Origin of the sequence: Peribacillus sp. FSL P2-0133 (assembly GCF_037975445.1) — a bacterium.
Lineage (GTDB): Bacteria > Bacillota > Bacilli > Bacillales > DSM-1321 > Peribacillus > Peribacillus simplex_E.
Genome location: NZ_CP150254.1, coordinates 5701949 through 5759619, shown reverse-complemented (window position 1 = coordinate 5759619; position 57671 = coordinate 5701949). Strand labels below are relative to the sequence as shown.

52 protein-coding genes (2 of these 52 running past the window's edge) are annotated in these 57671 nt (G+C 41.7%); 39 read left to right on the top strand and 13 right to left on the bottom strand.

Annotated elements, in window-relative coordinates; genetic code table 11:
• The 10 genes from MKY17_RS27855 to rbsB form a co-directional block, all read left to right on the top strand.
• On the top strand, nt 1-1605 hold the 3' portion of the coding sequence (locus tag MKY17_RS27855; protein ID WP_098370298.1) for an IucA/IucC family protein. 198 nt of this gene lie to the left of the window's left edge; only the last 1605 of its 1803 coding nucleotides appear in the window; the start codon falls outside the window, past its left edge; the stop codon is at nt 1603-1605.
• Complete coding sequence (locus MKY17_RS27850) at nt 1595-2179, top strand: GNAT family N-acetyltransferase (protein WP_260398160.1); 585 nt, start codon at nt 1595-1597, stop codon at nt 2177-2179. The genes MKY17_RS27855 and MKY17_RS27850 overlap by 11 nt, the downstream gene beginning before the upstream one ends.
• A complete protein-coding gene (locus MKY17_RS27845; RefSeq protein ID WP_098370297.1) occupies nt 2154-3482 on the top strand; it encodes a lysine N(6)-hydroxylase/L-ornithine N(5)-oxygenase family protein in 1329 nt (442 codons plus the stop codon). Before MKY17_RS27850 ends, MKY17_RS27845 begins: the two co-directional genes overlap by 26 nt.
• 22 nt (nt 3483-3504) lie before the next feature.
• Nucleotides 3505-5316, top strand: coding sequence for an IucA/IucC family siderophore biosynthesis protein (locus MKY17_RS27840; RefSeq protein WP_098370296.1), 1812 nt, complete (start codon nt 3505-3507; stop codon nt 5314-5316).
• Between the two features lie 283 nt (nt 5317-5599).
• On the top strand, nt 5600-6586 hold the full coding sequence (locus MKY17_RS27835) for a LacI family DNA-binding transcriptional regulator (RefSeq protein WP_098370295.1): 987 nt from the start codon (nt 5600-5602) through the stop codon (nt 6584-6586).
• Nucleotides 6583-7467 (top strand): ribokinase, encoded by an 885-nt coding sequence (gene rbsK, locus MKY17_RS27830; RefSeq protein WP_098370294.1) that lies wholly within the window; start codon nt 6583-6585, stop codon nt 7465-7467. The genes MKY17_RS27835 and rbsK overlap by 4 nt, the downstream gene beginning before the upstream one ends.
• Nucleotides 7464-7856, top strand: a complete 393-nt coding sequence (gene rbsD, locus MKY17_RS27825; protein WP_034316088.1) for a D-ribose pyranase — start codon at nt 7464-7466, stop codon at nt 7854-7856. The genes rbsK and rbsD overlap by 4 nt, the downstream gene beginning before the upstream one ends.
• A gap of 18 nt (nt 7857-7874) precedes the next feature.
• Nucleotides 7875-9356 (top strand): sugar ABC transporter ATP-binding protein, encoded by a 1482-nt coding sequence (locus tag MKY17_RS27820; RefSeq protein ID WP_098370293.1) that lies wholly within the window; start codon nt 7875-7877, stop codon nt 9354-9356.
• Between the two features lies 1 nt (nt 9357).
• Nucleotides 9358-10302, top strand: coding sequence for a ribose ABC transporter permease (gene rbsC / locus MKY17_RS27815; protein ID WP_098370292.1), 945 nt, complete (start codon nt 9358-9360; stop codon nt 10300-10302).
• 15 nt (nt 10303-10317) lie between these two features.
• Complete coding sequence (gene rbsB / locus MKY17_RS27810) at nt 10318-11238, top strand: ribose ABC transporter substrate-binding protein RbsB (protein WP_098370291.1); 921 nt, start codon at nt 10318-10320, stop codon at nt 11236-11238.
• A 203-nt stretch (nt 11239-11441) separates the two neighbouring features.
• Here rbsB and gdhA read toward each other — a convergent pair whose 3' ends face one another.
• On the bottom strand, nt 11442-12824 hold the full coding sequence (gene gdhA / locus MKY17_RS27805) for an NADP-specific glutamate dehydrogenase (protein WP_141992384.1): 1383 nt from the start codon (nt 12822-12824) through the stop codon (nt 11442-11444).
• Between the two features lie 158 nt (nt 12825-12982).
• Here gdhA and MKY17_RS27800 point away from each other — a divergent pair, with 158 nt between their 5' ends.
• The 3 genes from MKY17_RS27800 (at nt 12983) to MKY17_RS27790 (ending at nt 16597) form a co-directional block, all read left to right on the top strand.
• Nucleotides 12983-13885: a LysR family transcriptional regulator gene (locus MKY17_RS27800; protein ID WP_098370289.1), complete on the top strand. Its 903-nt coding sequence runs from the start codon at nt 12983-12985 to the stop codon at nt 13883-13885.
• Nucleotides 13886-14294: 409 nt separating this feature from the next.
• Nucleotides 14295-15287, top strand: coding sequence for a PTS sugar transporter subunit IIC (locus tag MKY17_RS27795; RefSeq protein ID WP_098370352.1), 993 nt, complete (start codon nt 14295-14297; stop codon nt 15285-15287).
• A 110-nt stretch (nt 15288-15397) separates the two neighbouring features.
• The gene (locus MKY17_RS27790; RefSeq protein ID WP_098370288.1) at nt 15398-16597 is read left to right on the top strand and encodes a class I SAM-dependent rRNA methyltransferase; all 1200 of its coding nucleotides are present in this window, start codon (nt 15398-15400) and stop codon (nt 16595-16597) included.
• 86 nt (nt 16598-16683) lie between these two features.
• Here MKY17_RS27790 and MKY17_RS27785 read toward each other — a convergent pair whose 3' ends face one another.
• Both MKY17_RS27785 and MKY17_RS27780 read right to left on the bottom strand, forming a co-directional pair.
• Complete coding sequence (locus MKY17_RS27785) at nt 16684-17355, bottom strand: lysoplasmalogenase (protein WP_098370287.1); 672 nt, start codon at nt 17353-17355, stop codon at nt 16684-16686.
• Between the two features lie 135 nt (nt 17356-17490).
• The gene (locus MKY17_RS27780; protein WP_098370286.1) at nt 17491-18753 is read right to left on the bottom strand and encodes a dicarboxylate/amino acid:cation symporter; all 1263 of its coding nucleotides are present in this window, start codon (nt 18751-18753) and stop codon (nt 17491-17493) included.
• Nucleotides 18754-18921: 168 nt separating this feature from the next.
• On the opposite strand from MKY17_RS27780, the gene MKY17_RS27775 reads away from it, so the two are divergent.
• The 3 genes from MKY17_RS27775 (at nt 18922) to MKY17_RS27765 (ending at nt 21232) form a co-directional block, all read left to right on the top strand.
• Complete coding sequence (locus tag MKY17_RS27775; RefSeq protein ID WP_098370285.1) at nt 18922-19728, top strand: alpha/beta hydrolase; 807 nt, start codon at nt 18922-18924, stop codon at nt 19726-19728.
• A gap of 282 nt (nt 19729-20010) precedes the next feature.
• Nucleotides 20011-20766, top strand: a complete 756-nt coding sequence (locus tag MKY17_RS27770) for a threonine/serine exporter family protein (RefSeq protein ID WP_098370351.1) — start codon at nt 20011-20013, stop codon at nt 20764-20766.
• A 16-nt stretch (nt 20767-20782) separates the two neighbouring features.
• A complete protein-coding gene (locus tag MKY17_RS27765; RefSeq protein ID WP_179891004.1) occupies nt 20783-21232 on the top strand; it encodes a threonine/serine exporter family protein in 450 nt (149 codons plus the stop codon).
• Nucleotides 21233-21346: 114 nt separating this feature from the next.
• Here MKY17_RS27765 and MKY17_RS27760 read toward each other — a convergent pair whose 3' ends face one another.
• Nucleotides 21347-22885 carry a cation acetate symporter gene (locus MKY17_RS27760; RefSeq protein ID WP_098370283.1) on the bottom strand — a complete coding sequence of 513 codons (1539 nt, stop codon included), beginning with the start codon at nt 22883-22885 and terminating at the stop codon, nt 21347-21349.
• Nucleotides 22886-22899: 14 nt separating this feature from the next.
• Nucleotides 22900-23238: a DUF485 domain-containing protein gene (locus tag MKY17_RS27755; RefSeq protein ID WP_286176930.1), complete on the bottom strand. Its 339-nt coding sequence runs from the start codon at nt 23236-23238 to the stop codon at nt 22900-22902.
• A gap of 267 nt (nt 23239-23505) precedes the next feature.
• On the opposite strand from MKY17_RS27755, the gene MKY17_RS27750 reads away from it, so the two are divergent.
• The 9 genes from MKY17_RS27750 (at nt 23506) to MKY17_RS27710 (ending at nt 32396) form a co-directional block, all read left to right on the top strand.
• Nucleotides 23506-24474, top strand: coding sequence for an efflux RND transporter periplasmic adaptor subunit (locus MKY17_RS27750; protein WP_098370281.1), 969 nt, complete (start codon nt 23506-23508; stop codon nt 24472-24474).
• 1 nt (nt 24475) lies between these two features.
• A complete protein-coding gene (locus tag MKY17_RS27745) occupies nt 24476-25216 on the top strand; it encodes an ABC transporter ATP-binding protein (protein WP_098370280.1) in 741 nt (246 codons plus the stop codon).
• The gene (locus tag MKY17_RS27740) at nt 25143-26333 is read left to right on the top strand and encodes an ABC transporter permease (protein ID WP_311609634.1); all 1191 of its coding nucleotides are present in this window, start codon (nt 25143-25145) and stop codon (nt 26331-26333) included. The genes MKY17_RS27745 and MKY17_RS27740 overlap by 74 nt, the downstream gene beginning before the upstream one ends.
• Nucleotides 26334-26442: 109 nt before the next feature.
• A complete protein-coding gene (locus MKY17_RS27735; RefSeq protein WP_098370279.1) occupies nt 26443-27114 on the top strand; it encodes a response regulator transcription factor in 672 nt (223 codons plus the stop codon).
• A gap of 10 nt (nt 27115-27124) precedes the next feature.
• A complete protein-coding gene (locus tag MKY17_RS27730; RefSeq protein ID WP_098370278.1) occupies nt 27125-28363 on the top strand; it encodes a HAMP domain-containing sensor histidine kinase in 1239 nt (412 codons plus the stop codon).
• Between the two features lie 127 nt (nt 28364-28490).
• Nucleotides 28491-28955, top strand: coding sequence for a hypothetical protein (locus tag MKY17_RS27725; protein ID WP_142323946.1), 465 nt, complete (start codon nt 28491-28493; stop codon nt 28953-28955).
• Nucleotides 28956-29218: 263 nt separating this feature from the next.
• Nucleotides 29219-30403: a nucleoside transporter C-terminal domain-containing protein gene (locus MKY17_RS27720; protein ID WP_098370276.1), complete on the top strand. Its 1185-nt coding sequence runs from the start codon at nt 29219-29221 to the stop codon at nt 30401-30403.
• 156 nt (nt 30404-30559) lie between these two features.
• On the top strand, nt 30560-31519 hold the full coding sequence (gene msrB, locus MKY17_RS27715) for a peptide-methionine (R)-S-oxide reductase MsrB (protein ID WP_098370275.1): 960 nt from the start codon (nt 30560-30562) through the stop codon (nt 31517-31519).
• Nucleotides 31520-31541: 22 nt separating this feature from the next.
• Nucleotides 31542-32396, top strand: a complete 855-nt coding sequence (locus MKY17_RS27710) for an STAS domain-containing protein (RefSeq protein ID WP_098370274.1) — start codon at nt 31542-31544, stop codon at nt 32394-32396.
• Between the two features lie 63 nt (nt 32397-32459).
• On the opposite strand, the gene MKY17_RS27705 is transcribed toward MKY17_RS27710, so the two are convergent.
• The 4 genes from MKY17_RS27705 to MKY17_RS27690 all read right to left on the bottom strand — a co-directional run bounded on the left by MKY17_RS27705 (nt 32460) and on the right by MKY17_RS27690 (nt 36621).
• Nucleotides 32460-34112, bottom strand: a complete 1653-nt coding sequence (locus MKY17_RS27705; protein WP_098370273.1) for a glutamine--tRNA ligase/YqeY domain fusion protein — start codon at nt 34110-34112, stop codon at nt 32460-32462.
• Nucleotides 34113-34397: 285 nt separating this feature from the next.
• The gene (locus MKY17_RS27700; protein ID WP_098370272.1) at nt 34398-35138 is read right to left on the bottom strand and encodes an amino acid ABC transporter ATP-binding protein; all 741 of its coding nucleotides are present in this window, start codon (nt 35136-35138) and stop codon (nt 34398-34400) included.
• Nucleotides 35139-35149: 11 nt separating this feature from the next.
• Complete coding sequence (locus tag MKY17_RS27695) at nt 35150-35815, bottom strand: amino acid ABC transporter permease (protein WP_098370271.1); 666 nt, start codon at nt 35813-35815, stop codon at nt 35150-35152.
• A gap of 26 nt (nt 35816-35841) precedes the next feature.
• Nucleotides 35842-36621, bottom strand: a complete 780-nt coding sequence (locus tag MKY17_RS27690) for a transporter substrate-binding domain-containing protein (RefSeq protein WP_098370270.1) — start codon at nt 36619-36621, stop codon at nt 35842-35844.
• Nucleotides 36622-37093: 472 nt separating this feature from the next.
• On the opposite strand from MKY17_RS27690, the gene purU reads away from it, so the two are divergent.
• A complete protein-coding gene (gene purU, locus MKY17_RS27685; protein ID WP_098370269.1) occupies nt 37094-37996 on the top strand; it encodes a formyltetrahydrofolate deformylase in 903 nt (300 codons plus the stop codon).
• 56 nt (nt 37997-38052) lie between these two features.
• Here the strand turns inward: purU and MKY17_RS27680 are convergent, their stop codons facing one another.
• From MKY17_RS27680 to MKY17_RS27670, 3 genes are all read right to left on the bottom strand, one after another.
• On the bottom strand, nt 38053-38709 hold the full coding sequence (locus MKY17_RS27680; RefSeq protein WP_098370268.1) for an SIMPL domain-containing protein: 657 nt from the start codon (nt 38707-38709) through the stop codon (nt 38053-38055).
• Between the two features lie 141 nt (nt 38710-38850).
• On the bottom strand, nt 38851-39045 hold the full coding sequence (locus MKY17_RS27675; RefSeq protein ID WP_076368446.1) for a YwbE family protein: 195 nt from the start codon (nt 39043-39045) through the stop codon (nt 38851-38853).
• A gap of 109 nt (nt 39046-39154) precedes the next feature.
• Nucleotides 39155-40675 carry an FAD-dependent oxidoreductase gene (locus MKY17_RS27670; protein WP_098370267.1) on the bottom strand — a complete coding sequence of 507 codons (1521 nt, stop codon included), beginning with the start codon at nt 40673-40675 and terminating at the stop codon, nt 39155-39157.
• A gap of 1211 nt (nt 40676-41886) precedes the next feature.
• On the opposite strand from MKY17_RS27670, the gene MKY17_RS27665 reads away from it, so the two are divergent.
• The 12 genes from MKY17_RS27665 to MKY17_RS27610 all read left to right on the top strand — a co-directional run bounded on the left by MKY17_RS27665 (nt 41887) and on the right by MKY17_RS27610 (nt 54960).
• The gene (locus MKY17_RS27665) at nt 41887-43083 is read left to right on the top strand and encodes a ParM/StbA family protein (RefSeq protein WP_144527323.1); all 1197 of its coding nucleotides are present in this window, start codon (nt 41887-41889) and stop codon (nt 43081-43083) included.
• 8 nt (nt 43084-43091) lie between these two features.
• Nucleotides 43092-43634, top strand: coding sequence for a hypothetical protein (locus MKY17_RS27660; protein ID WP_098370265.1), 543 nt, complete (start codon nt 43092-43094; stop codon nt 43632-43634).
• 457 nt (nt 43635-44091) lie between these two features.
• The gene (locus MKY17_RS27655; RefSeq protein WP_098370264.1) at nt 44092-45807 is read left to right on the top strand and encodes a right-handed parallel beta-helix repeat-containing protein; all 1716 of its coding nucleotides are present in this window, start codon (nt 44092-44094) and stop codon (nt 45805-45807) included.
• Nucleotides 45808-45983: 176 nt separating this feature from the next.
• Entirely contained in the window at nt 45984-47156 is a 1173-nt protein-coding gene (locus tag MKY17_RS27650) for a glycosyltransferase family 4 protein (protein WP_179891003.1), read from the top strand.
• A gap of 93 nt (nt 47157-47249) precedes the next feature.
• Nucleotides 47250-48374, top strand: coding sequence for a DegT/DnrJ/EryC1/StrS family aminotransferase (locus tag MKY17_RS27645; RefSeq protein ID WP_179891002.1), 1125 nt, complete (start codon nt 47250-47252; stop codon nt 48372-48374).
• Nucleotides 48364-49341, top strand: coding sequence for a Gfo/Idh/MocA family oxidoreductase (locus MKY17_RS27640; protein WP_098370261.1), 978 nt, complete (start codon nt 48364-48366; stop codon nt 49339-49341). Before MKY17_RS27645 ends, MKY17_RS27640 begins: the two co-directional genes overlap by 11 nt.
• Nucleotides 49341-49967 (top strand): PIG-L deacetylase family protein, encoded by a 627-nt coding sequence (locus tag MKY17_RS27635; protein WP_179891001.1) that lies wholly within the window; start codon nt 49341-49343, stop codon nt 49965-49967. The genes MKY17_RS27640 and MKY17_RS27635 overlap by 1 nt, the downstream gene beginning before the upstream one ends.
• The gene (locus tag MKY17_RS27630) at nt 49968-50678 is read left to right on the top strand and encodes a WbqC family protein (protein WP_098370259.1); all 711 of its coding nucleotides are present in this window, start codon (nt 49968-49970) and stop codon (nt 50676-50678) included.
• A 59-nt stretch (nt 50679-50737) separates the two neighbouring features.
• Complete coding sequence (locus MKY17_RS27625) at nt 50738-52015, top strand: oligosaccharide flippase family protein (protein ID WP_098370258.1); 1278 nt, start codon at nt 50738-50740, stop codon at nt 52013-52015.
• Nucleotides 52012-53295, top strand: coding sequence for an O-antigen polymerase (locus MKY17_RS27620; RefSeq protein ID WP_098370257.1), 1284 nt, complete (start codon nt 52012-52014; stop codon nt 53293-53295). Before MKY17_RS27625 ends, MKY17_RS27620 begins: the two co-directional genes overlap by 4 nt.
• On the top strand, nt 53292-54413 hold the full coding sequence (locus MKY17_RS27615; protein ID WP_098370256.1) for a glycosyltransferase: 1122 nt from the start codon (nt 53292-53294) through the stop codon (nt 54411-54413). The genes MKY17_RS27620 and MKY17_RS27615 overlap by 4 nt, the downstream gene beginning before the upstream one ends.
• A gap of 10 nt (nt 54414-54423) precedes the next feature.
• Nucleotides 54424-54960 (top strand): hypothetical protein, encoded by a 537-nt coding sequence (locus MKY17_RS27610; RefSeq protein WP_098370255.1) that lies wholly within the window; start codon nt 54424-54426, stop codon nt 54958-54960.
• An 85-nt stretch (nt 54961-55045) separates the two neighbouring features.
• Here MKY17_RS27610 and MKY17_RS27605 read toward each other — a convergent pair whose 3' ends face one another.
• On the bottom strand, nt 55046-56338 hold the full coding sequence (locus MKY17_RS27605; RefSeq protein WP_098370254.1) for an NCS2 family permease: 1293 nt from the start codon (nt 56336-56338) through the stop codon (nt 55046-55048).
• Nucleotides 56339-56634: 296 nt separating this feature from the next.
• On the opposite strand from MKY17_RS27605, the gene MKY17_RS27600 reads away from it, so the two are divergent.
• Nucleotides 56635-57671: the 5' portion of a DEAD/DEAH box helicase gene (locus MKY17_RS27600; RefSeq protein WP_098370349.1), read on the top strand. It continues 565 nt past the right edge of the window; 1037 of the gene's 1602 nt are visible here — the first part of the coding sequence; the start codon lies at nt 56635-56637; its stop codon lies beyond the right edge, outside the window.

Genomic DNA, 57671 nt, shown 5'->3' with positions numbered 1-57671 from the left:
ACGGGGCGTCATATTTTCAACTTCCCGATTTACTATCAAACGGCATCCAAGCAAGTACATGAATTAGATTACGTGACAATGGTCTCGATCGTTTCTAAAGAATTATTGAATGAGCAGGGCCGGACGGATAGTGAAGATGAATTGATGCTGCGTGTCATCCTAAGCAGCCAAAATATTCAACGGTATGTTGAAGCCAGGACCGAAGACATTGATGCACTTCAAAGTCCTGATTTCACCTACATCGAAGCAGAGCAGTCACTTTTATTCGGGCACCTGTTCCACCCGACACCGAAAAGCAAGCAGGGCATTTCAGAAAAAGAGGAATGGATCTATTCACCCGAATTAAAAGGGGAGTTTCAGCTGCACTACTTCCTGGCAGAACCTTCGATTGTCATCCAGGATTCCAGTGATGTCCGATCGGCAAGTGAGATCATTAAACAGGAATTAGCCGGTGACTTGGAGATTTCCAGTGAATTCAGAGGAACGTATTGCCAACAGGAAAGCAAATTTATCATCATCCCGGCACACCCGCTCCAGGCAAAAGTACTTATCGAAAAAGAAGAGGTCAAGAGGCTGATCGAGCAAGGGTCACTAGTTTATGCTGGACCGCTTGGGAAAAAATTCACGGCCACCTCTTCATTTAGAACGGTATATAGTGCCACATCAAGATATATGTACAAATTTTCGGTTCCGGTTAAAATCACGAATTCCTTACGTGCAAATCTGCAAAAAGAATTAGATCGTGGTGTGGAAATTGCTAAATTAATAGATTCTAAAGTGGGCGACGATTTAAAAGAACGGCACCCCTCCTTCCGAATCATCAAGGACCCTGCTTACCTAACGATCAAAACAAGCGAGCAAGATTCGGGATTCGATGTTGATATCCGGGAAAACCCTTTTTATGGAAACAATAAACAAGCAAGCCTGATTGCCGGCTTATGTCAGGATAATGCCTATGGTGCACCATCAAGGCTTGGAGCGATCATCCGCAAATTATCAACTGAAGAAAACCGCAGTACCGAAGAAGTAAGTAAGGATTGGTTCAAAACCTATCTGTCAATGACATTAAAACCGATGCTTTGGCTTTTTGAAGAGTATGGAATTGTTTTGGAAGCCCATCAACAAAATTCCATCATTCAACTTCAAGATGGTTATCCAGCCACTTTTTATTATCGTGATAATCAAGGGTATTACTATTGTGAATCCAAAGTGGACAGGCTGCTGAAGATCTTGCCTGAACTAAGTGAAAAAAGCTTCACGATTTGTTCTGATGAAGTCGCTGAAGAAAGACTGCAATACTATTTCTTTTTTAATCACTTATTAGGCTTAATCAATAATTTTGGTACGGAAGGATTAGTATCAGAGAACAAACTGTTACAGCTCGTTCAGGAACAACTGGATACATGCAGCAGGGAAAGCGAAGATGAGGGTGTGAATCGAGTTGTTTCAAAGTTGCTTCATGCCCGGGAATTATCGTGTAAGGCTAATTTACTGACACGATTCCATGATATGGATGAGCTTGTGGGTTCACTTGAGACACAATCCGTTTATACAACGATTGATAATCCGTTCGCGCAGGGGGTTATGGCCGTCCATGAAAAATAGCTATGAAGAAATGCTGAAGGAACGTAATCAACAGCTTTCATTTGTCAAAGTTGAATTTGAGAGGGATTTGGATACATTGCATAAATGGATGCATGAAGATCATGTGATTCCCTACTGGAATTTGAATTTCACAAAAGAAAAATTCGCCGTTCATTTAAAAAAGGCATTGGCTGATACACACCAAACACTCTATTTAGGCTGTCTGGACTCCATTCCCATGAGCTATTGGGAATCGTATTGGGTAAAAGGCGATATCATCGAAGATTATTACGAATCCGAAGAGGGAGATCAAGGCATTCATTTACTCATAGGTGATCCGGATTATCTAGGAAAAGGACTGGCTTTGCCGTTTTTACGTGCAATGGTGAAATACCAACTGCTTTCTGCGAAAACAAAAAAAGTGATGGCTGAACCGGATATTCGAAATGCAAAGATGATTTACTTATTTGAAAAGTGCGGGTTTACCCCAATTAAAGAAATTGAGCTCCCTGATAAAACAGCATTACTTATGTCATGTACACGGGAGAACTTCGAGAGGAAGTGGAAGTATGGAGAAGCAACAATCTATCTATGACCTGGTAGGGATAGGGATAGGACCCTTTAACCTTGGACTTGCGGCCCTTTTGGAGAAAACCCCGGAGCTGAATGCCGTCTTTTTTGAGAAAAAGCGGGAATTTAATTGGCATGAAGGGATGCTGTTGGAAGGGACAACTTTGCAGGTACCTTTCTTTGCCGATCTAGTTAGCATGGCAGATGTGACAAGCCCATATAGTTACCTGAATTATTTACAGCAGCATGATCGGCTTTATCATTTCTACTTTCTTGAAAAATTCTTGATTCCACGAAAAGAATATAACGACTATTGCCGCTGGACTGCCCATCAACTTGATAGCTGCCGTTTTGGAAAAGCAGTGGAGGCGGTTGAATATATAGGGGATCAAGGTGAACCCTGCTACCAAATCAGTGTAAGGGATGCACAAACACAAAAGCTCGAAGTCTTTTATAGCCGTCATATAGTCATGGGAATTGGCAGCGCCCCGACTGTTCCATCGGCCTTTCATCCATATATGGGAGAGAGCATCCTGCATTCGGCCGACTATTTACGGAATAAAGAAAATGTCTTAAAGAAAAAATCCGTAACGGTTGTCGGGTCTGGACAGAGTGCAGCAGAGGTTTTTCTGGATCTGCTTAATGAGCAGGAGGAAAATGGCTACCAGCTAAACTGGTTTACAAGATCCAAGGGGTTTTTCCCTATGGAATATTCAAAACTCGGGTTGGAATACTTCACTCCGGATTACCTTGATTTCTTTTATCGGCTGCCACAGGAAAAGAAGGATGAAATCCTGCCGAAACAGGATTTATTGTATAAAGGGATCAGTGCTACGACAATTGCAGCAATTTTTGACAAGATGTATGAAAAATCGATTGGAAATGCCGAACTTTCCATTGAACTTCGGGCCATGACGGAAGTTGCGGCAGTTACCCCCGCCGAAAATGGCTGGAGATTGAAATGCCGCCAGTGGGTAGAAGATAGCGAATTTGATGTGGACACAGAGGCGATCGTTTTTGGAACGGGCTATAAATCAACCCTTCCGGCATTCCTTGAAACCATGGAGGACCATTTAGTCCGCGATGATTTGGGGCGTCTTACAATAACGAAAGACTATCGGGTAGGAACGGCCATCCCTACACCGAATCACCTTTTCATTCAAAATGGCGAGATACATACACATGGTGTGGGTGCTCCGGATTTAGGCTTAGGGGCATTCCGAAATTCGATTATCATCAATCAATTGGCAGGTAAAGAAGTTTATCCATCCGAGCCAAAGGGTGCATTTCAGTCATTCCGTGTAAAAACACCCATCATGGCTTACTAAGAGAAAGGAAGGGGAGAATTATATGCAGTTCATAAATGAAGTGGAACAGGCGGTTTCAGAAAACAATTGGTCGATAGTAAACCAAAACCTGCTGGCAAAGATGATTTCTGAGTATATGTATGAAGATATGATCCATCCAGCTGTTCTGAACGAAAATGCAGCGGGAAACCTATATGAGTTAAAGATAAATGAGGGGAAATCTTATCAATTTTTGGCATCGCCCCGTCTTTTTGACAGCTATGAAGTACAGGCCGAGTCGATCCAGGTATGTGAAAAGGAAGGCTTTACACAGGCCAATGATGCCATTCAATTCATTTTAGACATCCAGCCATTAATTGGGATGACTGCAGAAACAACAGGACATTTAATCAAAGAATTCCATCATACGCTGCTTGCGGATCTCCAATTGCTATCCAAACCTGAACAAGATGCAGATGATTTAGTCGAACTGGATTATGCATTACTTGAAGGTGAAATGAGCGGTCACCCTTGGATTGCTTATAACAAGGGAAGAATCGGTTTCGGTTATGATGATTATTTGAAGTTCGCTCCAGAAAACAAGAAGGAAGTTCAGTTATCTTGGATTGCCGTCCATAAAACGAGGGGTGAGTTCAATTCAGTCGAAACGTTATCCTATAAGCAATTGATGGAGAATGAACTGGATGGGGAAACCCAAAAATCTTTTGCAAAGATATTGACGGAAAAAGGGCTGAACGCAGAAAGCTATTACTACCTCCCAGTCCATGAATGGCAGTGGAAGAATGTAATCATCCAGAACTTTACCGATGACTTGGCCAAAGGGCTGATCGTAGCTTTGGGAAATGGTCCTGATAAGTATCTGCCGCAACAATCCATCCGGACATTTGTTAATGTATCGAGTAAGGATAAACACCACGTCAAGCTGCCGATGAGCATTTTAAATACGCTGGTCTACCGTGGATTGCCAGCTGAACGCACGGTCATTGCCCCAAAAATCACAACGTATATAAAGAACATTTATGAAAATGATTCATTCTTGAAAGAACAATGCAAAGTAGTGCTTCCTGGTGAAGTCGCCAGTTTAAATGTTGATCACCCGTATTATTCCAAATTAGAGAATGTACCCTATCAATATTTAGAGATGCTGGGTGGAATTTGGAGAGAAAGCATATACAGTTATATGGAAGATGGCGAAAAGCCCATTACGCTTGCGTCCCTTTTACATGTGGACAGCAAAGGGAAACCATATGTAGAAAGCCTTATTGAAAAATCGGGATTGACTGCAGAAGCCTGGACAGCTCAATTATTCGACGTCATCCTATCACCATTACTACATTTTATCTATCAATATGGATTGGTCTTCTCACCGCATGGTCAAAATACCATTTTAGTTTTGAAGGATTACAAGCCTCACCGTTTGGCCATCAAGGATTTTGTAGATGATGTGAACGTCAGTGATCAGCCGCTTCCTGAATTAAGCAGCCTTCCTGATGATTTAAGGAAAGTACTAAGAAGTGAGACTCCCGAGGGGCTGGTTCAATTCATTTTCACGGGACTATTCATCTGTCATTTCCGATACTTGTCAACCCTTTTGATGAAGAGGTCCCTTTTGGATGAGAATGCTTTTTGGGAAGGCGTCGCTCAAACAATCCTTAAACATCAGAAAAGGTTCCCTATGTTACAGGATCGTTTCGATACATTCAATTTCTTTGCGCCAAAATTAACGAAACTCTGCCTGAATAGAAATCGGATGCTTCAATATGGTTATAGCGATGGTGAAGATCGCCCGCATGCATCTGAGTTTGGGCATGTGAATAATGCCCTTTATGAAAAGTTACCTGCAAAAACGCTATAAAGTTAAACTGGCTCAGACTTTTGGGCCAGTTTTCTTTTGGCTTTTACAATTTGACCGTTGATTTCCGCTCCAGGCACTCGCCTTTCCCGCAGGAGTCTCGTACACCCGTTCCAATCATCTTTGTTAAAAAGTTTATAGAGCGATAATAGTTAACAAAAGGATTATTTTATCCTTTTTGGTCCAAATTTCTCAAAAATTATCTTTGGAATAGGGCTTGCCGTTCATATAAATTGGTGATAAGCTATTGTGTAAACGGTTACACAAAATTATTGAGGGTGATATATTGGCAACGATTCGGGATGTTGCAAAGGAAGCGGGAGTTTCTGTCGCAACGGTTTCCAGAGTTATGAATGGCAGCGGTTATGCACATGAGGACACAAAAAAGGCGGTCATGGCAGCTGTTGAAAAATTAAATTATAAACCGAATGAAGTGGCAAGATCCCTCTACAAACGTAAATCCAAATTGGTTGGTTTGATTTTGCCGGACATTACGAATCCCTTCTTCCCAGAAATGGCAAGAGGTGTAGAGGATTATCTGCAGCAATTTGGATACCGGTTAATTTTTGGAAATAGCGATGAAAAGAGAGATAAAGAAATAGAATATATTGACACGTTTCTGCAGAATAATGTAGTGGGCATGATTGCTTCAACTAGTGAAGAGGCCAATGAAAATTTCGATAACCTGGAAATTCCAGTTGTCCTTCTCGACCGTACAGCAGAGAAATTACCAGCTGTTTATTCCGATCAAAAGACAGGCGGTAAGCTAGCAGCACGCGTATTGCTGGATAGAGGCAGTACGAATATCGTCCTCATTAGGGGGCCAGTCGAAATAAAGCCTGTATATGAACGGTACATGGCAGCACTGGAGGAATTGAAACAAGCAAAAGTGAACGTGCAAGTCATGGATTCATCCCTAACACTTCAGGGCGGCCAAACTTGCGTGAAGCAGCTGTTCGAGCAATATCCGGAAACGGATGGAATTATTGCTTGTAATGATATTGTTGCAGCTGCCGCACTTCAAGAGATTTTAAAACGGGGAATACGGATACCGGAAGACATACAATTGATCGGCTATGATGATATCTCCTTCACGGCGTTATTGCACCCACCGTTATCGACAATTCGGCAGCCAGCCTATGAGATGGGGGCACAAGCGGCGGAAATGCTAATTAAAAAGATCAATCAAGAAAAAATGGAAGTAACACATAAAAAGCTCCCTGTTTCTTTTGTGGAGAGACAAACAACGAGAAGGAAGGCGGAGAAGACATGATAAGAATTGCAGTAGTGGGAAGTTCTTCAATGGATTTAGTGGTGACATCAGCTAAGCGGCCAATGGCCGGGGAAACGGTGTTAGGAGAGTCATTTATCACGGTTCCTGGAGGAAAGGGCGCTAATCAGGCTGTTGCAGCGGCACGTCTTGGTGCAGAAGTGTCAATGGTTGGATGTGTAGGGGATGATGTCTATGGAGAGATCATCTTGGAAAACCTGAAAAAAAATCATGTAAATACGGAGTATGTGGAACCGGTTACAGGTACTGCTTCCGGGACAGCACACATTATCCTTTCGGAAGGTGATAACAGCATTATTGTCGTAAAAGGTGCGAATGATTTCATTACTCCCGAATATGTACAAAAGGCGAAAAAAGTGATAGAGGAATCGGATATCGTGATGGTTCAGCAGGAAATACCTGAGGAAACTGTGGAATATCTGGCCGAATTGTGCAACACGCTTCACAAGAGATTACTATTGAACCCAGCTCCCGCCCGCAAGCTAAGCGAGGCTGTCATTCAACAGGCATCATTCCTTACTCCGAATGAACATGAATTCGAGATACTATTCAATGGGAGAGATAGAACGAAAGTCTTGACTGAGTATCCAAATAAATTATTCATTACCGAAGGAAAAAATGGCGTCCGTTATTTTGACGGACATGAAGAAAAGGTCGTTCCAAGCTTTGAAGTGGAAGCGGTGGATACAACAGGCGCAGGGGATACATTCAATGCTGCCTTTGCCGTGGCTGTTGCAGAAGGAAAAAGTTTTGACGAATGTTTGTTATTCGCGAACCGGGCAGCCTCCATTTCCGTGACGAAGTTAGGCGCCCAAGGTGGCATGCCGCAAAGGTTAGAGGTCGAGAGGGGCTTTGAAGCATGAAACGTCAAGGAATCATCAATAGTTCAATAGCCAAGGTTCTGGTTGACCTTGGTCATACCGATTATATTGTCGTAGGTGATGCCGGGCTTCCGGTGCCACCGGGAGTTTGCAAGATAGATTTAGCATTGACGCCTGGAACACCATCATTTCAAGATGTCGTCCGGGCGGTTCACGAAGATATGGTTGTTGAAAAAGTTATCGCTGCCACAGAAGTGAAGGTTAAAAACCCGGAACAGCATCAATACATGGAGCAGCAATTCGGAGCAGCGATTGAATATGTTTCCCATGAGGATTTTAAAAGGCTGACAAGTAACGCGAAAGCAATAATCCGGACCGGGGAGACGACGCCATATTCAAATTGCATATTGCAGTCTGGAGTATTCTTTTAAAGAAATGAGATGATGAGCATGCAAATCGAAATGCACAATATTTATAAAGCATTTGGTCAAAACAAGGTATTGGAAGGTGTTCATTTTTCTTTAGAGGCTGGGGAAGTACATGCACTAATGGGGGAAAATGGAGCTGGGAAATCAACCTTGATGAACATTTTGACCGGGCTGCATAAACAAGATCAAGGAACAATTGAGATTAACGGTAAAGAAACCTCATTCAAAGATTCAAAGGAAGCGGAAGAGGCGGGAATGGCCTTTATCCGTCAGGAATTGAATATTTGGCCGGAAATGACCGTGCTGGAGAATCTATTTATCGGCAGGGAAATGGTGAATGCCTTCGGTGTCCTGAAGACGAAACAAATGAAAGCGCGTGCAAACGAGATTTTTAAAACACTTAATATTTCTCTTCCTTTTGATAGGGAAGCCGGATTTTGTTCTGTCGGGGAACAGCAAATGATTGAAATTGCCAAGGCGCTCATGACGGATGCCGAAGTCATCATCATGGACGAGCCCACAGCCGCTTTAACTGATAGAGAAATAGAGAAGCTCTTTGAAGTGATGAAGGGACTTACCAAAAAGGGAGTATCGCTTGTTTATATTTCTCACCGAATGGAAGAGATATTTGCCATTTGTGACAGGATCACCGTAATGCGTGACGGAAAAACAGTCGATACGAAAAGAATTGCAGATACAAATTTCGATGAAGTCGTTCAGAAAATGGTCGGGCGGGAGCTGGAGGATCGTTTTCCTCATCGTGAAGCGAATGCTGGCGACATAGTCCTTGATGTAAAAGGTTTAACTAAAAAGGGGCTTTTTGAAGATATCCATTTCTCGGTTCGGCAAGGTGAGATTGTCGGTGTAGCAGGATTAATGGGAGCAGGCAGAACAGAAATAATGCGCGCCCTTTTTGGTGTCGACCAAATAGACAGCGGTGAAATTACCATTGAAGGCAAAAAAGTTTTCATACGGAAACCAACTGATGCAGTTCGGCACGGCCTGGCTTTCATTACGGAAAATCGTAAAGAAGAGGGGTTGATCCTGGACTTTTCTGTAAGGGAAAATATCGGTTTGCCGAATCTCAAGAGTTTTGCTCCTGGCGGAATCGTAAAAACCGAAGATGAGATGAACTTTGCCGAAATGATGATTAAGCGACTTCACGTGAAGACATCTTCTGCAGAAACGGTCATCGGCAATCTATCCGGAGGAAATCAACAGAAGGTGGTAATAGCCAAGTGGATCGGCACTTCCCCTAAAGTTTTAATTATGGATGAACCGACCCGGGGCATAGATGTTGGTGCAAAACGTGAAATTTACGAATTGATGAATGAATTGACGGAGCGGGGCATCGCCATCATCATGGTTTCGTCAGAACTTCCCGAAATCATTGGAATGAGTGATAGAATCCTTGTGGTTCACGAAGGTGAGATTGCTGGGGAATTGTTAAAGCAGGAAGCGACGCAAGAAAAAATTATGGCATTGGCGACAGGAGGGAACTAGGATGAAACTTGAGGATACAGGGAAAAGCGGGATTTGGCAGAAATTTGGTCCGTTACTCGCCCTGGTACTTTTATTTATCGTAATAACCGTTTTAAATCCATCATTCATGGAACCGAATAATATTTTGAATTTATTGCGTCAAACCTCCATCAATGCACTTATTGCATTTGGAATGACTTTTATTATATTGACAGGTGGCATCGACTTATCCGTCGGTTCCATTTTAGCTCTATCCAGCGCACTTATGGCTGGTATGATGGTCTCGGGATTAGATCCGATTTTAGCTATATTAGTAGGGATTCTACTAGGTGCAATAATGGGTGTAATCAATGGGATTCTCGTTTCAAAGGGAAAAATGGCCCCTTTCATCGTGACACTGGCAACCATGACGATTTTCCGGGGATTAACGCTTGTGTATACGGATGGAAAGCCGATTACTGGAATCGGCGATTCTGAAATGTTCCAGATGCTTGGGAGAGGTTACTTCCTGGGACTGCCAGTACCGGCCGTCGTGATGGTCATCGCATTCTTAATCCTATGGTTCCTGCTTCATAAAACATCCTTTGGCCGTAAAACATATGCCATTGGCGGAAATGAAAGGGCTTCCCGTATTTCGGGGATTAAAGTTGACCGAGTCAAGGTGGCCATATATGGTCTGGCTGGTACGATGGCAGCAATCGCTGGTGCCATTTTAACATCCCGGCTGAATTCGGCACAGCCGACAGCAGGCCAATCCTATGAAATGGATGCCATTGCAGCCGTGGTGCTAGGCGGGACGAGCCTTTCAGGCGGTAAAGGGCGGTTGTTCGGTACGCTGGTGGGTGTCCTGATCATCGGTACCTTGAATAATGGTATGAATTTACTTGGTGTATCCTCTTTTTACCAGCAAGTGGTAAAAGGTGCAGTTATATTAATCGCGGTCTTACTTGACCGTAAAAAATCATAAGAAGAGGTGTAATCAATGAAAAAAATAGTATCGATCATCATGGTTCTTTCTTTAATGGTCTTAGCTGCCTGTTCAATGGATTCTGGTCTAAAAGATGATAAAAAGGAAAAGAAAGACTCCATGAAAGACGTGAAAGTCGGAGTCAGCATCTCTACTTTAAACAACCCATTCTTCGTTTCCTTAAAAGATGGTATTGAAAAAGAAGCAAAAGAAAAAGGCATGAAAGTCACAGTTGTTGACGCCCAGGACGATACAGCAAAACAAATTAGCGGAATTGAAGATTTAATCCTTCAAAAGGTTGATGTCCTTCTTGTGAATCCTACTGACTCTGCGGCAATATCTTCAGCCGTTCAATCAGCAAATGAAGCGGGCATTCCAGTTATCACGATTGACCGCTCTTCAGACGAAGGTGACATTGAAACGTTCATCGCTTCCGACAATGTGGCTGGCGGGGAAATGGCTGCAGAATATCTAGTTAAAGAGCTTGGCGATAAAGCGAAAGTAGTGGAGCTTGAAGGGGTATCCGGAGCATCCGCAACTCGTGAACGCGGGAAAGGTTTCCACAATATTGCGGACAAGCAGTTAGATGTCCAGACAAGCCAAACGGCGGAATTCGACCGGACAAAAGGGCTTAACGTCATGGAAAATATCCTGCAAGGCAATAAAGACATCCAAGCTGTATTCGCCCATAATGATGAAATGGCACTTGGGGCCATTGAAGCAATCAAGGCAGCAGGAAAAGACATCATCGTGGTTGGTTTTGACGGAAATGATGATGCATTGAAAGCAGTTGAAAACGGTGAACTAAAAGCTACAATCGCCCAACAACCGGCACTTATCGGTGAAGAAGCGGTTAATGCGGCTGAAAAAATCTTAAAAGGTGACAAAGTGGATGACACAATATCCGTTCCATTGAAATTGGTCACAAAAGAATGATTGTCTTTCAACAAAAAGAGTGCCGGAACTTTTCCGGCACTCTTTTTTGTCGTAACAAATAAATGTTTTTAATCCAATTGATGTTATCTGATTGTGGATACCCAGCTTGAATTGGTATGAATGAGTGGTATAAGAAAGTGATAACGCTCTTGTGCAAAAGTAAGGCGGCCCTTGTCGGAACCGCCTCCTAAATCAACTGATTGCTAGAGTATACCTTGAGTCAGCATCGCATCCGCCACTTTAAGGAATCCGGCAATATTGGCCCCGACAACTAAGTTGCCAGGCGCACCATATGCCTCTGCAGCCTCTACACTGTTTTTATAGATGTTTTTCATGATCTCATGCAGCTTGGCATCGACATCTTCAAAAGTCCAAGGCATTCTGGCACTGTTTTGGGCCATTTCAAGTGCAGACACGGCTACGCCGCCTGCATTGGCCGCTTTTGCTGGTCCAAAAAGGATGCCGTTATTAAGGAATACATCAATGGCCTCGAGGGTTGAAGGCATATTAGCGCCCTCACCGACTGCCTTCACATTGTTTTTGACCAGTAATTTTGCTGCTTCTTCATCGATTTCATTTTGTGTGGCACAAGGCAGTGCGATGTCACATGGTACAGACCAAATGCCATAGCTTCCTTCATGGTATACAGCTTCCGGGTGCGCATCGACATACTCGCTCAAACGTTTTCGTTCCACTTCTTTTAGACGTCTAACTGTGTCAAGGTTCAGACCATTTTCATCATATATATAGCCATTGGAGTCGCTGCATGCAACAACTTTTGCGCCTAGCTGTGTAGCTTTTTCAATGGCATAAATGGATACATTACCAGATCCGGAGATAACGACAGTGCTGCCATGGAATTGTAACCCTTTGTCTTTTAGCATTTCTTCGACAAAGTAAACGGTTCCATATCCAGTCGCTTCTGTACGGGCCAAGCTTCCGCCGTAACTTATGCCTTTACCGGTTAAAACACCAGCATGGTAACTGCCTTGCATCTTTTTATACTGACCGAACAGATAACCGATCTCCCTTGCACCGACTCCGATATCACCAGCCGGTACATCTGTATCAGGTCCGATATAGCGAGCTAGTTCTGCCATGAAACTTTGGCAAAAACGCATGATTTCCGCGTCCGATTTTCCTTTTGGATCGAAGTCCGATCCGCCTTTTCCCCCACCGATCGGCTGGCCAGTAAGAGAGTTTTTAAAGATTTGCTCGAAACCAAGAAACTTAATGATACTGGAATTGACAGTAGGATGGAATCGAAGGCCGCCTTTGAATGGCCCGATTGCACTGTTGAATTGTACACGAAAACCACGGTTGACTTGGACATTTCCCAGGTCATCAACCCATGAAACGCGGAAGGTGATCATTCTTTCAGGCTCAACCAACCTCTCCAATATCCCGCTTTTCATATATTCAGGATGTTTTGCAAAAACGGGGACCAATGAAAGGAATATCTCCTTTACGGCTTGATGGAACTCACTTTCGTGGGGATTACGCTCCTTTACCTGTGCGTATACTTGACTTACGAACTCTCTGGCAACTTGTAATTCCTCATGCTCGACTTCTTGTGAAGTGGTCATTGTTCTCTCTCTCCCTTAAGGTAATATAGTCTTAAAATACAATTGAATAAGATATCAGTTTTTATATGATACTTTCATGATATAATTTAAAAATAAAACAAACAATCTGAATATTAGATAAGTAACATGCTGTTTTGATATGGAAGAGGGAGCTTAGAGTGGAATTAAGGCAAATCGAATATTTCATTGAAGTGGCAAAGCGTGAACATATGACGGAAGCGGCAGTGAACTTGCATGTTGCCCAGTCAGCTGTCAGTCGTCAAATCTACAATTTAGAAGAAGAATTAGGTGTACCCCTATTTATCCGGGAAGGCCGAAAAATTAGATTGACGCCTATAGGACATACATTTTTAGCGAATATGGAACAAGCTATGAATATAATCGATCGTGCCAAGCGTGAGATGGCTGAAAGTCTGAATCCAGAAAAAGGGACAATTCGCATTGGCTTTCCCAGCAGTTTGGCTTCTTATGTATTGCCAAGGGTCATTTCCGACTTCAGGGAAAGTTATCCGCAGGCAAAGTTCACTTTGAAACAAGGTTCATATCGATACCTGATAGATTCGGTAATAAAAGGTAATATTAACATGGCCTTGATCGGTCCTCTGCCGATGAATGAAAAGAAAATCAAAGGTGAAACGCTATTTATTGAAAACTTAGTTGCCCTTTTACCAGAAAGTCATCCTTTGGCCTTGAAGAAATCACTATGCTTGGATGAGCTTAAAGGAAATCCGTTCATCCTATCTCCAAAGGGCTATGTTTTAAGGGATATCGTTATGAAGGCTTGCAAACTGCATGGCTTTGAACCGGAAGTGGCATTTGAAGGAAAAGATACTGATGCTATAAAAGGCCTGGTGGGGGCAGGGTTGGGTATAACCTTGATACCTGAGATTTCCTTGATTGATAGTTTGCCACGTTTTACGGTTAAATTGCCGCTGGAGGAACCGTCTGTTACCAGGACTGTAGGGGTCATCGTTCCAACTGATAGGGAACTGATGCCAACGGAGAAGTTGTTTTACCAATTTTTGAAGGACACTTTTGCAACATTGGAAGGTTTTCAATAGGAATAAGTTGCGTCTCTATTAGAAAAGTCATAAATCCAGCTAGTGAGAGAATCCTTGAATCGGGTTCTTTTTTTTGTCGCAAATGTATCGAAATATCTTCATTTTAGCACATCCTTAAAAGGGGTAATCTATTCTGAAATAATACAATATTAGTTTTTTCTTGTATAAGAATGTGTTAAACCTTTATTTTTGAAAACGCTTTTATTTTATTAGAATAAAAATACTTCTTACATTATCAGAAAATTCATGTTATTATACGAGCAGACATTATAGGTAGCGGTGCGATATACTTAATAGGCTTTTTTAAATGAAGACCTTTATTTTTTTTTCATTTTTACGAAATTGAATATTCTGATAATTGATAAGGAGTGGAGATAAAGTGAGCAGGAAAGACTACATCAGCGATCGAATGTACAAGGCATCGACAGGGATAGCCAACGCTGTTTTGGTTACATTAGGGATCGGGTTATTGTTTGAATCCATAGGGGGATATTTAGGTTGGGAGGTCTTCCTGGCAATAGGCGGGGCCGCAAAGGTCTTGCTGGCACCGGCTTTAGGGGCAGGCATTGCATATCAGCTAGGTGGAAATTCATTAATTATCTTTAGCGCCATGGCTTCAAGTGCTGTTGGGGGTGCTGCCATTCATAGAACTGCTGAGGGTGCCTTCACGATTGTTACGGGTCAGCCGCTAAGTGCTGTCTTGGCAGCAGTAATTGCAACATATATAGGTAAGCGCCTAATCGGCAAAACGAAGTTGGACATCATGGCCATCCCAATGGGAGCAGTTCTTGTCGGTGGAGTTTCGGGATATGGCCTGGCTCTTGTCACCACCCCGCTACTGACGTGGATAAGCAGTCAAACCACCGCTGCGGTCGCAGGTTCTCCTTTAATCGGTTCAATGGTCATAGCCTTGGTATGGAGCATTTTATTGATGACACCGGCGTCTTCCGCTGCACTGGCGATCGCTCTGCAATTAGATCCCGTTTCCAGTGCTGCAGCTCTAATCGGATGTACCGTTCAGTTTGTCGGGTTCACTGTCATGTCTTATAAAGATAATGATATGGGCGGGTTCCTGGCACAGATGGTCGTTACTCCAAAAGTTCAATTTCCTAACTTAATCAAGAAACCATTATATGTCGTTCCGCCTTTTGTGGCGGCAATCATCTGTGCGCCTATCGCTACCTTGGCCTTCGATTTTCAAGTGCCGTATGAGCTTGGAGGCATGGGGTTAAGTTCAATGATTGCCCCGATTGCCATCATAACTGGTCAGGGGTTGTACACGTTCTTGGTTTATGTGGCAGTGGGTATGGTATTGCCAGCTTTGATCACATTTGCATTGCATCGGGTATTGAAGATGATGGGTAAAGTTAAGCCAGGTGATCTTCATTTGGAAGTTTCATAATCAAAGTTTTCTTAGAAACCAGCCTGGTTAAGGAACCGGGCTGGTTTTTATTTATAAAGGGATTAGGGTAAAATGGGGAGGAAAGCATTTGCATAGATAGGATGATATATATGGAAAAAGAAATAGATATAAAAGTGAAAGCTAAGTTCGTGAGTAAAATCGGCAAGGGTTTTCCCTTGATTGTTAAAGAGTCGATAGCCAACCTTAATGATCTTAAGGAAGAGGGGTCCTTGGTGCGTTTGGTGGATGAAAACAACCGCTTTCTGGCAAAAGGATACTATGGTAAACAGAATAAGGGCTATGGCTGGGTGTTGACCCAAAGAGAAGATGAACAGATCGATCAAGCCTTCTTTAACGGCAAAATCCAGGCAGCATCCGAATTCCGAAAGTCATTTTTTGAAGATGAGGAGACTACAGCTTTCCGCTTGTTTAATGGGGAAGGTGATGGAATTGGCGGTTTAATCATTGATCATTACGATGGTCACTATGTCATTAGCTGGTATAGCAAAGGAATTTATTCCTTTAAAGACTACATCATTAAGGCATTGCAGGAAACGGTCGAGGTTAAATCGATTTATCAGAAGAAACGCTTTGATACAAAGGGTCAGTACGTGGATGAAGACGATTTTGTCATGGGTGAACAGCCTGCATTTCCGCTTCTTGTAAAGGAGAATGGAGTACATTTCGCTGTTTATCTGAATGATGGGGCAATGGTCGGTGTCTTCCTTGATCAACGCGATGTCAGAAGGAAAATCCGGGATGAATACGCAAAAGGGAAAACTGTGTTGAATATGTTCTCCTATACTGGGGCATTCTCCGTGTTTGCCGCTTTAGGCGGTGCTGTTAAAACAACTAGTGTCGACCTGGCGAATCGCAGTTTACCAAAGACGATCGAGCAGTTCAGTGTGAATGGAATAGATCCCGAAGCTCACAATATCGTGGTAATGGATGTTTTTAATTATTTTAAATATGCAGTGAAGAAGGCCTTGAAATTTGAAATGGTCATCCTCGATCCGCCCAGCTTTGCCAAATCGAAGAAGTTCACCTTCAGTGCCGGGAAAGACTATACGAATCTATTGAAGGATACCATTTCCATTACGGAAGATAATGGGGTCATTATCGCCTCAACTAATTGCAGTACGTTTGACATGAAAAAATTCAGGAGCTTCATTGATGTTGCTTTCAAGGAAATGAATGGAAAATACGAGATCATGGAACAATTCTCATTACCGGCTGATTTTAAAACAAGCAGGGAATATAAGGAAGGCAATTATTTAAAAGTAGTCTTCATTAAGAAAATTAAAGGTTGAAAAAGGGCGTCCACAGTTCCATTAGAGCTGAGGATGCCTTTTTTTTTGAAAAATTGTTTCATGTGAAACGAACGGATATTCGGAATTCAAAGGTTTGGCCGTTCACTTTTCAAACCTTTCGATAAATGGAAAGATGGTTTCCTGCGAATGCTGTTAGCGATGCAAAACTGGGCTGCATAGTAGGTAAGCATGATCAGTGGACCAGAATAGGCAACATCATCGATGAATTTGTTCCAAGATAAAATGGAGTCGGAAATCACAAACAGGACCCCGCCGATGATTGCAGCCGCATTTCCGGTCATGAATGCCGCCCAGCCCATGAGGGAGATGACCGTTACATAACAGATTACAGGGATGATGAGGTCATGCTCACCTTTTTCAATTAAAGAACGTACAATCTCACGGCCAATCCAAGTGGAGTAAATGCTAATCGGAAGAATCGTCGCAAATCGAAGCCATGAAAAGGTCCACAGTCTAAAGAATGCCGAAATATAGAAAAGGTGGCCGATCAAGAAGGCACAAAGCCCTATTACGAACCAGATTAACAAACCATCTCCAAGCATGCAAAAGAATAAACCAAGAAGTATGAAGGATTGGTAACGATCCCGTCTTCCCACATTTGTGCAGGCGTAGAGCAAAATCAATAACATGGGGATGACCTTGAACATGATTTTAATGTTTAAAGGCTCTTCCGGTATAAAAAAAATATATAATAGTCCCGTGATAAGGATTGCGGCAGGTAAGCATTTCATTAACATTCAAATTCCTCCTTCAATCTTTAATTCTATGTAAGGGATAGGAACCCCTTGTCAATTAAAGTATTGTTTGAAAGAAAGTCGTCAAAATGAAAAAAACTGACTCCCGATTAACCAGGAGTCAGTTCAGCTATAGAATCATACAGCTTCTTTAACGAATGCTTGTTTTAACCAGTTTTTCCCCTCAACAAGCCTTGTGACAAGCATGGCACAAACCGTGTTTCCTGTTGAGTTAAGCAGTGTAGCAGGAGCATCGATAATCGTGGATATAACGGCAATGATCGGCAGGACTTCAACAGGGAAGCCGAATACACTAAGAATCAGCATTTCCCCAATCATGCCGCCCCCAGGAATGGCACCCATAACGGCTCCAACCAAAAAGGCAACAGCAAGTATACTTAAAATGCTTGATATGCTTGTCATATCCTTTCCAAATAAGCTGAATAGGAAAACGATTTTCAATACCCCGCCGAATACCGAACCATCTTTATGAGTGTTGGCTCCGAGTGGGATGACAGTCTCCGCTATATCCTTAGGCACGCCCATTTTCTTGACAGATTCCAGATTGACTGGAATGGATGCGGCACTAGAACAAGTTGCAATGGCTGTAATGGATGGTGTCAGGGCATTTTTCCAAAATAGTTTAACTCCATCTTTCCCGCCTGCGATAAAGGCATACAAAGTGAAGAAGCCAAAATAATAAATCAAGGCCAAGAATAGATAAAGAATGAAAGTGCGGGCGTAGCCTTCTAAAATCTGCGGCCCAAGCTGCCCGATTATCGCCGCAAAATAAGCACCAAGCCCAATTGGAGCATAGTACATGACGATTTTGACGACCTTCATCATGACAGCAGTACCCGCTGTCAAAAACTCGGTAATCGGTCTTGCTTTCTCACCGACCAGTGCAGTGGAAAGTCCGATTAATACTGAGAAAACGATAAGCTGAAGCATATTGCTTCTGGAGAACAGTTCTGGAAAATCAGACACAGTTACTGTGTTGACCAGTTGACTGAAGAAAGAAACTTCTTCGATGGTCTCTTCAGAGGAACTGTTTTCCATCAGTTCTTTAATGGCTGTCGTATCTGTGCCTTCCAAGGGATTGACGATGGTTGTCCCAATAAATCCAATGACCGCAGCCAAAGCGGCTGTTGTAAGGAAAACGAGAACGATGCTGCCCATGATTTTTCCGAGACGCTTCATTCCGCTCATATTGGCAATCGCTGAAGCAATGCTGAAAAATACTAATGGCACGATGATCGTGAACATCAGATTTAAGAATAAGTCCCCTAGTGGCTGTATGACCGAGGTTTTTTCCCCGAAAACCACGCCAGCTATCCCGCCGATAATAATGGCAGTGAGTAATATTAAAGAGGATCGATAGTTTTTGATAAAGCTCTTCATTAAATTTCCGTCCTTTCAGGATGAAGATATCAATAAAAATATACTTCATTATCAACTCTAAAATCAGGTTTGACAATATTTTTTTATAGGAAGGAATGTTAAAAGGAGAAGTGCAATAAATAATTAATAGGGAATGGGGTGTGAAAAAAATAGTGAAGGAGGGATAGAATGGCATTTATTGAGGTGGAAGAGGGCGTTCAGTTGTTTTATGAAGATAAGGGCCAGGGAAGACCGGTTATTTTTATCCATGGTGTGTGGATGAGCAGCCGGTTCTTTAAAAGGCAGCTTCCGTACTTTTCAGAAAAATATAGAACGATCTTACTTGATTTAAGAAGTCATGGCCAGTCAAATCATGTACATTACGGAAATACGGTCTCCGTTTATGCAAAAGATCTTCATGCATTCATAGGTAAACTGGGATTAAAGGATGTCATACTTGTAGGCTGGTCCATGGGGGCATTTGTCGTCTGGGACTATCTTAAGCAATTCGGTGAAGGAAATATACATTCAACCGTGATTGTGGACGAATTGGCCTCTGATTTTAAGTGGCCCGATTTTAATATCGGTGCATTTGATATGGACACGTTGATTGCCTTCATGACTGAAATTCAAACGAATCGTTCCCCATTTTTACAAAGCTTCCTTACCTCCATGTTCAACAATGAATTGTCTGCAGAGGATGCAAGCTGGATGCTTGGGGAAGTGACCAAGATGCCGGAATCCATTGCCAGTAGCATTCTATTTGACCAATCGATTGTGGACTATCGTGAATTCCTGCCAGAAATCAATATTCCGACACTTCTCTGTTTTGGAAGGCATGAAAAAGTCATTCCAGTAGCTGCAGGGGAACATTTGCATAAAAACATTCCGAATTCCAAACTAGTAGTCTTTGAAGATAGTTGCCATTGTCCATTTATGGAAGAAAGCGATTTATTTAATGAAACAGTGGATTGCTTTATTCAAAAGGGAGTATAGTCGTACAGGATATGAAAAAGGGGACCGGGTTCGTGCCCGCATTCCCTTTATTCATGGTTATAAATCATATTTTTCTGTTAACTAAACGGTTTCGGCAAGAAATAAAGGGAATACTGGTACTAAGGGAGTCAGTAGTGCAGGTTAATGGAATTGATAAATTAAATAGGTAATATTTTTATATCCTTTTCACGGGAATTGGGCTATTATGAGGTGGATTTAAATTGGTATGATCGTTATCTGTTATTGAGAGAAACTCATGCTGGAAGTGATGGTGAGGATAAAATGGATGATCGTTTACCATACAATGATATTATAGATGTATGTTTACTTGCGGGAAAAATCATGCTTCAGAATGGAGCGGAAACTTCGCGGGTGGAAGATACGATGGTAAGAATCGCTGCAGCGTTTGGATGCGGTGAGTCACATAGTTTTTCGACCCCTACAGGAATCATTTTTTCGCTGGATGGTATGCACCCAGCTTCAAAATTAATTCGAGTTTCCCAACGATCTACAGATTTACATAAGGTGACGCTGGTTAACAGTATATCCCGAAGCATTTCCAGCAAGGAAATGACACCGGAGGAAGCTTATCTAAGGTTAAAACAAATCGAAAAGGCCGGGATGGGGTATCCCATGTGGGTACAGGTCTTTGCTGCGTTTATAGCAAGCGGCTGCTTTTTAATCATGTTCCAAGGCCAGTGGAATGATTTCATCTGGTCCTGTATAGCTGGAGGAATGGGATTCACTTGCCTGCTTTATTTGCACTGGTTACTGGAAGTTCGCTTTTTTGCTGAATTCATCGCCTCTTTAGTCGTAGGTTTAGTAGCTATGTTTTTTGTCCAGATTGGAGTTGGAAGTCATTTGGACACGATAATCATTGGAGCGGTGATGCCGCTTGTGCCAGGGCTGTTAATTACGAATGCTGCCAGGGATTTAATTGCAGGACATTTGGTTTCGGGTCTATCCAAGGGTGCGGATGCAGGTTTGACTGCTTTAGCCATTGGGGCAGGAATATCGGCTGCGTTTGTTTTCTTATGATTTTAGGGGAGGAAGAATGATGATTGCACAGCTTATTACAAGTTTCATTGCCTCAGCCGCCTTTGGAGTCATCTTCAATGTACCAAAGAATTCATTGTTTCAATGTGGTTTCGTAGGGATGTTAGGGTGGATATTATACTTTGTTCTGGTTGAAAATGAGATAAACAGCATCATTGCAACATTATCGGCTGCATTTATCGTTGCTGTTATCAGCCAGTATTTTGCTAAAAGGTATAAAACGCCGATCACGATTTTCAATGTATCGGGAATCATCCCCCTCGTGCCTGGAGGTTTGTCGTATGATGCGATGAAGCACTTTGTCGGAAATGATTTCTATGTCGCCGTTCAGTTGGCCGCCAAGGTCTTCATGCTGGCTGGTGCCATTGCGATGGGGCTGATCTTTGCAGAAGTCATGAACCAGTTAGTAACTAAGTACAATAGAAGGAAGTTAAGATTGAGAAGTTAGATGGATTATTTTAAAACCTTCCTGATATATATGTTTCTAAATAAAGAGAAAGGAGAGCAGGCCCAACCCTGATCTCCTTTCTCTTTTTTAATATTTTAAAATAATAAGTAATCCTTATATAGGATCTTTCATCCCGGTGTTGGCTGTAACCAAAATTTCGTCGAATTTTTTTGCATCAGCTTTCTTGCTTGACAGAAGTGTTCCGGCGATGGCTGCGATAAAACCAATCGGGATGGAGATGATGCCTGGATTGGCAAGCGGGAATAATGGCTCCCCAACGAATATTGCCGCTCCCTCCACCGGTGACCAGACATTGGGACTCAGGAACACAAGCAATAAAGAACTGACCAGTCCGACTAACATGCCCGTGACAGCCCCAGCTGTGTTAAAACGTTTCCAGAATACCGTGAAGACAATGATGGGAAGATTGGCACTGGCAGCGACGGCAAAGGCAAGTGAAACAAGGAAGGCGACATTCATGTTTTGGGCAAATAAGGCAAGGATGATGGAGAGGACGGACACTCCAATCGATGCCCAACGAGCAGCAACGACTTGTTCCTTGTCAGTGGCTTGGCCCTTCCGGATGATGTGGCCATAGAAGTCATGGGCAAAGGCAGATGCTGCCGATAGAACGAGGCCTGCTACAACCGCTAAAATGGTAGCGAAAGCAACTGCAGAGACAAAGGCGAACAGGAAGTCACCCCCAATGGCTTCGGCAAGCAGCGGAGCAGCCATATTCCCGGCCGCATTCGCGCCTATGATTTTGTCGTATCCAACAAAAGCTGCCGCTCCAAATCCCAGGAAAATGGTCATTATATAAAAGATGCCAATGATCCAAGTGGCATATACTACGGACTTTCTGGCTGTGATGGCGTCTTTCACCGTAAAGAAACGGATGAGAATGTGAGGAAGTCCAGCTGTACCGAGTACAAGCGCTAAATTAAGGGATAAAGTATCCAATGGATCCTTGAATTTGTTACCGGGGTTGAGGAAATCCCCGCCCAAAGGAGTGGCTGTTTTCATCTGCTTGAACATCTCGATCACGCTAAAGTCGAATTTCGCCAACACGATGATGGAGATGATGAATGTACCTGCCATCAATAAAACGGCTTTAACGATTTGGACCCAACTGGTGGCCGTCATACCGCCAAATACGACGTATACGGTCATTAAAATGCCTACAATGATGACTGAGTAAAGATAATCAATTCCAAGTAAGAGTTTTATAAGGGCACCTGCACCGACTAATTGGGCGATCATATAAAAAGTTGAAATGGAAATGGTGTTAAGGGCAGCGACCCCGCGTACTTTCTTTTCATTGAAACGGGCAGCGATCATGTCCGCCAATGTATACTTGCCAAGGTTACGGAGCGGTTCGGCCACGATATAAAGAACGACCAGATACGCAACCAGAAAACCTATGCTATAGAAAAAACCATCAAATCCAGAGAGTGCGACCATGCCGGCTATTCCCAAAAATGAGGCAGCGGACATATAATCTCCCGCAATGGCCCAGCCATTCTGCCAGCCGGTAAGGCTGCTGTCCGCCGTATAAAAGTCCGCGGTCGTTTTGGTGCGCCGTGAAGCAAAATAGGTAATGACCAATGTTAGTCCGACAATGATTAGGAATAATATAAAAGCAAGTATATTCATTATGAATTCACCTTTTATCCTTTCGCTTCTTTAACGATTTTTTCCACTAATCGGTCAAATGTCGCAGCTTTTTTGGAATAGAGGATGCATAATGTCCAGGTCATGATAAATTGAGCAAAGGCAAAAATCCAGGCCCAGCTGATTGTCCCGAAAGCAATTGAGTTAAGAACTTTAGAATAGGAAGTTAGTATGGGTAAGGTGAAATAAAAGACCATGAAAAAGATGGATAGCGGGACGATGAAATTGCGTTTTTTCCTTAAGAGTTCTTGAAAAGATTGTGATTGGACAATCTTGGTGTAATCCGTGGAAGCGCTTCCCTCGGTTTCCTTAGCGATTGAATCGTTTGATGCCAAGTTGATTCCCCCTTCATCATCATTGATTTGGATTTCATTACCAATTTCCGATAACAGTATCAGTATATAATTTTCAGAATATATTGTAAATTTAAATGCTGAAATTAAATCTTTTTTCGTTCGACATCGTTTTATTTTTTCGTACAAGCAAGGGAGTGTGCTATATAAACGAAAGATCATGGAAATCAAACACATGACCATTAAGGAAAAGTTAAGCTTCTTTCACGATACTGGTTTCAACGAAGGAAATCTGAAAGGAGAAAAGTGATGAAAAAGATGATAATGATATGTACGGTTTTAGTGCTGGCGATTGGGGGATGCGCTTGGTTTTTCATGAGGGACAATGCTGAGCCTGTCATTGCAAAGTCGGTGACCGCTACAGTTGAAAAGGGAGATCTTGAAGTTCAAATAAGCGGTTCCGGATCGGTCGCCGCTATCAATAGTGAGGACATCACTTCCTCTGTAACGGGTGAAGTGGATGAAGTCCTTGTAGATAAGAATGAATTGGTTGAGAAAGGTGATGAACTTATTACCTTCACGGATGGAAGTGACCCGATAACGGCCCCATTCGATGGTACGGTTACAACAATGGATGTAGAAGAAGGGGATCGTGTATCAAGCAGTGAAGTGTTGGCACATGTTACGGATTATAAAAAATTGAAAACCACGATCAGTGTTGATGAATTGGATGTTCCAAGTGTTAAAAAAGGACAAACAGTTGAAATTAAAGCCAGTGCTTTTGAAGATGAAACATTTACGGGGGAAGTGACCAGTGTAGCAAAGGAAGGTACATATGAGAATGGAGTTTCTTCGTTCGATGTCACTATCAAAATTGACAAACCCGGCGATATAAAAATTGGGATGTCGACTGAAGTGAGCATTTTGACGAATAGTGTAAAAGATGCTTTATATGTTCCGATTGAAGCAGTCCAAATGGACGGTGAAGAGAAATATGTAAATATACAACAATCCGGTACAACTGAAGGAACTGCTAGTACAAAGACAGCGGTTGAGACTGGGATCAGCAATGATAGGTATATTGAAATAACTTCGGGTCTTGAAGAGGGCCAGTCTGTTTCCTTGCCAATTACCATCAATGAAAGCTCGACTGGAAGTGGCGGCGATGGAATGAGGGGAGGCCAAGGAGGCGAAATACGAATGCCGAGCGGCAGCGGAATGCAAAGCGGCGGGATGCCAAACGGTGGCGGAATGCAAAGCGGCAAGGGAGGTCAGTAAAATGGCGAAACCCATCATAAAAATTAAGAACATGTCTAAATCATATGAATTGGGCGGCGAAACGGTTAAGGCACTTCAAGATGTATGTCTTACAATCGATAAAGGCGATTTCATTTCGATCATCGGTCCTTCTGGGTCAGGGAAATCGACGTTCATGAATATGATTGGCTGCCTTGACAAGCCTGACATAGGTGAATATCTTCTTGATGGAAAAGAAGTGGAAAAGATGAAGGATAATGAGTTAGCTGCCATTCGTAATATTAAAATAGGATTTATCTTTCAAAATTTTAACCTGTTGGCAAAACTGACAGCGTTGGAAAATGTCGAACTTCCCCTGGTTTATAGAGGGGCAAGCGTGAAGGAAAGAAGAGAAGTGGCCAATGCATGCCTTGATATGGTAGGCCTGAGTGACCGGAAGAATCATCTGCCGACCCAACTGTCGGGCGGACAGCAGCAAAGAGTTGCGATTGCAAGGGCACTTGCCGGTAACCCTCCCGTTTTATTGGCGGATGAGCCGACAGGGGCCCTGGATAGTAAAACGAGTAAAGAAGTGCTGCAGATGCTGAAAGAATTGAACGAAAAGGGACAAACAATCATTCTTATAACCCATGACTTGGAAGTGGCAAAAGAAGCGACTCGTGTCGTCCGGATACAGGATGGTCAGCTATTTGAAAACGGAGGTGATTGGATTGAATCTGAGCGAATCAATGAAGATGGCTATACGCAGTATCAAAACCAATAAAGTCAGAGCATTTTTAACCATGCTTGGGATCATAATTGGAGTTGCCTCCGTAATCGTTTTGGTTTCGATCGGGCAGGGTTCCTCACAGTCCGTTCAGGATGAGATCAATAGCCTGGGAACGAATCTGATAACGGTAAGTGTCACGGATACTGACTCCGTGGAGCTGACGGATGATACAATTGAACAGTTTAAAGAGCTGAACGGGATATCGGAAGTGGCGCCTGTGGTCACCGGACGCGTTTATGCAAAAAATGGAGAAGCTACGGCACAGGTTTCAATGACCGGTGCAACTTCATCCTACTTATCAGTTAGGGATCTGGAGCTCAGCCAAGGTCGGTTTTTGACGGATATGGAAACGGAATTACGCTCCAAGGTCGTTGTCCTGGGGTCGGATACAGCCAACACGCTTTTTGAAAATCAAAAAGCTGTGGACCAGAACGTGCTTATCGGCGGTGTTTCCTATCGCGTGATCGGTGTGCTGAAATCGGTAGGCACCTCAATGGGATCGAGCGGGGATGATGTAATCATTGCCCCGATCACCACTGCCGAAAGGGCTACAGGCAGCACGACAATCGGAACCGTATATTTAAAAGCGGAGAACGAGAATATCATAGATAGGGTGATGTACCAGGTCCAGGGTGCGATGACCACATCATTCCCAGAACAAAGTGATAACTATTCGGTGTCCAATCAAGAAGATCTGATGGATACAATGAGCTCTGTGTCGGATACGTTCACACTCATGCTTGGCGGTATTGCCAGTATTTCGTTACTGGTGGGCGGAATTGGAATCATGAATATCATGTTGGTTTCCGTCTCAGAGAGAACGAAGGAAATCGGGATTAGAAAAGCAATTGGGGCAAATCGGAAATCGATTCTTCTTCAGTTTTTAATTGAAGCGATGGTCCTGAGCTGCTTAGGGGGACTATTGGGAGTTGGAATTGGATTGGGAATCGCAAAATTGATTTCAGTTTTTTCAAGTTTAACGATCAGTTATTCATGGTCGGTAACACTGTTTGCCTTCTTATTCTCCATTTTAATCGGGATAATGTTTGGCGTATTTCCTGCCAATAAGGCATCCAAGTTAAATCCAATCCAGGCACTGCGTCACGAATGAACATTCAATTTGAAGAAAGCAGGCGATTAAAAGCCCGCTTTCTTTTGCATATGAAAAAGGATAAAATCAACATATATATCACAATTGAGGCGGTTGGGAGGTACCCTGCATGAAGGTTTTGGTGGTAGAAGATAATGTTTCATTATTAGAATCGATCCGACAAATTTTGACAGATGAATATGAAGTGGATACAGCCGATAATGGGGAAGATGGGTTATTCATGGCTCAGCAAAGTATATACGATATCATCATTTTGGATGTAATGCTTCCGGGAATCGATGGATTTGAAATCGTACGGAAAATCAGGGAAGCAAAAATAGATACAAGTGTCTTGTTTTTGACGGCAAAAGATGCACTTGAGGATCGTGTCAGGGGATTGGAAATGGGTGGCGATGATTATTTAGTCAAGCCGTTTCAGGCACCGGAACTTAAGGCCAGGATTCGTGCCCTGCTTCGAAGGAGTGGCATAATAACGCTTGAGCAGCATGTGAAATACCGCAATATTGAACTGTTGGAAAAAGAAAAGGATATTTTGGTTGATGGAAAGGTCATTAAAATGACCTTGAAACAGTTTGAATTACTGGAATACCTAATTCAAAATAATGGGAAAATACTGACCCGTGAGCAGATTTTCGACCGTATTTGGGGGTTTGATTCAGATACGACGATTGCCATTGTTGAAGTGTTCATCCATCACCTTAGAAAAAAACTGGAACTTTTCAATTACCATAAAGATATTCAAACCGTTCGGGGTATTGGTTATATGCTAAAACAACCATAAGGGGATCATTATGTTCCAAAAAACACGACTTCAACTAACATTATTGAATTCTATCGTCTTTATTGTCTTAATAGCCATATTAAGCAGAACGATTTATTTCTATACGGAAAATCAGATCTATATGGATGTCAATGATTCACTTAAACAGGATTACAGGGATTTCAATAATGGCGGCATGCGAGGCGGACGTCCTCAAGGTGAGTTTCTTTTAGGACCTGGGCCAAGCATCATCGTTTGGGGACCGGATGAGACGATCATTGAGCCAAGACTGAGTGTAGACAATTTTATTAAGGTTAATGAATCGGAATTTTACCCTAAAAGATTTGATGAGATTGAAGAAATATCGGTAAATGGGCAGACGCATCGTGCACTTTCCACCAAGGTCGATACAGAGTATGGAGAGATGACGGTACAATTCATCAGGAATGTGGATACAGAAAAAGAAATGCTCGATCGCTTGCTGCTCATATTGTTTGTTGGTGGGGGAATTGGAAGTCTAGTGGCGGTAGGCGCTGGCTATCTTCTGGCAGGACGGGCCCTGATTCCGGTCAAGAAATCCTGGGATCAGCAGCAGCAGTTTGTCTCGGATGCTTCGCATGAAATTCGAACGCCGCTTGCTGTCATTCAATCGCGGGCTGATTTGCTATTTCAATCACCGAACGCGACAATCGAGGAAAAAGCCGTTGATATATCCATCATTTCGAAAGAAGTCCGGCGATTGAATAAGCTTGTTAACGGACTTTTAACCTTAACCAGAACGGATTCGAATCAGATGGAGGTTAAGAAATCGAATTTTTTCCTTGATGACTTACTTTTGGATATCGTGGAACAGTATACGGATATAGCTTCTTTTCAAGAGAAATCAATCATTAGCCATGCTCCCGAACAGGTGGTGTTTCATGGCGATAAAGAGAGAATTCATCAGCTATTGGTGATCTTGGTGGATAATGCCATGAAATTTACCGAGGAAGGCGGGGAGATTTCCCTATCCTGCATCAAAAATGCTTCATCCATCATTCTTACTGTAGAGGATAATGGAAAAGGCATTCCGCAGGAAGATCTCCCCTTGATTTTTAACCGTTTTTATCAAGTCGAGCAATCCCGTTCAGCAAATGAAGGCTCCGGTTTAGGTTTATCCATAGCCCAATGGATTGTAAACACACATCAAGGGAACATCAAGGTTACAAGTGAACAGAATGAACGCACCCGTTTTGAAATCACTTTTCCGAGAAATCAAAGGAAAAATTAATCCGCCTTCAGATGCCATCCCATACGAAAAAGACCCTACTTTTTTCCTTGTTGCTTAAGGAAAAATTAAGGGTCTTTTTAGATAATCATCTTATATAAATACATTAATTTTCGGGAGGAGAAAACCATTGATGAAAAGACTTGGTAAGATACACTTTTTGGTTGGAATATTGGCTTCGGTCCTTTTAATGGCCCAAGCAGTCATCGGGATCATGATGTATGTGGATGGCAGCGGCAATGAACCCGTGAATCGACAGGCGATGATGGGTCAGCCTGCCGACCGCAACACTACAGAATCGGATGATAATGAAAAACCGGCTAATAGCAGTGCGGCGACCGATGATTCAACTGCGGAAACGGCATCTATTGATACACAGGGCAATATGGGGACAACTCCCCAAGGCGGGCCTAATGGTTCTGGAACGCAAGGAGAGATGCCAAGCGGTGGCGGTTTCCAAGGCAGAGACTCTTTTGCAGGGAAATTTATCGACTTTTATCAAGGGCCAGGCGGCTTGGCTGCATCCACCATCCTCTTTGTCATTGGAGGCTTTGGATTAGTCACATCGGTGATATCCAGAAAAAAAGCAGCCTAAAAAGTCAATAATATTTGAAGAAAGAGAAGGTTCCTTTCGAAGGGGAGCCTTCTTTTTTAATTCATGAACATTATTGTCACTAATTGTTATTTTAAAAAAGGGAAATAATAATTGCACTTAAAAAAATATTAGTTTAATATAGACTTCTAGAGAGGTACGTACATGTTTTTTGGATAAAAGAGAAAACGTTTGCATAATTTTTTTGAGGGTAACCTACTAGTAATGCACGATCATAAAATTCACCCTTAGTGGAGGCAGAATATATGAAATTTCTGATTGCAATTTTAGGGCTGCTTATTGTTTTTGGACTAGCTTTATTAGCCAGCAGTGACCGGAAGAAAGTTAAAATTAAACCGATCATCCTCATGGTGGTCATTCAGCTTATTTTAACTTATTTATTATTGAATACGAAGTTTGGTTTAGTGATCATCAATTCGATTGCCGATGGTTTCGGAAAACTTTTAGAATGGGCAAATGAAGGGATCACATTTGTATTTGGCGGGATTGTAAACGAAGGAGCATCGCCATTCTTTTTAAATGTCCTTCTTCCAATAGTCTTCATCTCGGCTTTAATCGGGATTTTACAGCACTTCAAGATCCTTCCGTTCATCATGAAGTGGATTGGATTCCTTCTAAGTAAGGTGAATGGGATGGGTAAATTGGAATCTTACAATGCGGTTGCATCAGCAATAGTGGGTCAATCCGAGGTTTTCATAACCTTGAAAAAACAACTCGGTGCCATTCCGCCATCTCGCATGTATACGCTTTGTGCATCAGCCATGTCAACTGTATCGATGTCGATCGTCGGTGCATATATGACGATGATTGAACCAAAGTACGTTGTGACGGCCATTGTTATTAACATGTTCGGTGGATTTATCATTGCATCCATTATCAATCCTTATACCGTAACGGATGAAGAGGATATTCTCCCTGTTGAAGAAGGGGCAGAGAAGCAGTCTTTCTTCGAAATGCTTGGGGAATATATCATGGATGGATTTAAGGTTGCTATCACTGTAGCAGCGATGTTAATTGGTTTCGTTGCTTTAATCGCAGGAATCAACAGCATATTCGACATGATCTTCGGAATCAGCTTCCAAGACATCATGGGGTATATCTTTGCACCGTTTGCCTTTATTATGGGTGTACCGATATCAGAAACCGTGACTGCTGGCGGAATCATGGCGACGAAGCTGGTAACCAATGAATTCGTTGCCATGCTGAGCCTAGGGGAAGCATCAGCAGCCTTGAGCGATAGGACGATAGGGATCGTTTCGGTTTTCTTGGTTTCATTCGCTAATTTCTCATCTATTGGAATCATTGCCGGTGCAGTCAAAGGACTTCATGAAAAACAGGGAAATGTTGTAGCCCGTTTCGGCTTGAAGCTGTTATACGGTGCGACTCTTGTCAGCATCTTATCAGCGATCATTGTAAGTGTGATACTTTAATTAACGGATCTAACACAAAAGGGCACTTGGGTTTACTCCTAAGTGCCTCTTTTATATTTGTACAGCAAAAATAGAAAACGATTTTTTGAATTTGAAGGCGTTTGGCTTGCTGGTATATAATACATAAAATGACAGGCGTGAAAGGGGAGTTTTAGGATGACGTTGGCTGGAAAAGAAACGGCTATCTTTGCAGGAGGCTGTTTTTGGTGCATGGTTGCTCCCTTTGATGAAATGGATGGTATTATTTCAGTGACATCAGGTTATACAGGCGGTAAATTTGCCGCGCCTAGTTATAAACAAGTGATTACCGGTTCGACTGATCATGTTGAAGCGGTTCAAGTGGTATTCGATCCATCAATCATTTCCTATAAAACGTTATTGGAGATATTCTGGCGCCAAGTCGATCCTACGGATGACGAAGGACAGTTCTCGGATAGGGGAAAGCAATACAGGGCAGCCATTTTCTATCTTAATGAACGTCAGAAAAGGGAAGCAGAACAATCGAAGGAAGAATTAATGATGAGCGGGCGGTTTAAGAAACCTATTGTTACGGGTATTCTACCCTCGGGGAAATTTTACGAGGCTGAGGAATATCATCAAGAATTCTATCGGAAAAATCAGTTTCGCTATGCATTGTATCGTAAAGGTTCAGGCCGGGATGCTTTCATTAAAGAAAATTGGCCTAAGGATAATGCACATCTTAGAAAGACCTTAACGGAGAGTCAGTTTCATGTCACCCAGGAAAATGGCACGGAGCCGCCTTTCGATAATGCTTATTGGGATCACTTTGAAGAAGGCATTTATGTGGATGTCGTTTCTGGGGAGCCTCTATTCAGCTCTCGGGATAAGTATGATAGCGGTTGTGGGTGGCCAAGCTTCACCAAGCCAGTCATGTCCGCAAGTGTCAATGAAAAAATGGATCTCAGCCACCGAATGACCCGGACCGAGGTGCGCAGCAGGGAAGCCGATTCACACCTTGGACATGTTTTTCCGGATGGTCCAAGTCCTAAAGGCACGAGATATTGCATAAACTCCGCAGCCCTTCGATTCATTCCTAGAAATGAAATGGAGAGAGAGGGATATGGAGACTTATTATTACTTTTTAAAATGAAATAACTAGTGAGATAGGGGAACGCAAATGGATAAAATAGATGAAAATTTATATCGATATATCCTTGATAATTCATCTAAGATTACGGAAAATTGGCTGGCTTTGAGGGAAAAGCAGTCTGGGTCCATCTATTCAATGGACTCCAATGAGGAAATTGAAAAGCTTCTTAGAGAACAGAATACATTGACCATCAAGACAGTGACAAGTGCTTTACTTGAAGATAAAACTGCTTTTATCGAAACGATGGAGCAGTGGGCCACACTTGTCGCGAAGAGCAGGGTTGAATCGGACACCCCCATTTACGAAGTGTTGGAAGCGCTTAATAAGGTTCGTGAAACATATTGGGCCTTTATCACTGATTATATGCTAAAGGATACGGGGATAACGAAGGATATAATCATCCGGTGGAGCCGGCTCATTAATCGTGCATTCGACCAGTTGAACCGTGAGTTCACAGAGCAGTATTACCTTTTGACAAAAGAACGTTTACTAGCTCAACAGGAGCTGATCAATGAACTGGGCGCACCTGTCATTCCCATTGTTGATGCCATTGCGGTATTGCCGTTAATTGGTGAAATCGATACCTATCGGGCAAAGGAAATTTTGAATGAGACTCCAAGCAAATGCATTAGCAAAAATGTCACTCACTTATTCATCGATTTATCGGGAGTCTCCCTTTTAGATACGATGGTTGCCCAACAGATCTATCAATTGATAAGTACCCTGAACCTGTTAGGCATTCAATCGACCATTTCCGGGATTCGTCCTGAAGTGGCCCGGGCATCGATTCAGTTAGGTCTTGATTTTAGTCTGGTTTCGACACATAGTACTCTTAAACAGGCCCTTTCCAAGCAAGGGATCAAACTTTACGAGAAAAAATGATATAAGGGTGCAGAGAATGAAAAGAACCAGATCCCGCTAGGAATCTGGTTCTTTTCTGTGATTCTATAACTTGAATGAACTTTTCAACCCAACGATTTGGTTGAAGACCAAGTGATCGGCCGCAGTGAGTTTTGAATCAACATTATAATAGCCATGCCTGAAGAATTGGAATTTATCCTGAGGCTTAACATCTTTCATGTTCGGCTCAACAAATCCTTGTAAAATTTCTACAGATTCAGGGTTTACCCGGTCCAGGAATGATTTTTCTTCCTCTTCATCATTTTCTTTATCCAAGATTAAAGGCTGGTAGTTGCGGAATTCTGCTGAAACGGCTTGTGAAGCTTCGACCCAGTGCAATGTACCTTTTACTTTACGGCCAGTGAAGCCCGATCCGCTTTTCGTTTCAATGTCGTATGTGCAGCGAAGTTCAATTACGTTACCGGCTTCGTCTTTTATCACTTCTTCACATTTAATGAAATAAGCATGTTTCAAACGGACTTCATTGCCCGGGAAAAGTCGGAAATACTTTTTCGGCGGGTTTTCCATGAAATCGTCCTGTTCGATATATATTTCACGTGAAAACGGGATTTGCCGTGTGCCCATTTCAGGAACTTCCGGATTGACCTCAGCATCCAGCCATTCTACCTCGCCTTCCGGATAGTTGGTGATGACCACTTTAAGCGGATTTAGGATACCCATAGTCCGTGGAGCCTTCAGCTTTAAGTCTTCCCGCACGAAATGATCAAGCATTTGAGAGTCTACGACACCGCTTGTTTTTGCGACACCAATCTCTTGGCAGAATGCACGAATTGCTTCGGGTGTATACCCGCGTCTCCGCAAGCCTGAAACGGTAGGCATCCGTGGGTCGTCCCAGCCGTCCACGAAGCCCTCATCGACAAGCTGCTTCAGTTTTCGCTTGCTCATTACTGTATTGGTCAGGTTAAGACGGCCAAATTCATATTGTTTTGGCTTGCTTTCCATTTCACAATTTTCAACGATCCAGTCATAAAGAGGGCGTTGATCTTCGAACTCTAGCGTACAAATGGAGTGTGTGACTCCCTCGATGGCATCTTCAATTGGGTGGGCAAATGCATACATTGGGTAGATGCACCATTTGTTGCCGGTATTATGGTGTTCAGTATGGGAGATACGGTATATGACGGGATCACGCAAATTGATGTTAGGTGAGCTCATATCGATCTTGGCACGCAATACTTTTGCACCGTTTTCGAATTCACCGCTGCGCATCTTTTCAAATAGTTCAAGATTTTCCTCGACAGTTCTATTGCGGTAGGGGCTATCTTTTCCCGGCTCAGTCAGCGTTCCGCGATATTCACGGATTTGGTCGGCATTAAGGTCGTCCACATATGCCAGTCCTTTATTGATGAGCAGCACAGCTCTTTTATACATTTCATCAAAATAGTCGGAAGCGAAGAAAAGGTTATCCCAGTCGTAACCGAGCCATTTTACATCTTCCTTAATGGAGTTGACAAACTCAATATCCTCTTTCAATGGATTCGTATCATCGAAACGAAGGTTAGTTTTCCCATTGAAATCATCAGCCACCCCAAAATTCAAAATGATTGATTTGGCGTGCCCGATATGTAAATATCCGTTCGGCTCAGGAGGGAAGCGGGTGATGACATGATCATGTTTTCCGGACTCTAGATCATCTTTTATAATATTTTTAATAAAATTCGAAGAGTTATTTTCCAACTGAATTCGACCTCTTTCATTTATATACTTCTTTTAATTTTACCTGTATATATACCATAAATACAGATATTTTTCCATGTTCGAGCCGGAATCAGGGTTTATCTGAAACAATTCATCAAGTATTTAGTTTGTACAATCAGAGCGAAAATATCCCTGAAACTTTGATCATGTAATTTAGGGAACCCAAAATAAGCAATACAGGAAGTCACGCCTGTATTGCTTATTTTGGTGATTTAGGCTCTATGACGAATTATTCTCGCTAATAGACAGATTTTAGGATGGAAATCAAAAGACTGTCGTTTGCAAAAATTCTTTTGTCCGCTCTTCTTTTGGATTGGTGAAGAATTCTTTTGGCGGGCCGCTTTCGACAACCCTCCCATTATGCATGAAGACAATCCAATCTCCTACTTCACGTGCAAAGCTCATTTCATGTGTAACGACTACCATTGTCATCCCTTCCAATGCAAGTTCCTTCATCGTGGCAAGAACTTCCCCGACAAGTTCGGGATCCAGAGCCGAGGTAGGCTCATCAAAGAGTAGGATATCAGGCTTCATGGCAAGGGCACGGGCTATGGCCACACGCTGTTTCTGCCCACCTGAGAGCTTGCTTGGATAGACATCCGCTTTATCTGATAAGCCGACTTTGGCAAGCAATGCTCTTGCTTCCTCGATTGCCTGGGCCTTAGGGACCTTTTTGACGTGAGTCGGTGCTTCGATGACATTTTCAAGCACGGTCATATGCGGGAAGAGGTAGAAATGCTGAAAAACCATTCCGACTTTCTCGCGGATTTTATTAATATCATGGGTACCCGGTTGGATTTCAGTTCCTTCAATGAGGATTTGCCCGCTGTCTTTTTTCTCTAAATAATTCAAACAGCGAAGCAGGGTGCTTTTTCCGGAACCGCTTGGCCCGATCAGACAGACAACATCGCTATCCAGTACCTTCATATCAATATCTTTGAGTACATGCAGGCTTCCATACGATTTATTTAAATTCCTAATGCGAATCATTTCTTTTTGTTCCATTTCAATTCCCCCTATCGATCACTAATGGAAAGTTTCTTTTCGAATAAATTGACGATAATGGTCAGGAATGCCACTAGAATCAAGTAGTAGACCGCTACAATCAGTAAATAAGTCATTTCATCGAAATTATTCGAACCTAACGTTGTCGCCACGTTAAACAGCTCATTCATGGAGATGAAGGCTGCCAGTGATGAATCTTTCAGTCCGATGATGAATTGGTTGCCTAGCGGCGGCAATGCGCGACGGAAGGCTTGAGGTAAGATGATTCTTCTTAATGTGAGAGAGTTGCTCATGCCAAGGGAGCGCCCGGCTTCCATTTGGCCTTTATCGATGGATTGGATCGTACCACGTAAAATTTCAGAGATATAAGCTCCATTATGGAAGGCCAAGGCAAGTGACGCCGCCCAGAAGTCCGGCAGTAAGAAGAGATTGCTGATACCGAAATAGAGTATGAATATCTGTACGATTAGCGGTGTTCCCCGTACCAGGAATACATATGTATCTGAAATCCATGCAAGAATTTTTATATTGGAAATTTTTAAAAGTGCAAATAGCAATCCGATGACGATTCCTACCAATATGGAGACTACCGTCAGTTCCAATGTGAGGAGCATGGCTCGGATGAATACGTCCGAGGAGTTAAATAATGTATCAAAAAAATGTGAAAAACTTGGCAATGTAATGACTCCCTTTCTATCAATCTTTATTCAGGCTTGGTTGTGATGTCCTCACCAAAGTATTTTTTGCTGATTTCCGCAAGCGTTCCATCTTCCCGGAGGTTTTCAAGTGCTTCGTTGATACGTGCAAGCAGCTGAGGGTTGTCGTTAGGCAGTACGATGGCCTGCTCGCTTCGTTCGATCAATTGCCTTCCTTCGACGTCGAAACCTTCCTTGGCCGCTTCCTTGCCGGTTACGAAGTCGGTAATGACGGCATCATGACGTCCTCCGCTCAATGCTTTCAGGGCTGTGATATCACTGTCATAGGTTTTTACATTGGTTGTATACTTTTCTGCTGTGGTTGCGTACGTGGAGCCTTTAGAAGCCGCAACTTCCTTTCCCTTTAAATCTTCGACCGTTTTAATATCACTATCTGAGCGGACGAAAATTTGAGGACCTGAGTAGTAATAAGGGGTCGAGAAGGCAACATGTTTACTTCGTTGTTCATTGATTGTATGACTGGCAACCGCGGCATCTGCCCGACCGGTTTTGACACCTTCCACAATACCTTTGAATTTTATCCGTTTAGGTACTGGCTCCAGGTCCAGTTCCTTTGCTATTGCATCGCCGACCTCAATATCGAATCCGGTTACGGTCATGTCATCATTGACATAACTGAATGGCTTGAATTCGCCTGAGGCAGCGAAAACAAACTGGTCCTTATTGATCAGCTTGCTTCCATCCTCCAGCTGGTCCTTTTCAGCACAGCCGGATAGAAGACCGAGAACAGCCAGAATGGATACAATGAATGTAACTGATGATTTCATGATAATTTCATTTCCCCCTTTGAAAAAAACTAATAGAATGGTCTATACCCTTATGAGGCAGTGTAATAACCTCATTAACTAGGGAAATTAAAACTGAAATAAAAAAGGGTGTCCTGAACATGTCGACATTTCATTCAAGAATCCCCTTCACTATGCATTTCATAAAGGTTCTCGACCTTTGCCTTCATTTCCTTCCAAATTACCGGTAATTTCCTGAAATAATGACAATTATTATTTGGTGGAGTAAGAAATTTCAGTTAGATTCAGCGCTAAAGATGAATTTGAAACAATTCATGATGATGTTTTAGACTCTATCGAAACCATATCTAATGAATGGGATGGGGTAAAACTGGAGGATTTCAAAAAGGGACCTCGTTGTCTGCCAACAAAATCCGTATTGAATTGACTGACTTTAATTTTGCCCATGAATTGAAGTATAATATAGCAAAATAGAAGAAGGGCAGTTGGGAAAATGGTTAGCAACTTTGTGCAAGAACAGTTACAGGAGTTTCGCGAAAAGAATCAAGATAGAGGCCGTTTGATTATAAAGTGTCCGGACCGGCCAGGAATTGTTTCGACAGTTACTGCCTTTCTAAAAGAATATGATGCAAATATTGTTGAATTGAGTCAGTATTCGATGAATCCTGAGGGCGGTACCTTTTTCACCAGGATCGAATTCGATTGTCCCGGATTGAAGGATAGGGCAGCGGATATGCAATTTGCATTCCAGGAAGTTTCGACAGCATTCTCGATGCAATGGACATTTAACCATGTGAGTGATCTGAAGCGGACGGCAATCTTCGTTTCCAAGGAACCGCATTGTCTTTTGGAATTGCTATGGGAGTGGCAAAGCGGGGATTTATTAGCTGATATTGCGCTAGTCATCAGTAATCATGAAGATACAAGGCAAATTGTCGAATCAATGGGCATCCCATTTTATTACATTCCTGCAAATAAGGATATACGTAGGGAAGTGGAGACAAAACAGCTTGGACTTCTGGAAGAATTCAAAGTGGACCTTATTGTCTTAGCTAGGTATATGCAGATATTGACGCCGGACTTCGTAGCGGCCCATCCAAACAAGATCATCAATATACATCATTCATTTTTACCTGCATTCATTGGAGCAAGGCCTTATGAAAGAGCTTATGACAGAGGTGTTAAGCTGATTGGGGCGACTTCCCATTATGTGACGAATGATTTGGATGAAGGTCCAATCATCGAGCAGGATATTGAACGTGTGGACCATCGTGATTCTGCTGGGGATATGAAGAAAATCGGTCGTTCAGCTGAACGCAGGGTGCTGGCACGTGCCGTTAAATGGCATTTGGAGGATCGCGTCCTTGTTCATGAAAATAAGACGGTTGTCTTTTAAAGTGAAACCCCCCTTTGTTCACCAAGGGGGGTTTTTAGGATGGAATTTAGTGAGTACTAGTACGTGTACTCCACCCTTACTGAGGCAGTGATGTTCAATTCACCAGGCTGAATCGGGGTAGTCGCCATTTTTGAAAAGGTACTTGTTTGGTAAAGCATCGGTGTTGCCGTTTCAGATAGCTCTTCAACCTTATTAGGGACTGGGTTCAATGAGATTCCTAGTGTTCGGGCCATGGAGAGTGCTTTTTCGTATGCATTTTTTAAAGCGAGAGAAAGTGCCTGGTTATAGTATGCATCTGGGTTGGATAAAGAGAAGCGGATGCTGGTGATTGAATTGGCGCCGCTTCTGACGGCCGTGTCGATTATGCTGCCTATTTTCTCGATGTCGGTCGTTTGGGCTTGGATGATATGCTGGACTTTGTAGTTCTTGAACAATTCCTTTCCGTCAATATAATCATATTGCGGATCGATTCTGTAATCACTCGTTTTCAATTGCTCTTCCGGAATGCCTGCGGATTTGAGTGATGCGATGACATTTGCGATTGCTTGGGAATTGGCTTGCTGGGCCTTTTGCGGGTCCTTATCCTCTGTTATGACTCCTAGGGTGATTGTGGCTTGATCCGGAGGGGCAGATAGCGTCTCTGAGCCGGAAACTTTCAATGTATGTTCCTCGTTGCGGTAATGAACCCTATCAGGGGTATTGTATTCTTTCATTTTGACACCAGCCTTTTTTTAAAAGAGATAATCTCACCCCTATTGTACGAATTATGAACGGGAAACATGATTGAAATATCCCATTGTCATTAATTCGGTCGAATGATCACAAAAAAACACTCGGCCTGAACCGAGTGCGCGTTACTTATGAATGACTTGAACCCTGCCGACCTGGCCATCAGTCAATCTTACTTTAATTCCATGAGGGTGAGTGCTGGAGTTAGTCAAAATATCCTTTACAGTGCCGCTTGTCAGTTTTCCGCTGCGTTGATCTGCTTTAAGTACAATGTCCACAGAGGCACCTGGGGTAATGTCCTTCCGATTTTTACCGTTCATTTCAATTCAATCCTTTTCAGAGTTATTTGCAACCATTCAACCATGCAGTAACTTCAGTATAAGGAAAACAGCGGACCCAGTCGACTATTAGATAAAATCACTGTGACCATCAGCGTATTTTTTTCAATGGTTCGACAGCAGGGCCATTCAACACTTCACCAGCGATGGAGTAGCGGGAGCCATGGCATGGGCAATCCCAAGTACGGTCGCCGCTATTCCAGGCAACTTCACACCCCATGTGCGTACAAGTGGAATCGACAATATGAAGCTGGCCATCATGATCTCGGTAACACCCTGCCTTGTCTCCATTCACCTTCACGATTGCTCCTTCATCAATTCCTATGTCTTCCGGCGTTTTATGAATGACGGCTAATTTGCTTTTGATCAAATGCTTCGCTACATCAGCATTATCTTGGACTATATTCTTCATGCCTTTTAAACGGGCGGGGTCATACAAGTCTGCATAGCGGTTATCCCTTTGCAAAACCCGGTCAGTTAAGATCTTGGCCGCAATCGACCCATTCGTCATTCCCCATTTCGCATAGCCGGTAGCTATCAGAACATTTGGATTATGGGATGTCACTGGTCCGACGAAGGGGATATTATCCGGTGTCACAATATCTTGTGCCGACCAGCGGTAGGGAATGTCCTTCACATCGAAATATTGGGAACTGAAGTCCTTCAGTGCTTCATAATGCTCGATCATCGAGACTCCCTGGCCTGTTTTATGACCATCCCCGCCGACTAGTATAAGTTTTTCCCCATTGTCCAATTCCGTATAGCGAAGGGAGCGGGTAGGGCTGTCTGCACTGTAATACATCCCACCGGGATATTCCTGTTCAGTCCTGATTCCAAGTACATAGGACCTATCTACATGGACACGGGCAAAGTATAAGCCCTTTTCATCATTAAAAGGGAAGTGGGAGGCAACGATTACCTGATTGCTTTTGATTGTATGTCCAGTATCGGTCAGAACGGTAGGTGGATCGCCGTCTTCAATCTTCATTGCCGTTGTCCGTTCATAAATTTTGCCTCCACTTTCGAGAATTGTCGAAATGAGGGCAGTTAAGTATTTTAACGGGTGAAACTGTGCTTGATCTTTCATTATCACTGCAGCTTTAGAAGGGATGGAGAAAGGGATATTCTCTGAATAATCCCCCCGAATGCCGAGTTTTTGATAGGCTTTCAGTTCATTTTGAATTTTGATTTTATATTCATCTGTATTTGCGTAGACATAGGCATCCTGTGCAGTCAAATTACATTCAATGGAATGTTCTTCTACCAAGTCTTTGATCAGCTTCATTCCCTCTGCATTGGCTTCATAATAAAGTTTGGCCTTCTCTTCGCCATGGTCAGTGATCAATTGGTCATAAATCAAGCCATGCTGGGCCGTGATTTTTGCTGTAGTGTGTCCTGTCGTTCCAGTTAGGATTTCGCCTGCATCAATCAGTGTGACTTTAACACCTTGTTTAGCTAGTAGATAAGCAGAAGTGATGCCAGTAATTCCGCCGCCTACTATTAAGACATCTGAGTTTATATCTGTTTCTAGTTTAGAAAAAGATGGGAAAGTTAACGCACTGCGCCAATAGGGTTCCGGAAATCGGGGAAGGTCTGTATTTTTTTCAGTCATTTGAATACCTCCATACAGTTCATTTGTAAATTGTCCATTTATTACCATACCCAAATCCGCTATTTATACGCTTATTTTTGTAAGAAGAAATATTAAAAAAATACATTATTTGGTTTGTTTACGATTACGTATACATGTAAACGAAAATAGATGTATTGTAAACAAAAACGCATACATGTTTACGAACACGTACACATGGCTATATATCAGACGTATACATATTTGTTCCTATTGTAAACAATTCGAAAATTATAGCTACTATTAATGAAGCATTGACTATCGTGGAAACTTTTTCAGCTTCCAGAATCGTGGAGGAGGGCCGTTAAATATTTTAAAGGGGTGAAACTGTGCTTGGATCATGGAAGATTTACAAGGAATGGAGAAAGGGATTTCTTCTGCATAATCCCCGCGAATGGCTAGTTTCGATAGGCTTTTAGTTCTTTTGGAATTTCACTTTTATACATCAGTATTTGCGTGAATATAGGTATCCATTGCAGTCAAATTACATTCAATGGAATGTTCTTCTACCAAGTCTTTGATAAGCCCATTCCTTCTGCATTGGCTACATAATATAGTTTGGCTTTCTCTTCACCATGTTTTAGTGAACAAACAAATCGTAAATCAGGCCATGCTGTGGTGTGTCCCGTTGATCCGTTAAGGATTTCGCCAGCCTCTATCAGTGTAACTTTAATACCTTGTTAAACTGAGTAATCCCTGTAATTCCGCCGCCTACTATTAAGACATCAGAGTTTATATCTATTTCTAGTTTAGAAAAAGATGGGAAAGTTAACGCACTGCGCCAATAGGGTTCCGGAAACCGGGGAAGGTCTGATTTTTTTTAGTCATTTTAATACCTCCATACAGTTCATTTGTAAATTACCCATTTATTACCATATCCAAATCCGCTATTTATACGCTTATTTTTGTAAGAAGAAAGAGTAAAAAATACATTATTTGGTTTGTTTACAAAAATGTATACATGTAAACAAAAATAGATGTAGTGTACACAAATAAGTATACATGTTTACAAATTCGTACACATGGCTATATATAAGGTGTATACATACTTGTTCCTATTGTAAACAATTTGAAAACAATTCGACAAATATAGCTACAACTTATGAAGGATTGACTATCGAGGCAACTTTTTCTATCCTTAAAGGGAAAGCTTCACTTAAAATTTTTTTCTATAAAAAAGGGGATGTTTTTAGATGAGTTCTAGAATCGCAGCAGTAGACGTAGGAAATGATGCTATCAAGGCTATTTTTGGAAAGCTAGAGTCTGAACTATATATACCAAATGTCATTGCAAAAGACATAGAGGACCGTCCGGTCATTGGGATTGAGGAACTTGATGAAAAAAACCCATTGGAAGGGATTCATATTAGGGTCCATTCACCAGCCCTTCAAGATAATAATGCGATTTATCGCGTTGGGAACTTGGCGACAAAAAGTGATAATCCTACTGAATTGGATTTAGGAAGCAGTAAATCGGAAGAAGATCAAACATTAGTCATGCTTTTTGCGGCTCTTGCATTAGACGCTGCCAAGTTGGGGGACAACGATACATTCAAAAAAGTGAATAACGTTGTGGAAGCCAACTATACGCTTGGAACAGGGTTGCCACTTCGGGAGGTTAAAGAAGGGAAAGACGTCGGATACCGCTCGAAATTACTTGGTTCAGTCCACCAGGTGGAATTTTTAATTACTCCTAAATACCAAGGCATAAAGGTTAATATCAAATTTGATGAAGTGAAAGTCTATCCAGAGGGCTTTGCTGCATACATAAATTTGGTCATGGATAAAGATTTGAATATTATTAACCGTGAATTAATAGATAGAAGAATACTCATCCAGGATATCGGTGGATTATCGACGGATATCGCTGTCATTAAAAATCGTAAAGTTGACGATGACAAAGCACAAGGATTTAATTTGGGAGTAGCTGAAGCCCTTGAATCGATTCGTGAAGAAATCAGGAAGAAACATGGTGTCGAGCTGGATAGCAGGCGCGACGTCGTCGAAATCATCACGAAGAAAAATGATCGCAATCATATTATGGTTCGCGGAAGCAGGACAAGCGTCCATGATATCGTCGACCGCATTTTAGGTGAACTGGCCAAAAAGCAATATCGTCACCTGCGCAACGTATGGCAAAAAAATTCCCAAACGGAAATCTGCTATTTTGTAGGCGGGGGATCGATTGTCCTGAAAGATTACTTGAAAACATTGAATCAAAATTTCGATGGCTACAATATAGACTTTTTCGAAGATGAGCGGGAAAGCGTTTGGATGATGGCAAACGCCTATTATAAATTGATTTCGGATTTTAATCGCCGCCGGAATGCAAAGGAACAGAATCAGTCACAGCAAAAGAAGAAAGAACAAAGAACGGGCTCCATTAAATAGGTGAGAGAATGAAAAAAACAGCTTCTTCTGAAATTAAAAGAGGACAAGCCATCACTTTTCGTATCCCTTCGGATGTATCAGACTATACGTTAAGACAGCTGCAGAAATTGAAGGAAACGGAAAGAAGGAATTTTTCCAGTAAAATTGCCGAGTATGTTCTCGATGGAGTCGGGCAATCCTCCCATCAGGATCGGGAAATGATTGCCCTGCCCATGCCGAACAAACTAAGCAAATCTCAGCGTGATTGGCTCAAGCATTCCCACTCAGAAGCTATGCTTGGAACGATTATGTACCACCTTTTATCCGATCCTTTACGCGCTACGGCCCTGCTTGCCTCTTTGAACAATAATGAACTGAATGAGGAACTGTATGTCCAGGCCGAGCCTGAAGATAAGGAAGCCGAGGAGGCCCCAAAATACCTGCCTAAGAAGAACCTGGATGACTTTGATTGGAGTTTGAATGAACCAGAACAACAAGTGGAAGAATCCGAACCGGAAGAGGAAAATCTCGACGATCTCCTGGGTGATTTTCTTGATCAAATGAACCAGTGAACTTTTGGAGGATATTTGAAGATAAGTTGAATATCCTCCTTTTTCTTTTGCGGGGGTTAATGACACAAACCCCTTTGAACTAGACATCAGCCTTTTCCCGTAAACAACCGGGGAAAGGCTTTTTTTCGTGCCCCCCCCCTTGTCATCGACAGACACATCCCTTCTTTGAATAAACACGCATCAACCGGCCCTTCACTTTTCAATGGCGACGGAAGAAGGTTGTTTCCCCCAATCACAATCCGGCTACCCCTTTATTCCATACAGATTAGCCGTAAGTTTAAGCGACTGTTCCAAAATTAACACATGTAATGTTGATTTTGAGAAATGCACATTTCACTTCCCATGTAACATTAGATGTGCGCCCCCTCTTTTTTAGGTCGAATATGGTGTCTTTGTCATCAGTCTTCGGAATACGTAAAAAACTGTCAAAGAATAAAAAAAGACATAGGGGTTTTAGATGAAACGATTATATAAAATTGCAGGAATATTTACCGTGTTCACCATGGCGTTCATCTCCCTCCAGTCAACGGCCGTCGGGGCAAACGAAGTGTGCGGACCCACAACGGGAACGTTGATTCAGTTATTGGACAATAAAGGGAAGGTAAAACAAACGCTGTCACTAGAGGCGAACTATTCCACCACAACGATCCGGGCAATCGTTAATGAGGCCATTACGAGGGTTTCCGACTACCCGCAAGATGTATCGAATGGGAAAAGGGGAACGGTTCGTTTGTCAAAAGGCCAGTTCACGGCTAGTGCCTTTATTATGATGAAAGAAGGGGTCACATTAGAAGGGACGATGGAGAATGGAAGACCCGTCACGACAATGTGTACCCAGCCCTCGAGCGATTCTGTCACCATAAAAATCATGGTGAGCCATACGGGCGTCAAAAACCTGATACTCGATGGGAAACGACGGACGGAAGATCCCCAAACTGGGGAACCGAGGAACTATTATGCGGCACGGAACAGGGGCATTGAGGTTACCGCAATCGATCAATCCAAATCCACGGCGGATTTGGTGTCTGTCTATTCGACTGTAAGTGATTTGCAGAGGCTTCAAAATATCCTGATCGAAGATGTTCAAATCACCGGGTATGAGGGATTTGGCATTTACTTAGAACATGTGAATGGAGTCACGGTTAAAGGGTCCGATTCGAGAAAAAGAAACAAAATGATCATAAAAGATATTGGATATGCAGGTATCGGCGGGTATTCTGCGAGTAACGTGACTGTAAGGCATGCGACAGTGAGAGACCTTGGGCCAGGGGAAACGGTGGGCAATACCAAACAAAGCTATGGCATCGCCTTTAGCCACCGGAAAGTCAATGCGGCTGATGCCATGACTCAATCAAAGTTCCCGCGAAGTGACACTATCGCAGTCGATGGGAATGTGGTGGCGAACAACCCTGGATGGGAAGGGATTGACACCCATTCAGGCCATAATGTTTCCTTTACGAATAATGTCATCTTAAACACGCGTTTTCCAATCATTGTCGGGGGAATGGACTACAAGGGAGGGGATACCTCAGCATACCCACCCGGCAATATTACGATTGCAGGGAATAGGATCAATGGTGAATCCTTTAATGATTATGCGTATTACGATATAGATAAAAATGCCACAGTCAGCGAACGAGGCATTGCGGTCAACGGAACGCAATTCCATGATCTTACTGAAAAAGAGATGGGATTCCTGCAAACGGTCGTGATTAAAGGCAATTATGTGAATAATGTCCAGGCTAATGTCGAGGAATGGGGAGGCATCAGCATTCATGTGACCAAAAATGCCCTTATTGAAGGCAATATCATTGAAAATTGCTTCAACAATGGGATTGTGATCCTTAGTTCCAACAAGTTCACCAAACTGAAAGGAAACATCATAAACCAAATTCATGAATCCGACGAAAAGTTCAGTTCAGCGGGCATCGGCATCAGAGGGTCGCATAATAACGGCAGCCCTACAAATGACTATGCCATTACCTCTATGAACATGAAAAATAAAGGGATTGAAAGGGATAATATATTTACCGATGTCGGGCATGAAATCCATGTACAAGACAAGACGGTTTACAACCGCCTGGATGACTGGATTGCCATCTCGGCCTTCCTTGACTGGAACAAACCTAATGTGAGGAAAAAAATCATGCAAGAAATCCATCTGATGCACTGAAAAACAAGGGGAAGGACAAATCTCTAGTGGGTTTCAAAGTTAAAACGGCCCATTCTAAAAAAGGGACAGGTCACACCTATATTAAGTGTTACATTTGTTTTCTGGGGAAAGCAATAGGCACAGCATTCAGCTGTAAATCCAATTGAATCATATTGGGTAAAAGAGGAGGTGATAAAGTGAAGGTTCTTTATTTGCATCAATATTTCAATACCGATAAAGGCAGTACCCGATCTTATGAAATAGCTAAATTTTTAGTCTCTAAAAATAATAAAGTCACCATCATCACCGGAAATACAATAGATTCGCGTGAGGGAATAAAGATCATATCAACCAAAACTAAATATAAACAAGAGTATAGTTACCTCAAAAGATTATTATCGTTTATTCATTATATGTATAAGAGTTTTTTTATTGGGGTGAAGGAGAAAGGGGTAGACGTTGTTTATGCTTCCTCGACCCCTTTGACGATTGGGTTGATAGGTATGCTTCTTGCTAAGGTGAAGCGCAGCGAATTTGTGTTTGAAGTAAGGGATTTATGGCCAGATATACCTATTGAGCTGGGAATCATCAGACATGAATGGTTAAAGAGAATTTTATTGAAGCTGGAAAGCATGATTTATTCTGCAGCTGATAAAATCATCGTGCTTTCGCCTGGAATGAAAGAAGATTTATTGAAAAAAGGAGTTAAACAAGAAAAGATTTCGACGGTTACTAACTTTGCGGATATAGACTATTTTTCACGGATTTGTTCCAAGGATAAAGAAGAAGCATTGGAAAAATTAGGTTTGAAAGCGAAGTTTATCTGTTTATATGCGGGTACATTAGGATTTATCAATAATATCGATTATATTTTACAGCTTGCCGAAAAGACTGATGACCCCGATATCGTCTATCTAATTGTAGGGGATGGAAAGGAAAAAGAGCGCTTAATTCAAGTGAAAAAGAGCAAAAAATTAAACAACGTCATTTTCTTGGATCAGGTATCTAAAAAAGAAGCGTACTTATTAATGGCCGTATCTCATATAGGTCTGTGTTTTGTACGGAATAATGAAATATTGGATAGGAATAGTCAAAATAAACTTTTTGATTTTTGGGCAGCCGGGAAACCGACATTAATAAACTATAAAGGCTGGCAACATGGGGTTATGACAAAATATGATGCAGGTCACGGTTTTGAATATAGTGAACGATCAAAGATGATAGAGTATGTAAAATCAATGAAAAGTGACAAACAAATGTATCTGAAAATACAAGGAAATATAAAGCGTTTAACCCTAAATTATGAGAAAACCAAATTGATTTCAAAGCTAGAGAGAACACTGTCGGATTTGGTTGTTAATAATCATTGAATAGTCATGGGTCTTTCAAAAATTTGATTTATTTGTATGCCTCTTACTTAACGTGTAATGAAAGATCTGATTTTGGAAAAAGGATGGAGTTCTATGGAGACTATCGTAAATACAAAGCCAGTGATAACAGGTTGGGTAAAACGGGAATACCTCAAGAACATTGAGCACATTTTGGATTCTGGCAGGTTAATTTTAGGTGATTATACCCGGAAATTTGAAGAAAGCGTCAGACAATACAGTGATTCTAAGTATGCTGTCGCACTTTCCAGTGCAACGGCAGCCATTGAAATCATTTTAAAGTATCTAGATGTTGAAGGCAAAGAAGTGATCATGCCAAGCAATACGTTTATTTCCCCAGTATATGCGGTGAAAAATGCGAAAGGAAGGGTCGTTCTTTGTGACATCAATTTAGAGGATTTCAATTTGGATTTAAATAGCCTGAAGAGCGCCGTGACTCCCAAAACGAAAGTTGTCCTAATTACGTATATTGCTGGAAAGATCCCTGATAACATCTTTGAGATTAAAGAGTTTTGTGATGAGAATGATCTTTATCTAATCGAAGATGCTTCACATGCTTTTGGTGCCGCTATAAATGGATATAATGCCGGGACAATTGGGTTTGCCGGGGTTTTTTCAATGTACCCCACTAAAATTGTTACAAGTGCCACAGGTGGTGTCATTACATCGGATGATATAGAGTTAATCAAATACTGTGAGTTGTTAAGGCACCATGGGAATGAAAATGGTGCAGTCAATCAAGTATTATCCGGTGACATGCTTCTCAGCGAATTCAATGCATTGCTGGGTTATCTGCAAGTTCAGGAAGCTTATGGCATGATCCGGGTCAGGCAGGAAATCTTCAGTTTCTATAAAGAACAATTGAATGATACTTTTCAAGTACACGGTCTTTACTTCCAAGCTTCATCTGACCACAATGAATCTTCATTTTATAAAATTATCGTCATGTCTAAAAGCAAAGAGCAATGCGAAACATTTAAAAAGCATTTAAAAGAGGGTCATATAAGCACCGGGCATTGTTATGGGGTCCCATTACATTTACAGCCCACATTGCTAGAGGAATATCCCCTTGCATCTCTCCCGAATGCCGATAGATTTCGTGAATCTCATTTCACGTTACCATGTCACTTGGATTTGTCTGATGAGGATCTGAAATACATTGTAGCGAAATGTAAACAGGCAGTGGAACATGGTTGTTAAAAATAGGATTGGAGTGGTGGGGTCAGGTCCAATAGGTTGTGCAATGATTGATGCCATTAATGAAAGTTCAAATGGAGAGGTGATGGGAATTTGGGGGAGAAGATTCCATTTTGCCAAGGAGCTTGCAAAAGAAAAAGGAGTTTCTAAAGTTTATGGATCACTGAATGAAGTTTTTGAAGATGATGAGCTGGATACTGTTTATATAGCCACTCCAAATGCTTCCCATTATGAACAAGCGATGGCAGCCATTGAGCATGGAAAGAACGTCATTGTGGAGAAAACGGCATTCATGACAGCCGATCAAGCCAATCGAGTTTTCGATGCTGCAGAAAAACAAAATGTTTTTGTGTTTGAGGCGTTGAGATCTATTTATGAACCCAACTTTCAAATTTTAAAGAATGCCATAAAAAAAATAGGGAAAATTCATGGGGCAACCCTAAAGTACCAAAACTATTCCAAGCAGTATTCGGCCTTATTGAAAGGAGAAAAAGCTCCACTTTTCGATGAAAATCATGGTGGCGGCACATTAAGAACAATTGGAATTTATCCTATTTATGCGGCCATTCAATTATTTGGTGCTCCCCTTAAAAGTTTTTATTTTAAACAGCTGATCGTAAAAAACATTGATTTAGGCGGCACGTGCATTTTTGAATATAAAGATTATAAAGTAACCATGTTGATTTCGAAAATTAACTTAACGAATGATTCAATATCGGAAATTTACGGAGAGAACGGAACTTTGCGTTTTCACTCGTTATACGATATCCGCACAATCAGTTACCGCAGTATCATTAATGACATTGAAGAAATGATTAGTGAACCTATTAGTGATAATAGTTTGCTTTATGAAATCACTGAATTTTCAGAATGGATTTTAATGAAAAATGAAACAGCTTACAGGGAACAAAAGAGCATTACACTTAAAGCGATATCTATCATTGAACAAGCTTTAAATGGAGGAACATGATGAAAAAAATATTGCTAGTAACAGCACATCCGGATGATGCGGAAATTAGTATGGGCGGTACCATTCGTAAGCTATTGAACCAAGGACATTACATTATCAACATCATATTTTCCATCCCTTCGAATATCGAGGTCAGGAAACAAGAGGCAATAGAGTCATCAAAGAATTTCGGATATGAGGTACAGTTTTCTAATTACTGTGAGGGTAATAACGTTGAGGATATTCCTCTTCATAAATTAATAAAAGAGCTCGACAATATCATTGAAAAGATGAATCCAGACGAAGTCTATACACATTGGATGAATGACAGTCACCAAGATCATCAAAAATTATCAAAGGTGGTAAGAAGCTGTTTTAGGAAAAAACAATTTACCCTATATGAATTCGAACAAATCAACCAAAACAATAACATCGCTGCCAATCAATTTCTCCCGAATATTTATAGTGATATTACAGAGTTCATGGAAGATAAAAAACAAATGATTACCATGTTCCAATCACAGCTAACCGGTTATATGGGGCACTATTTAGTGAATGCGGAGCATATCGGCAGTTGGAGGGGCTCCCAAGTGAATTGTAAATACGCGGAGACATTCCTATTAATTTTTTCAAAAGAGGTTTTGTAGGTGGAAAAAAAGAAGATAGTCGCAATTCACCAGCCTAATTACATGCCCTGGATTGGTTTGATTCATAAGGTTTTCCAATCGGATGTTTTTATATATTTGTCTGATGTGAAATACTCTTCAAGTAATTTTCAAAATAAGACATATATTCTAGGTGCTGATGGAAAAAAGTCAAGGCTAACTGTACCGCTTCAAAAAAAACCTGAAATGTTACATGAAAAATTAATCAGTTATCATTCCCCAAATCAAAAATGGAAAAGGAATCATTTGAAGCAAATTTCGCAAGTTTATAAAAAAACTCGCCACTTTCAAGATTTTTTCCCGCTGTTGGAAGAAGCATATCAAAAACAACACGCTTTATTAGTCGATTTAAATATTCATTTAATTGAATTGATCTTAAATTACTTAAACTATGAAGGAGAAACACACCTTTCCACTGATTTTAATACATCCTTTGGAAAAACAGAGAGATTAGTCAGCCTGCTTAAGCAAACCGATGGTACATGCTATTTAAGCGGGAAGAGCGGAAAGGATTACTTGGAAGAAGAATTGTTTCGTAAAGAAGGAATCGATCTCGTCTATCAAAATTTCATTCATCCTGTCTATTATGTGAAAAATGAGACAGAATGTGTAAAAAATTTATCGATTCTTGACTGGATCATGCACTATCCGGCGGATCATATAAAAGAAACGTTAACTGAACGAATAAATTAGGCTAATCTGAAAAATGTAAATGAGTATAGAAAAATAGAGATGCGGCGTGGTTTGAGAATATGAAAATAAAAAATGAATTTATTAATAAAATCCTTTTATTATTAACAGGCAATTCAATTGCACAGCTTATTCTATTTGCAAGTTCTCCCATACTGACAAGAATATATAAACCAGAAGATTTTGGTGTGTTTTCAACCTATACGTCCCTTTTGGCCATTCTCATGTCATTTTCATCTCTTTGTTTAGAAAAGGCGATTCCTTTAGAAAAAAACCATAAGAATACGTTTCACTTGATTTACATTAGCATGTTTACGATTGCCGTTGTTTGTATGCTGAATTTGATTTTGAGCCTTTTTAATCTGTCGTTATTTCATCTTTACGGGATTAAGACGACTATTATGAATGACCTTTTGCTTTCAAGTGGTCTATTTTTTGCAGGGATATACCAAGTGTTGATTCACTGGTTGGTGAAAGAAGATAAGTTTAAAGGAATATTCCATTCTAAACTACTTCAATCGATTAGCAATGTTATTAGTCAGTTCTCGCTTACGTCCATTAATCACCTTTCTCCAGGAATGGGTTTAACTGCAGGAGATATAATTGGACGGGGAATAACCTTTGCGTACATTTGGCGATTTTTCTTAAAGAAAATGCATTGGCCAAAAGTGAACTATAGAAGAATCCGGTATTTGTTTAAAAAGTATGAGGATTTCGCCAAATACTCTACGTGGTCAACACTATTAAGCTCTTTATCTATGCAAATCATATTTTTGTTATTAATGCGTCTATACGGACCTGAAGTGACGGGTCATTTTTCCATGGCTTCAAAAACGGTAGGTATGCCCATTACGTTGGTGGGAGCAAGTATTTCAGCGGTATTCTATGCCGAAGTGGTAAAAAGCATTACAAATGATCCTGGAAGGGTTTTGAAATTATATAGAAGCATTCTTACTAAGTTAGCGATGATAGGCATACCGTCATTGATACTGTTAGCTTGGATTGCCCCAGGGCTCTTCAGTTTTGTTTTTGGGGAAGAGTGGCGTGTTTCCGGTGAATATGTGACGTTGATGTCAATCATGTTTATAGGCCAAGTGAATGTCATGCCAATTTCCCAAATACTGTATATAATCAAAAAACAACAGACTCAGCTTTTATGGGATGTTTCAAGGCTGTTACTGTCAACCATTGGAGTACTGGTCATTTTCATTTCAGGGGGATCGGCTGAAACAGCCATTTTATACTTTAGCATTTGTATGGGGGCCAGTTACTACTTTTTTGCTCTCCTTGGCTATAGGGCGATACATTCCATAGATCGAGAGGATAACCTAAAAAAATGAAGCTGATTCAAATGGGTCTGATAGGAATATACGTCTGCTTATTGGATATTTCCTACGTTTACTTTATTTCCCCTGAATATGCTTATATGGGATTTATATATCGACAACATCCAAGTGCAGTCATGATAGTAATTTCCATGTTTTTTATTATATTGCCAGCCATATTCATAAAAAAGGATCTGGATAAGCCGTCGGAACTCGTTTTCTGGATTTTGTATTTTATTGTCTATATACCGGTAGTATGGGTCCCGAATTATTTATTTTCGCTAAAGCCTGATTATATATATACGAATGTCCTTTTGTTTTTTTGTTTACTTATCATCGGAAATGTTAATAGATTGCCAGCCATGAAGGTTAACCCTCCTAGTATTAATATCGGTCTATTAAAAGTCATTTTCGTTATAACATTATTCATTTTTTTTCTTTACATCTTCAAGGTTTCGGGTGGAATTAGTCTAAAGCCTCCCATAAACTCCGAGGATATCTATGATAAGAGATTAACCTTTCGAACAAAATTGACCCCTCTTGCAGGCTATATTATACAGTGGCTTGCAAAAGTATGTAATCCATTTATCGTGACCATTGGCTTATGCAAAAAAAAATATACCTATGTGTTTATCGGACTAGCGCTGCAATACCTTTTATACACCGTCAATGGATTGAAGTCCACTCTGTTATCAACTGGATTATTAATTGTTGTATTTATTGCTTTTCGGAAGAAGGGAAGAAACTTCTCCATCCTTTTTTGTGTAAGTCTTTGCTTGTTGTTGGGCATCAGCATTATTCTGGATGTTATCCTTGGTCAGGCATATTTATCCAATTTATTTGCCAGAAGGATGATCGTCACGCCGGGGTTGCTGACAACCTATTATGTAGACTTCTTTTCAATCCATCCAAAAGCCTTGCTGTCGTACAGTATTTTTGAAAAATTCATAGATCCTGTTTATGACAAGAGTCCGCCATACATTATCGGTACAGAGTACTTTGGCCGACCTGAAATGGCAGCCAATGCCAATATGTTCGCCGATGCTTTTGCTAATTTCGGTTATTTTGGATTCTTGATTTATACAGTGATCTTAGCAGCGATATTATGGCTTTATGATAGCCTGACGCAAAATGAAAAGTGGCAAGGCGTTGGCATAATCCTGTTTGTTGTACCTGCATGGTGTTTAGCGGATACTGCGCTTACAACAACGTTTGTGACAGGCGGGATGGTTTTTACTTTCGTTATCATGTATTTAATGTTAGGGTCAGATTCACAAAAGGGAGATAACAGATGAAGTTATTTTATAATATCAGTTCGGTGCATCCATGGAATGACACCAGGATTTATTTTCGGCAAGCCTTTTCTCTCGGGGAAACAGGAAAGTACAAGGTGAAGCATATAGCTATTAAAAATAATCTGATCCCAGATAATATACCAGACAATATTGAAGTTGAACTGTTAACTAAGCGATCTAGAAAAGGACGTATATTAAATTGGATTGCTCTGTACCGGAAGATTAAGAAGGATAAACCTGATGTGATTCAGTTTCATGATCCAGAGCTGCTGATTTTAATGAATATTATTAGAAGGATTCCCCGTTATCATCCGGTCATTGTTTATGACATGCATGAAAACGTAACTAAGGTCCTTATGAGAAAAAAAATCCCCGAAATTGCATTGAGTATGTATCGTTATTCGGAGAAACAATTGCTAAGGGCATGCAGCGGGGTCGTGTTTGCAGAAATGACGTATAAAGATGATTATCGATTCTTAACTTGTCCAACCGTTGATGTTTATAATTACCCGAAAATTCTTTCAATGATAGAAAATACAGAAAAAGAAGATGTATTTACCTTTATCTATTTAGGAAGCATCTCTGATATACGTGGCGGGGAAACCATGCTGTATCTTGCAAAAAGATTAGTAGAATTAAAGAAAGTATTTCACATGAAGATCATTGGAACGGGCGGTGAAGCATACATCGAAAAATTGAAAACGTTCATAGTTGACAACGGCTTAGAAGATTATATCAGTCTAGAGGGTGTAATGGCTTTTGATAAAGCATTTGAATCCATCCAGAAAGCACATGCAGGCATGGCATTTTTAGTTCCTGATCCTAATTTCATTGGTGGTAAAACAACAAAGTGCTTTGAATATATGGCTGCTGGCATTCCATTTATGGTTTCTGATTTCCTTATTCAAGATGTACTGGATAAATGGCGCTGTGGAGTGTCCGTCGATGTAGCAAACATGGATGAAATCGTTCAAAATGCTGTTTATTTAATGGAATCCCCTGAGGAGGCAGCAAAAATGGGTGAACTGGGGAAGGCCGCATATGGACAAGAATATAATTGGGAGAATGAAGAGGAAAAGCTGCGATCACTGTTCGATAAATTAAAATCATGTTCTTAGGAGGCATATCATGGGTTTATTTAAATGGTTCAATAAATTGTCATTTATTAATAACTGGGGGAGACTGGGCGGAATCCATGGAATAATCGTCATGTTTGTTTACCGGATAGGCAATATAATTTACTATAAAGTGAACATTCCAATCTTAAAACAAGTATTATGGATTATGTACCGCATGGTAGATTTGTTAATCATAAGACTTTTCCTGAATTGCGAATTTCCTGGGCAATGTCAAATTGGCAAGGATTTACGTCTGCCCCATGGAGCTAAAGGCGTTCTTATCAACCCATATTGCAAAATAGGAGATCATGTTACGATTATGCATCAAGTAAGTTTAGGACAAAATAAAGAAAGTAAAAAGGCACCTGAGGTTTGTGATTATGCGTATATAGGAAATGGCGCTAAAATACACGGTGGCATCCGAATTGGCACGAATTCGAAAGTGGGGGCAAATGCAGTTGTTTTGACATCCGTTCCCGATAATTGCACGGCAGTTGGAGTACCAAGTGTGATTAAAGGTAAAAAGATGGATGGCGTTATAAATTAATTGCACGTAAACGAATAAAGGAGTGTTCAATTAACATGAATTGAACACTCCTTTTTATTATCCCATGATGTCCTTCACGAAATGATCAAGCCAGGAAAATCAGTTGGTAAAGGAATAAAACGGCAAACATGTACACGAACGGATTCACTTCCCGGAATTTGCCCCTTGCCATTTTTAAAATGGGATAGGAGATGAATCCGAGTGCTATCCCGTTGGCGATGCTTGATGTTAAAGGCATGGCGACAATGACCAAAAAGGCTGGGAATGATTCGTCAAAGTGTGTCCAGTCAATTTCATTAATGCTTTTAATCATCATGCTTCCGACGATGATCAAGCTAGGTGCCGTGATTGCCGCTACATTTGAGACAGCTCCTATCAGTGGGCTGAAGAAGGCGGTCATTAAGAAAAGGATGGCCACAACCAACGCGGTTAAACCTGTCTTGCCGCCGGCTCCTACACCAGCTGATGATTCAACTGAGGCAGCGGTCGGGCTTGTACCGAACATGGCACCAACAGTAGTGCCGATGGAATCTGCAAAGAAGGCACTGCCGGATTTTTCAAGCTTATTATCCTTCAGCAATCCAGCTTGACGGACTATGCCTAATAAAGCACCGGTCGTATCGAAAAGCATTACAAGCAAAATGGAGAAGACGACGCCATAAAGGCCGTAGTTAATGACATCGGCGATAGATGTGATTGGATTGGCGACGATAATCCCTTCAGGTAATGAAGGGGTGGAAACTAGACCGTTAATTTCCAATTGGCCTGTAAAGAAAGCGATTATGGCAGTCACGATCATTCCGATGAATATCGCTCCCTGCACATTGCGAACGATCAGCACGATCGTTATGACCAAACCAATCAATGTAAGCGCCACATTAGGATCCCTGAAGCTTCCAAGGGTAACCAGGTTGGATTCATGCTGTGTTACGACACCTGACAAGCGAAGTCCGATGAAGGTGATGAAAAGTCCGATTCCGGCACTGATTGCATGCTTCAAGTTATTAGGGATGGCCTCGATCAATTTAGAGCGGAAAGAGGTTAGGGATAAAAGGATAAAGATGATACCGGTAACAAAGACTGCAGAGAAGGCAACTGTGTATGAAATATCATGGGTTCCCAATACCGAGTATGCAAAATAAGCATTCAATCCCATTGCCGGTGCTATGACAATAGGGTAATTGGCTAATAGGGCCATGCTTAGGGTACCGATTATTATTGCGATTATGGTTGCCGTAAATGCCTGGTCGAATGGAACACCGGCATCAGAAAGGATCATTGGGTTTACAACGATGATATAAGCCAGAGTTAAAAAAGTTGTAAGCCCCGCAAGTACTTCCGTCTTAATATTTGAATTTCGTTCTTTTAATTTAAACATGCGGTCACTCCTTTTTTATATACAAAAAATCCTTGCACAAATCTACAAGGATGAGATGCTTACCCTTTATTTTAAAGTAAGTAGCTCGATTGGATAATCTTATAAATTATATTAGAAAAACAACTAAAGTACAATAGGATGAAAAATTTTAAGGTACAGGTTTTCTCGAAAATAGATAATGATATACTAACAATTAGCTTAGACTAAGGAATATGACATTAACTGAAGGAAGCTGTTACCATTTCAGTGGATTTATCAGTCAATTAAATGAAGAAATTCAGAAAGTAGGCCCATACATGACAGAATTCATCGACCTTGGCGTCAGCCCGGCGATTAACATGATATTAAAGCAAATAGGAATAACCGCCCCTACCCCGATCCAGGAGAAATCGATACCAGATATCCTTGCTGGAAGGGATGTCATCGCGAAGGCTCAAACGGGGACGGGAAAGACTTTGGCATTTTTGCTGCCAATCCTGGAAAAAGTAGATCCCGCTGCATCCCACATACAATCCCTGATCGTTACGCCAACCAGGGAATTGGCTTTGCAAATCACTGCTGAACTGAAGAAATTCGCTAATGAAATTGAAGGACTCCAAGTGCTTGCAGTTTATGGCGGACAAGATGTCGAGCAGCAAATGAAAAAGCTGACAAGAAACATCTCCGTGGTGGTCGCCACGCCAGGCAGGCTATTAGATCATTTACGAAGAGGCACCATCGATCTATCACAAACTGGAACACTCGTGCTGGACGAAGCTGATCAAATGCTACATATTGGATTTTTACCAGAGGTGGAAGAAATCATGGGACAGCTTCCAGAGGAGCGCCAAACGTTGCTCTTTTCAGCGACGATGCCTGAACAGGTGCATCAATTGGCTAAACGCTATATGACTAAACCATTAACTGCCGCTGTGAAGGCTGAGCAAGTAACGGTCGAGAAAATCAGGCAGCTTGTCATCGAGACCACCGATCGTGCCAAACAGTCTTCATTAATCAACATGATCAAAGAAGAACAGCCATACCTTGCGATCATATTTTGCCGTACAAAACGTCGCGTTTCGGTTTTGAATGATGCCCTGAAAGCAGCTGGATTCAATTCTGAAGAGCTTCATGGTGACCTTTCACAGGCAAAGCGGGAACGTGTCATGAAAAACTTCAGAGACGCGAAGCTTCAATATTTAGTGGCGACGGACGTTGCCGCACGTGGACTCGATGTAGAAGGCGTGACACATGTGTTTAATTATGATGTTCCCGAGGATGCAGAAAGTTACATCCACCGAATTGGCCGGACGGGCCGGGCGGGTGAGAATGGCTTGGCTGTAACTTTCATAGC

Coding starts and splice junctions, on each gene's coding strand:
- MKY17_RS27670 (WP_098370267.1), bottom strand. CDS start 40,675: ATGACTGAAAAAAATACAGACCTTCCCCGATTTCCGGAACCCTATTGG.
- MKY17_RS27750 (WP_098370281.1), top strand. CDS start 23,506: ATGAAAAAGATGATAATGATATGTACGGTTTTAGTGCTGGCGATTGGG.
- purU (WP_098370269.1), top strand. CDS start 37,094: ATGGTTAGCAACTTTGTGCAAGAACAGTTACAGGAGTTTCGCGAAAAG.
- rbsC (WP_098370292.1), top strand. CDS start 9,358: ATGAAACTTGAGGATACAGGGAAAAGCGGGATTTGGCAGAAATTTGGT.
- MKY17_RS27625 (WP_098370258.1), top strand. CDS start 50,738: ATGAAAATAAAAAATGAATTTATTAATAAAATCCTTTTATTATTAACA.
- MKY17_RS27790 (WP_098370288.1), top strand. CDS start 15,398: ATGGAAAAAGAAATAGATATAAAAGTGAAAGCTAAGTTCGTGAGTAAA.
- MKY17_RS27690 (WP_098370270.1), bottom strand. CDS start 36,621: ATGAAATCATCAGTTACATTCATTGTATCCATTCTGGCTGTTCTCGGT.
- MKY17_RS27795 (WP_098370352.1), top strand. CDS start 14,295: ATGTACAAGGCATCGACAGGGATAGCCAACGCTGTTTTGGTTACATTA.
- MKY17_RS27620 (WP_098370257.1), top strand. CDS start 52,012: ATGAAGCTGATTCAAATGGGTCTGATAGGAATATACGTCTGCTTATTG.
- gdhA (WP_141992384.1), bottom strand. CDS start 12,824: ATGACCACTTCACAAGAAGTCGAGCATGAGGAATTACAAGTTGCCAGA.
- MKY17_RS27640 (WP_098370261.1), top strand. CDS start 48,364: ATGGTTGTTAAAAATAGGATTGGAGTGGTGGGGTCAGGTCCAATAGGT.
- MKY17_RS27735 (WP_098370279.1), top strand. CDS start 26,443: ATGAAGGTTTTGGTGGTAGAAGATAATGTTTCATTATTAGAATCGATC.
- MKY17_RS27840 (WP_098370296.1), top strand. CDS start 3,505: ATGCAGTTCATAAATGAAGTGGAACAGGCGGTTTCAGAAAACAATTGG.
- MKY17_RS27780 (WP_098370286.1), bottom strand. CDS start 18,753: ATGAAGAGCTTTATCAAAAACTATCGATCCTCTTTAATATTACTCACT.
- MKY17_RS27665 (WP_144527323.1), top strand. CDS start 41,887: ATGAGTTCTAGAATCGCAGCAGTAGACGTAGGAAATGATGCTATCAAG.
- MKY17_RS27610 (WP_098370255.1), top strand. CDS start 54,424: ATGGGTTTATTTAAATGGTTCAATAAATTGTCATTTATTAATAACTGG.
- MKY17_RS27770 (WP_098370351.1), top strand. CDS start 20,011: ATGGATGATCGTTTACCATACAATGATATTATAGATGTATGTTTACTT.
- MKY17_RS27675 (WP_076368446.1), bottom strand. CDS start 39,045: ATGAACGGTAAAAATCGGAAGGACATTACCCCAGGTGCCTCTGTGGAC.
- MKY17_RS27700 (WP_098370272.1), bottom strand. CDS start 35,138: ATGGAACAAAAAGAAATGATTCGCATTAGGAATTTAAATAAATCGTAT.
- rbsB (WP_098370291.1), top strand. CDS start 10,318: ATGAAAAAAATAGTATCGATCATCATGGTTCTTTCTTTAATGGTCTTA.
- MKY17_RS27730 (WP_098370278.1), top strand. CDS start 27,125: ATGTTCCAAAAAACACGACTTCAACTAACATTATTGAATTCTATCGTC.
- MKY17_RS27760 (WP_098370283.1), bottom strand. CDS start 22,885: ATGAATATACTTGCTTTTATATTATTCCTAATCATTGTCGGACTAACA.
- rbsD (WP_034316088.1), top strand. CDS start 7,464: ATGAAACGTCAAGGAATCATCAATAGTTCAATAGCCAAGGTTCTGGTT.
- MKY17_RS27645 (WP_179891002.1), top strand. CDS start 47,250: ATGGAGACTATCGTAAATACAAAGCCAGTGATAACAGGTTGGGTAAAA.
- MKY17_RS27605 (WP_098370254.1), bottom strand. CDS start 56,338: ATGTTTAAATTAAAAGAACGAAATTCAAATATTAAGACGGAAGTACTT.
- msrB (WP_098370275.1), top strand. CDS start 30,560: ATGACGTTGGCTGGAAAAGAAACGGCTATCTTTGCAGGAGGCTGTTTT.
- MKY17_RS27680 (WP_098370268.1), bottom strand. CDS start 38,709: ATGAAAGAATACAATACCCCTGATAGGGTTCATTACCGCAACGAGGAA.
- MKY17_RS27635 (WP_179891001.1), top strand. CDS start 49,341: ATGAAAAAAATATTGCTAGTAACAGCACATCCGGATGATGCGGAAATT.
- MKY17_RS27775 (WP_098370285.1), top strand. CDS start 18,922: ATGGCATTTATTGAGGTGGAAGAGGGCGTTCAGTTGTTTTATGAAGAT.
- MKY17_RS27745 (WP_098370280.1), top strand. CDS start 24,476: ATGGCGAAACCCATCATAAAAATTAAGAACATGTCTAAATCATATGAA.
- MKY17_RS27710 (WP_098370274.1), top strand. CDS start 31,542: ATGGATAAAATAGATGAAAATTTATATCGATATATCCTTGATAATTCA.
- MKY17_RS27720 (WP_098370276.1), top strand. CDS start 29,219: ATGAAATTTCTGATTGCAATTTTAGGGCTGCTTATTGTTTTTGGACTA.
- MKY17_RS27655 (WP_098370264.1), top strand. CDS start 44,092: ATGAAACGATTATATAAAATTGCAGGAATATTTACCGTGTTCACCATG.
- MKY17_RS27785 (WP_098370287.1), bottom strand. CDS start 17,355: ATGTTAATGAAATGCTTACCTGCCGCAATCCTTATCACGGGACTATTA.
- rbsK (WP_098370294.1), top strand. CDS start 6,583: ATGATAAGAATTGCAGTAGTGGGAAGTTCTTCAATGGATTTAGTGGTG.
- MKY17_RS27820 (WP_098370293.1), top strand. CDS start 7,875: ATGCAAATCGAAATGCACAATATTTATAAAGCATTTGGTCAAAACAAG.
- MKY17_RS27850 (WP_260398160.1), top strand. CDS start 1,595: ATGAAAAATAGCTATGAAGAAATGCTGAAGGAACGTAATCAACAGCTT.
- MKY17_RS27765 (WP_179891004.1), top strand. CDS start 20,783: ATGATGATTGCACAGCTTATTACAAGTTTCATTGCCTCAGCCGCCTTT.
- MKY17_RS27615 (WP_098370256.1), top strand. CDS start 53,292: ATGAAGTTATTTTATAATATCAGTTCGGTGCATCCATGGAATGACACC.
- MKY17_RS27660 (WP_098370265.1), top strand. CDS start 43,092: ATGAAAAAAACAGCTTCTTCTGAAATTAAAAGAGGACAAGCCATCACT.
- MKY17_RS27845 (WP_098370297.1), top strand. CDS start 2,154: ATGGAGAAGCAACAATCTATCTATGACCTGGTAGGGATAGGGATAGGA.